Source organism: Actinomadura sp. NPDC048021, from assembly GCF_040653135.1.
Classification (GTDB): Bacteria; Actinomycetota; Actinomycetes; order Streptosporangiales; family Streptosporangiaceae; genus Spirillospora; species Spirillospora verrucosospora.
This window is the reverse complement of record NZ_JBEZJQ010000010.1, coordinates 112,291-157,154: the sequence shown is the minus strand read 5'-3', so window position 1 is coordinate 157,154 and position 44,864 is coordinate 112,291. Positions and strand designations below refer to the sequence as shown.

The window sequence follows — 44,864 nt, the reverse complement described above, 5'->3', positions numbered from 1 at the left end:
CCCCGGGGGTGCCCGCCGCGGCCCCCGCGCCCGCTCGGGCCGCGGCGGCCCCGCCGGCCGCCGAGGCCGAGCAGGCTTGACCCCGCGGTCCCGGCGGCGTCCGCGCGGACGCCGCCGGGACCGTCGCGGGTCACACGACCAACGACGAGAGAAGCGAAGAGAGCGATGGCCAACTTCACCGCCGCTGACGTCAAGCGGCTGCGCGACCTGACCGGCTCCGGCATGATGGCCGTGAAGAACGCCCTCACCGAGGCGGACGGCGACTTCGAGAAGGCGACCGAGCTGCTGCGTCTCAAGGGCGCCAAGGACGTCGGCAAGCGCGCCGAGCGCACCGCCGCCAACGGCCTGGTCGCCGAGCACTTTGCGAACTCCGGTGACGGGGCGCTCCTGGAGCTCAACTGCGAGACCGACTTCGTCGCCAAGAACGCGCAGTTCATCGAGCTCGCCCAGCGCCTGGTCGAGTTCGCGGCCGCCAACGGCGTCACGGACGCCGCCGGCCTGCTGACCACCGAGATCGAGCCCGGCAAGACCGTCCAGGCCCTGATCGAGGAGAACAGCGCCAAGATCGGCGAGAAGCTGGAGCTGCGCCGGTTCGCCCACTTCCAGGGCGCCTACGTGGCCAGCTACCTGCACAAGTCCGACCCGTCGCTGCCGCCGACCACCGGTGTGCTGGTCGAGCTGGACAGCGAGAACGCCGAGGTCGCCAAGGACGTCGCCCAGCAGATCGCGGCGATGGCTCCGAAGTACCTCACCCGCGAGGAGATCCCCGCCGAGGCGATCGAGAAGGAGCGGGCGCTCGCCGAGCAGCTCACCCGCGACGAGGGCAAGCCCGAGCAGGCGATCCCGAAGATCGTCGAGGGCCGGGTGAACGCCTACTTCCGCGACTTCGTGCTCGTGGAGCAGGCGTTCGTGAAGGACAACAAGAAGACGATCGCGAAGGTCCTCGACGAGGCCGGCGTGAAGGTCGTCCGCTTCGCCCGCTTCAAGGTCGGGCAGGCTTAAGGGCACTCTGGAGACGAGTACCCGAGACATAGCGAACGCAACGAGGAGGCCGCCGACGTGCCGGACAAGACGACCAGTAGCGCGACGGCGGCCTCGTCGTCCGGCCAGCACGCGCCGCGCGCGGGCTGGAAGAGGGTGCTCCTGAAGCTCTCGGGCGAGGCCTTCGCCGGACGCGACCCGCTCGGCATCGACCCGGAGGTCGTCCAGCACGTCGCCGAGGCGATCGCCGAAGCCGTCCGGGACGGCGTGCAGGTGGCGGTCGTGTGCGGCGGCGGGAACATGTTCCGCGGCGCCGTCATGGCGGAGCGCGGCATGGACCGCGGGCGCGCCGACTACATGGGGATGATCGGCACCGTCATCAACTGCCTGGCCCTGCAGGACTTCCTGGAGAAGCTCGGGCTCGACACGCGGGTGCAGACCGCCATCACCATGAGCCAGGTGGCCGAGCCCTACATCCCGCGCCGCGCCATGCGGCACCTGGAGAAGGGCCGCGTGGTCATCTTCGGCGCCGGGCTCGGTCAGCCGTTCTTCTCCACGGACACCACCGCCGCCCAGCGCGCGCTGGAGATCGGTGCGGAGGCGGTCCTGAAGGCCACGCAAGTGGACGGTGTCTACGATGCCGATCCCCGAAAGAATCCAGACGCGGTCAAGTTCGACCGTTTGGAATACGGTGAAGTTCTACAGCGGAGCCTGAAGGTCATGGACGCCACGGCCATCAGCCTCTGCATGGACAACGCGCTCCCCATCGTGGTCTTCGACCTCATGGGGCAGGGCAACATCGTCCGGGCCGTCCGGGGTGAGAAGATCGGCACGCTGGTCAGCCCGGCGGAGGGCTGACCGCAGCCCACGGCCGCGCCGGACGCGGCGCGGAACCGCAGGATCAGGGCCGACCAGATGACACGGGAGTCACAGTGATCGACGAGACCCTCCTCGAAGCCGAGGAGAAGATGGAGAAGGCGGTCGCGGTCGCCAAGGAGGACTTCCAGGCCATCCGCACGGGCCGGGTCACCCCCGCGATGTTCAACAAGATCACGGCCGAGTACTACGGGACGCCGACGCCGATCAACCAGCTCGCGTCCTTCACGCTCCCCGAGCCGCGGATGGTCGTCGTCCAGGTCTTCGACAAGTCGTCCATGCAGGCGGTGGAGAGGGCCATTCGCGACAGCGACCTCGGTGTGAACCCCACCAACGACGGCAACGTCATCCGGGTCGTCTTCCCGGACCTGTCGGAAGAGCGCCGCAAGGAGTTCATCAAGGTCGCCGGCACCAAGGCGGAGGAGAGCCGGGTCTCCATCCGCAACATCCGGCGCCGCGCGAAGGACGCCCTCGACAAGCTCGCCAAGGACGGCGAGGTCGGCGAGGACGACGTCAGGCGTGCCGAGAAGGATCTCGACGACACGACGCACCGCTACGTGGCGCAGATCGACGAGCTCCTTGAGCACAAGAAGGCCGAACTGCTCGAAGTTTGATGAGACTTGACGACGCCGGGGAGCCCTCGGGCTCCCCGGACGAGCCGGAGGTCGACATGGCCGGCCCACCCCCCGGAGAAGCACTGGCCTCGCCCCCTGGGCAGGGGCGGGACGGCTCCGGCGACCCCCCGTCTTCCGATGGCCCCTCGCCTTCCGGCGGCGCGACGCCCGCTGGGAAGCCCGAGAGCAAGACGGGGCGAAACCTCCCGCTCGCCATAGGTGTGGGCGTCGCGCTCGGCGCTCTCGTGCTGCTCTCGCTGTACACGATCAAGGAGATCTTCCTTGGCGTGATGGTCGTGTTCCTGTTCCTCGGTATGCGGGAGCTGACCGAGGCTTTCAAGAGCCGTGACATCCGTGTCCCGTTCATCCCTGTCGCGACGGGAATGGTCGGAACGCCGGTCGTCGCCTACGTGTGGGGCTCCACCGCCACCATCGCCGCGGTCTCGCTGACGGTCCTCGCGCTGCTGATGACGCGCATGACCGAGGGCGCCTCCGGATACGTGCGGGACGTCACCGCCGGATCGCTCGTGGCCGGCTACCTGGTGCTGATGGGCGGGATCGTCGCGCTGCTGATGCGTCCCGACGACGGCGACCACCGCATCGTCATCTTCATCGCCACGACCGTCGCCAGCGACATCGGCGGGTATTTCGCCGGGTCCTTCCTGGGCCGGCACAAGCTCGCGCCCACGATCAGCCCGAAGAAGACCTGGGAGGGCGTCACCGGGTCCGCCGTCACCTGCATGATCGTGGGCGGGTGGCTGGTGTGGTGGCTTCTGGACGGCGGTCACATCTGGCAGGGCGTGATCATCGGACTCGCCGCCGTGGTCACCGCGACCGCAGGCGACCTCGTCGAATCGATGATCAAGCGGGATCTCGGGATCAAGGACATGGGAACGCTCCTGCCCGGCCACGGCGGAGTGATGGACCGCCTCGACTCCCTCGTCGCGACGGCCCCCGTCGTCTGGCTGCTGCTGGAACTGTTCGTCCCCAGCTAGGACGTTCTGGGGGCGTTCCGCGGCGCGACTGTGGGCCGCCCCTGAGAGACCAGGCCGCCTTAGGAGACGACCCAGGAACGGCCCTGCTGGGCCAGACGCCGGATGAGCGCGTCCGACCCCTCGCTCTTGGCGAACCGGTGCTCCTCGCCCGTGATGGGCACGAGCCACAGCCATCGGACGGCGTCGCCGGCGAGCGTCAGTCCGGTCATGCCAGGCGCCTCAGGGCCCGCGAGACGGTTCGGGTCGTCCAGAAGAAGCACGCCCTCCCAGGACGACTCGCCGTTGCCGAGGGGGAACGTGCGGGCCTCGTGGTACCACTTGACGACGTCCCCAGGCGCGAACCACGTCACCGACCGCCACGGGTACTGCGCCAGCCACGGGAAGATGCTGCCTGACCGCTGACTGGGCAGCGTGCTGGCGACGGCCAGTTCTATGCGTCCGTATGGGGCGACGTCGTCTTCGTACAGTTCGACCGTAGGCATCCGCTGGCGGCTCATCCCGACCGTGCTCAGAACGGTGAACTGCCGGTCGCCCCTTGCGGGACGCTCCGAGACCCCTACCGTCGGGGCCATGCTCGGCCTGCCGCCCGCCAACTGGCGTCCGACATCGTGCCAGTAGTGGCCACTGGGACCCAGCCTCTGCAGGAGGTGACCGAGGATCGACTGCTGGAACTCCGCCCAGGAGCCGTCTGCGCGGCATCTCTTCCAGTGCTCGCGTGCTTGCTCGACGCGCGGCCCGAAGTCCTCGATCCCTTCGTCCAGAGGGAAGGCGAACGGGCTCTGCAGTGTGGCGTCGCGGGCGTAGCCGGGAATGCCGCGCCCCATGTCAGACCAGCCGGGGATCACCAGCAGCAGGTCGCCCCCCTCAAGCAGGGCCACGCCGTCGCCCTCCTCGAACCAGACGACCTCCAGCGCTTCAGTGTCCAGCGCCGGGCGTCCTTCGGGGTGGCGCACGTGGGACTCCGGCAGAAGGGGCGCGTGGCCCGCGTCGAGCCGCGACCGGTCCAGTTCCCGTGGGGCCTCGCGGTGGTTCGCGACCCAGACCGCCCCGACCACCGAGTCGCGCGCGTCCTTCAGGTAGGCGGCGGTGACCTCGCCGTCGGTCTCCACGGTGAGTCGCCGGCTGCCGTACGGGCTGGCCGCCGCGTGGACGACCGTGGCCGCTGACCCCCGGGGCGAGGCGGCGCCCCTGCGCAAAACCGACATGATCGAGACCTTAGTCGCAGACAAGGCCGTGTGCAGGAATGTCGCTGTTCAGGTATGGGCGGACGTCCAGGACGGACGATGCACGCACAGGTGTTTGCGACACTGGAAGGACCATGTCTACCACCCAGCCCTCCGCGACCGGTGCCGCGCCCAAGAAGACCCCGGCGAAGCTCGTCTTCGCCGCACCGAGGCGCGGCAAGCCGCCGAGGCATCTCGCCGACCTCACCACGGCCGAGCGTCGCGAGGCCGTCGCCGCACTGGGGGAGAAGCCGTTCCGCGCCGACCAGCTGTCGCGCCACTACTTCGCGCGCCTCGTCGACGATCCCGCCAAGATGACGGACCTGCCGGCCGCTGTCCGGGATCGGCTGGTGTCCGAACTGCTGCCTTCGCTGCTGACCCCAGTACGCGAACTGGACTGCGACGGCGGAACGACACTGAAGACCGTCTGGAAGGCCTTCGACGGCGTCCTGTTCGAGTCGGTTCTGATGCGGTACCCCGACCGGGCGACGATGTGCGTCTCGTCCCAGGCGGGCTGCGGGATGAACTGCCCCTTCTGCGCGACCGGTCAGGCAGGGCTCACCCGCAACCTTTCCACGGCCGAGATTGTCGAGCAGGTCGCCGCGGGCGCGCGCGCACTCGCCCGTGGGCGCGTCCCAGGGGGCCCCGGCCGCGTCTCCAACATCGTCTTCATGGGCATGGGCGAGCCCCTGGCCAACTACAAGGCCGTGATAGGCGCGGTCAAGCGCATCACCGATCCGGCGCCCGCCGGGCTGGGCATCTCCCAGCGTTCGGTCACGGTCTCCACGGTCGGGCTCGTACCGGCCATCGAGAAGCTCGCCGCCGAGGACATGTCGGTCAGGCTGGCCGTGTCCCTGCACGCCCCCGACGACGAGCTGCGCGACGACCTCGTGCCCATCAACAACCGGTGGAAGGTCTCCGAGGTGCTCGACGCCGCCTGGGCCTACGCCGAGCGCAGCGGGCGCCGCGTCTCGATCGAGTACGCCCTCATCAAGGACATCAACGACCAGGCCTGGCGGGCCGATCTTCTCGGAAGGCTCTTGCGCGGCCATCTCGTACACGTCAATCTGATCCCGTTGAACCCAACGCCGGGTTCCAAGTGGACCGCCTCCCGGCCCGAGGACGAGCGCGAGTTCGTCCGGCGCCTGGAGGCCCACGGGGTCCCGGTCACGGTGCGCGACACTCGGGGCAGGGAGATCGACGGGGCCTGCGGGCAGCTGGCCGCGGCGACCAAGGACTGAGCGCGCCGCGGGGCGCGTTCCCGGCGCCGCGCGGAGCGCGCGGACACGGCTGAGGAGCGCGGTGCCGGTGAGGACGGGTACACGGCTGCCGGTGGTCTTGCGAGGCTACGACCGGGACCAGGTCGACGCCCTGCTCAAACGGATCTCGCAAGCGCTGAGCGGCGGACCGCCGGTGCCCGCGGACGAGGTGCGCCAAGCCCGGTTCACCACCGTCCTTCGCGGCTACGACCACCGCGCGGTGGACGAGCTGCTCCGCGAGTGCATCAGGGAACTCCAGGCCCGTGCGCCGATCGCGGAGCGCCCCGGCCGCACCCGCGCCCAGCCGGCCTGGCTGATCAACTGGATCCAGAACGCGCGGTTCTCCGGTGCCGGCCTGCGCCCCGGCTACGACGTGCGGGACGTGGACGCCTTCCTCGAACGCGTGATCGCCGGCCTGCGCGGCATCGCCCCGCCCGTGACCGCCCGGGACGTGCGGGAGAGCGCGTTCCGCACCGTCCGGTTCGGGCCCGGTTACGACGAGCAGGAGGTCGACCGCTTCCTGCTGCAACTCGCGGCCGCCCTTGAACGCTGACGAAGTTATCCACAATTTCGCAGGACGTCGCGCGCCGCGTGAGGGTCGCGCCACGCTACGTGCATGGACCCTTTCGCCGTACAGTACCGACGGCTCCGAGCCCTGTTCGACGCCTTCCTCGCGCCGGAGATCACGGCCATTCTGCTGCCCCTGACCAAGCCCGGGCTTCGCCTCTCCACCCGCGGTGAGGTGCCCGTCCACCTTGGAGGCACCCCGCAGCTGCCGCCGGACGAGCCATGGCCGACCTGGAACGGCCGCCCGCTCGACTTCTTAGGCGCGATCGACTTCGCGGGCCTCGCCGGCCTGCCGAGGGTGCCCGGTCTGCCCGCTTGCCGCGCCGCGTTCTACTACGCGAGCGGGCTCCCTCGTCCGTGGGGCGACGAGCCGAGCCAACGCGACGGCTGGCGCGTCTTCACCGGCGCGCTCCGCCCGGCGACCCCGCCATCAGGCGCCCTTTCCTACCCGCAGGTCACGCTAGGCGCCGCTCCGTTCCTCTCCTTGCCTTCTCCCCAGGAGGCCGTCATCCAACGCTTGGAGATGGTCTACGACGGCATCGTGCCCGTGTACGAACAACTGCACGCCGCGTGGACGCGCCACACCTGCCCGGATGAAGCCCCCGCGCACCAACTGGGCGGCTGGCCGACCCTCGTCCAGCGTCCCGTCGGCCCCGACTGCCTGTACGCCTCGACCGGCCGCACCCTGAACTCCCTCAATCCTCCGGCCCTCACACCGGACGAGCAACGCGCGGTGGAGGAATGGCACCTCCTCCTCCAACTCGACTCCGACGACCGCCTCGGCTGGTACTGGGGCGACCCGGGCCGCATCTACTTCTGCAACCGCCACGACACCCCTTTGGAGCAGACATGGCTAACCGTCCAGGCCGCGTAACCCACCCGAAGGCGTCCCCCGACCGAACACCCGCTGGGCCAAATCAGCCTGCACGGCCTCACGCCCTCGGGAACACACCACCCGACGTACGGCGGCCCACACCGTCGCCCCGGTGGCCATCCCGGCCCCCCAGCGACGAGATGCCTGCGAAAAGAGACGGCCGCGAGGAGGAAGCGGCGAGGAGCGTCAACCCACAAGGCCGTCGGCCCGTAGCGTCGCCCCGGTGGCCGTCCCGGGCTCTCAACGGCGAGATGCCTGCGGGTAGAGCTGGCCGCGAAGAGGAAGTGGCGAGGAGCGTCAGCTCATACTGGCGGCGGCCTGGGCCCTGCCAACATGCTGTGCCGCAGCCGAAGGCGGACAGAGGCTGTCGCTTACCTCTTCCTGTACAACTACGCCAACGAGATCGGCCGAACCCTTCCGGGGCGCGGCACGCACATGGCCGTGATGGCCGCCCCAGCCACAGAGGCTTAGCTCCGTCCGTTCAATGCCTCGCCGGACGACGCAGGCGCGGCGTGACCTGGTGCTCGCTGGGGTCACTCTCCATGGCGCCGTCCCAGCGCGATGCTGTGCGTCCCAGCTTGTTCGGGCCGGAGAACTCCCGTGAGACGAGTGCCCGTGGTCGAGCGCTCACGGGACGCGGCGGCGTGATGTTCGCCGTGGCCGCCGGAACGCTTTACCCCGTCAGCCCAAGCATCGAAGGCCTCTGTGGCAAGGGCCGCGTCAGCGGGCGAAGGCGCGGTGTGAGCTGGTGCTCCACGGGAGCCGCCGCCCCCGCGACACCGCCGCCGAAGGGTGAATGCACCACCGCGGGGAGTGGTCAGGGGGTGCGGTGAGCGGTTACGAAGTAGGCAGTGCCTACGACCGTGGACCAGATGAGGAGGTGGAGGGCGGTGACGGGGAAGTGCGAGACGAAGACGTTCGGGCCGTCGTGAGCTGCGCGCATCCAGTCGATCATCGGGATGGAAAGCCAGGAGAGCCGTCCCATGCCCAGGAGGAGGAGAGCGGTCGCGCCGCCGAGAAGCGCCAGCAGTGAGATCCCGGGATCGGGGATGAGGAGGCGACTCGTCCACGCCCCGAGCAGCGTGCCGGGGACGGCCACGAGGAGGTTCAACGCGCAGCCCGCCAAGATCGCCCGTCCCGGCGAGCCCGCCTGGAATGCCTGGATGAGAGGAATGGCCAGTGTCACGACGCCCAATGAGACGTTCACCCCGTAGGCCGCGAGCAGGCCCGCCCACGTGGGCGCGGACGGGTGGCGGGCCGCGGTGGCGGTCAGAGCGCGCTGCTCATCGGGCTGTGTGTCCAGGAGGGCGCGGGCCGCCCACGCCCACACCGGGAACATGATCGCCGCCACATCCGCGAAAGTCCGCACCGCGAGCTCGCCCGCGTCAGGACCGCTCGGCCCCTGCGCGAGGACCAACGCCACCAGCAGGGCCACGACGATCAGCGGCTGCAAGACGCGCAGCGAGCGGAGGTAACCCGCCACGTGGAAACGGACAAGTGCGATCACTCTTCACGCCTCCGCACCCGGTAGCCGTCGGCCCTCAGCTTCGTCTCCACGGTGTCGGCCTCGTCTCCGGGCACCTCGACCTCCAGGACGGTCCAAGGACTGGTGTCCCCAGGGGCCAGCGGTGTCACGGAGCGGTTGGCGACGTGCAAGCGGTCGACGCCGGGCATCGCCTCGATGCAGCGCTGGTGGTCGCTGACGACGACCGTGGTGCCGCGCGAGGCCAAATCGGAGATCAGTTCGGGGAGAGAATCGCGGGTAGCGGCGTCCAGGCCCGCGAAGGGCTCGTCCAAGATGAGCAGCTCGGGGTCCGCCATAAGCGCCTGCGCGAGCCCGATCTTCTGCGCGCTGCCCTTCGAGAGTTCGGACAGCCGTACATCTAGGAGATGCGCAAAGGCCAGCCGCTCTGCCCAGACGTCACCAGTGCCGGCGGGGATGCGGCGGATGGCCGCCATGTGGCCCAGGTAGGCGCGAACGCTGAACGGCTGGTCGACCGGGAACCGCTCCGGCGCGTACCCCACTCGTGCGGGACGGCCTTCGACGACGCCCGCTCGTGGCCTGCGCAGGCCGGCCATCACTCGCAGCAGCGTGGACTTTCCCGCGCCGTTATGCCCGGTCACCTCAGTGACGCTTCCTTTTGGAAGCGTCACGGTGACGTCCCGAAAAACCCAGGGGTCCCGGCGCCGATAACGAAAGGCGACACGCTCCAGCCGCATGGCACCGGAACTGTAGACACCTCTCCGTAAGGACGGCGTTAGCCCCATCCACGCCACCCGCGCCTGAACCTCGCCGTGGCCAGGTCGGCCGTCGCGGGGTGCGAGCGCGCGGTGCCCTGGTCGTCGTCGGGTTCGTCGACGGGTGGGCTGTGGTGAGGATCAGTCGACGGCGTTCTCGGGCGCGGATCTGGACGACGCGGTTGGAATTGGTGCCGGTCTCGGCAATTGGCGCCGCCGATGGTGGGCGGTCGATGGTGGTGGGCTAGAGGGCAGGGCGCACGTCTCCAGCGTCCTGGCCATGCTCGCCCTGGACAACCGCACTCAGATTGCTTTGCTGGCCCACGAGGCCCGCGCGCAAGCACCCCGAGTGGGTCCGCAAGTACGGCAAGGGGCTTGTGGTGCAACCCCGGCGCAGCGGAGCGCGGTCGTGAAGGTTTGGCGCAGTCGTTTGATGCTGCTCGGTGCGGTGCGGTGGTGCGTTGGGTGCCGGTGGTGGGGTGGGGGTTGTTGGGGGGGGTGGGTTAGGTGGGGGTGGTTAGGGCTTTTGAGAGGCGGGCTGCGTAGTCGGCGGCCTCGGTGTCGGAGGCGTATTTCTGGCGGGGCCAGAAGAAGCCGCGGAGGCCGTCCTTCGGGTTGCGTGGAACCACGTGTACATGCAGGTGGGGGACGCTCTGGCTGATCCGGTTGTTCATGGCGACGAACGAGCCGGCTGCTTCGAGGACGGATTCCATCGCCTGGGCAAGGCGTTGGGCTTGCGCGAAGAACGGGCCTAGAAGGTCCTCGGGCAGGTCAGTGAGCGTCTCGTAGTGCGTCCGCGGGACCAGCAGGGTGTGGCCCTTGAAGAGAGGGCGGGTGTCGAGGAACGCCATCGCGTCCGGTGCGTCCAGCACGACGTGCGCGGGCCGCTCTCCCTTGATGATTTCGCAGAACAGACATGCCTTGCTCACAGCCTCACCCATCCCCCTATTCTCCAGCCCCACCCGCAGGCAACGGCACATCGGCCCGATGTGATCGATGGCTCCGAAGGCGACGTCGGCGCCACCCAGCAGGCGAGCGCTCTGGTTCGCGGCCGGGGCCTCAAGGACGAGCCGTGCTCGGGTGCTCCCGCACCGTGCCTGGCGGTGATTGGCCTGGGCTCCGGCCGGGTGCTGGTCGCTGAGAGTGGTTGGTCGTTCTGTGTGCTTTGTCAGGCCCGTCTGGCCGCGATTAGCTCTTGGCGGTCACGACTCTGAACTCCTGCTGGTGATGGCTGGCCGCTAGGAGGTGTTGCGCTCTGGGGTTCTCTGGGGTCGTTTGGCTGGACTCGCTCATGGTGGCGGTTGGGTGGGTTGGGTTTCTGCCGGTGCTGTGTTGGTGGTGGGTCGTTCTACGTCTGGCTGGCCGTGATTGGTGCCTGGTGGTTGGGCCAGGTTTTGCTGGTGCTGGTGGCTGAGGGGGTGGCTGTTCTGGGAGCGCTGGTCGCCGCTAGTGCTTGCGTTTGAGAGTGGCTGAGTGGAATGGGAGTGTTGATCATGGGTGGGCTGGGCGGTTTGGTTGCCCTGTGGCGGCGGTCGTCTGGTGGTCGTGTTCGACCGCCGCCGGGGAGGGGTGTCAGCGTGTGGGCTTCGTCTGCTCAGGGTGGGTCAGGACAGGGCCAGCAGCAGGGCCGTGTAGGGAGGGATCGGGTCGGGGGCGGGCTCTGCCGCCTCTTGCGCCGCGGCGTGTTCGTAGAGGTCGCGTTCGGCGCGGTCCAGGGCGGCTGACAGGACGAAGTCGGTGACCGACCAGCCGATCAGCTCGGCCGCCGCGCGGATCACGAGAAACTGCTCCGCGGTGGTACGGAAGGTGATGTGATCGTCGGCGGGATCGGCCGGAAGGTCCTGGCGAACCGACTCGGGCATGGCCGGTCTCCTTCCTTGCGGCCTTTCAAAGTACGCCGCGAGGAGTTGCCAGGACATCCCCTCTGAGAACGAGAATCGGCGGTGTCCGGCGGAGTCAGCGGGTTCCCCAGGAGTAGGTCTGTTTGCGAAGTTTGAGGTATACGAAGCTCTCGGTGGAGACGACGCCCGGGACGGCGCGGATACGGCCGAGAAGTTCCAGAAGACGTTCGTCGTCCTCGCAGACGAGCTCCAGGAGGATGTCGAACGAACCCGCGGTGATGACGACGTAGTCGATCTCGTCCAGGGCGGCGAGCTCGTCGGCGATCTTCTCCAGGTCGCCCTCGCACCTGACGCCGATCATCATCTGGCGGTGGAAGCCGAGCATGAGCGGGTCGGTGACGCCGACGATCTGCATCACGCCGGTGTCGAGGAGCTTCTGCACGCGCTGGCGCACGGCGGCCTCGGAGAGGCCCACGGCCTTGCCGATGGCGGCATAGGAGCGGCGGCCGTCCTGCTGGAGCTGCTCGATGATCTGCTTGGCGGTCTCGTCGAGCTGGACGCGGGCTGCCCGTTCCATCCGGTTCTCCTAGCTGCGGCATCGAGGGTGTGAGGCCTCTGGGCCAAGTGAATCAGTCGTGAAATTCGATCGTAACAACGGAATCACTTGTGTTGGACGGACTCCTCTGTAAGGGTCGGGCCAACAGGACACAACGGGCGACGGCGCCCAGGAGGGACCTGAGGATGAGCGGCGAGCGGCTGCGCAACTTTATCGGCGGAGAATACGTCGACGCCAAGGACGGGCGGACGCTGGAGGTGGTCGACCCCAGCACCGGCGAGACGTACGCGGAGGCGCCGGTGTCCGGCGCCGAGGACGTCGACGCCGCGTTCCGTGCGGCGTCCGACGCGTTCCCCGCCTGGCGCGACGCCACGCCGGGGGAGCGGAGCCTCGCGATGCTGCGCTTCGCGGACGCGGTCGAGAAGCGGGCGGAGGACCTCGTCAGGGCGGAGAGCCGGGACACCGGCAAGCCCGTCCAGATGACCCTGGACGAGGAGGTGCCGCCGATGGTGGACAACCTCCGGTTCTTCGCCGGCGCGTCCCGGGTGCTGGAGGGCAAGGCGTCCGCCGAGTACATGGCCGACCACACCTCCTCGATCCGGCGGGAGCCGATCGGGGTGTGCGCCCAGGTGACGCCCTGGAACTACCCGATGATGATGGCGATCTGGAAGATCGGGCCGGCGCTGGCGACGGGCAACACCGTGGTGCTCAAGCCGTCCGAGACGACCCCGGCGAGCACGCTGATGCTGGCGGAGATCGCGGCCGAGTTCCTGCCCCCGGGCGTCTTCAACGTGATCTGCGGCGACCGCGGCACCGGGCGCTCGCTGGTGGAGCACCCGACGCCGCAGATGGTGTCGATCACCGGGAGCGTGCGGGCCGGCATGGAGGTCGCCGCGTCGGCGGCCAAGGACCTCAAGCGGGTGCACCTGGAGCTCGGCGGCAAGGCGCCGGTGGTCGTGTTCGACGACGCCGACGTCGAGGCGGCGGCGACGGGCATCGCCGAGGCCGGGTACTTCAACGCGGGCCAGGACTGCACGGCGGCCACCCGCGTGCTGGTCGCCGACCGGCTGCACGGGGAGTTCACCGAGGCGCTCACCGAGGCCGCCAAGGGGACGGTCGTCGGGCCTCCGAGCAACGCCGACGCCTTCTACGGGCCGGTGAACAACGCGAACCAGCTGGAGCGCGTCCAGGGCTTCATCGAGCGGGCGCCCAGCCACGCGAAGGTCCTCACCGGCGGCGAGCGCGTGGGGGACCGCGGCTACTTCTTCGCCCCGACCGTCGTGGGCGGCCTCAGGCAGGACGACGAGATGGTGCAGAACGAGGTCTTCGGCCCGGTCATCACCGTCCAGAGCTTCTCGGACGAGGCTCAGGCCGTGGAGTGGGCCAACGGCGTCAAGTACGGCCTCGCCGCCAGCGTGTGGACGCAGAACCACGGCCGCGCCATGCGCATGAGCAAGGCACTGGACTTCGGCGCCGTGTGGGTCAACACCCACATCCCGCTGGTGTCGGAGATGCCGCACGGCGGCTTCAAGCACTCCGGCTACGGCAAGGACATGTCGATGTACGGAATCGAGGACTACACCCGCGTCAAGCACGTCATGCACTACATCGGCGGCTGAGCGCCGCCGACCGGAGCCCGTGAAGGAAGTCCCGCCCATGACCGAGACCCAACCCGCCGCGGCGCGCGACGACCCGGCCGTCGCGGTCCCCGCGATCGAACTCGCGGGAGTCGAGAAGGATTACCACGCCTACGGCGAGACCGTGGCGGCGGTGCGCGGCGTCGACCTGTCGATCGCGGAGGGGGAGTTCTTCTCCCTGCTCGGCCCGTCGGGATGCGGCAAGACGACGACCATGCGCATGATCGCCGGCTTCGAGGAGCCGACGGCGGGGCGGGTCCGGCTGCGCGGGCAGGACGTCACGGACGTGCCCCCCAACAGGCGCGACGTGAACATGGTGTTCCAGTCGTACGCGCTCTTCCCCCACATGAGCGTCTTCGAGAACGTCGCGTTCGGCCTGCGCCGGCGCGGCGTTCCGAAGGCGCAGATCACGCGGCGGGTGGGGGAGATGCTGGAGATCGTCGACCTGGCGGGACGGGAGAAGCGCCGTCCCGCCGAGTTGTCCGGCGGCCAGCAGCAGCGGGTCGCGCTGGCCCGGGCACTGGTCAACGAGCCGCGGGCGCTGCTGCTGGACGAGCCGCTCGGCGCCCTCGACCTGAAGCTGCGCCAGGCGATGCAGGTCGAGCTGAAGCGGATCCAGCGGGGGGTCGGCGTCACGTTCGTGTACGTGACGCACGACCAGGGCGAGGCGCTGACGATGTCGGACCGCATCGCCGTCATGAACGACGGGGTGATCGAGCAGCTCGGCACGCCGCGGGAGATCTACGAGCATCCCGCGACGCGGTTCGTGGCCGGGTTCATCGGCACGTCCAACCTGCTGGAGGGGAAGGTCACCGGGACGGGGCCGGGCGGGGCGGTGCTCTCCCACGGCCCCGACGGCCGGATCGAGGTCCCGATGCGCCACGGCCGGGAGGCCGTCGCGGGGGAGCGCGTGGAGCTGACCGTCCGCCCCGAGAAGATCGGGATCGGGCTGGACAGGCCGGGGGACGGGCAGTGCGCCGTCCGGGGGACCGTGACCGAGGTCGTGTACCTCGGGACGTCGACGAACTACAACATCACCACCTCCGCCGGCGCCGACGTCGTCGTGTTCCTGCAGAACGCGACGTCCGCCGACGACATCGCCGTGCGCGGCGACAGCGTCTGGTTGTCGTGGGATCCGCGCCACTCGTACGCCATAGGAGCCCCGCAATGAGCCAGTTCGACCCTGCCTTCCTCCGCGGACTCATAAGGCCGCGCCTGGCGCGCTCCGGCGCGGGCGGCCCGGCTCGCCGCGACGTCCTGAGGCTGATGGGCGCGGCGGGCGCCGGGCTCGCGCTGTCGGCGTGCGGGGTGAAGGGGCAGGGCGGCAAGGAGAAGGTCACCCAGAGCGACGTCGAGAAGTACTGGGCGAACAAGGCCAAGAGCGGCAGGCTCAATTGGGCGAACTGGCCGGGCTACATGCAGGACGACCGGGAGACCATCAAGGCGTTCGAGAAGGAGACGGGCGTCAAGGTGACCTACAAGGAGGTCATCCAGGAGATGGGCCCGTGGTTCGGCAAGATCCAGGCTCCGCTGGCCGCCGGGCAGTCCATCGGCTTTGACCTGATGGTGATGACGAACGGGATCCAGCTGGAGCAGTGCCGCCAGCTCGGCTACCTGGCGCCCCTCGACCTGTCGAAGCTGCCGAACTTCCAGGCGAACGTGGGCCCGTCGTTCAAGAACCCGTCCTACGACCCGGGCAACGCCTTCACGATCCCGTACGAGTCGGGGGTCACCGGGATCGCGTACAACACCAAGTACGTGAAGGAGGAGATCACCAGCATCGCCCAGCTGTTCGACCCGAAGTACAAGGGCAAGGTCGGCATGATGGGCGACTCGCAGGAGCTCGGGAACTTCGGGATGTTCCTGCTCGGCATCGACCCGGAGAAGTCGACGAAGGCGGACTGGGAGAAGGCCGCCGCCAAGCTGCGCGAGCAGCGCGACAAGGGCATCGTCCGCAAGTACTACAGCCAGGACTACGTCGACGCCGTCAGCAAGGGCGACGTGTGGATGACCATGGCGTGGTCGGGGGACGTGTACAGCCTGACGAGCCCGGACGTGAAGTTCGTGGTGCCCAAGGAGGGCGGCACCATCTGGACCGACAACCTGTGCATCCCGAAGACCGCCGAGAACCCGGTGGACGCGCTGACCCTCATGAACTGGCTCTACGTTCCCGAGAACAACGCGCCGCTGACCGAGTTCATCAACTACATGCCGCCGATCCCGGCCACCCAGAAGCTCCTCGCGCAGAAGGCCGAGCAGGCGGGCGGCGACGACAAGAAGGACCTGACCCGGCTCAGCACCAGCCCGCTGATCTTCCCGTCGCAGGCCGACCTGGCCCGGCTGCGGCACTACCGGCGGCTCACGCAGGCGGAGGAGACCGAGTACCAGAAGATCTTCGAGCCGATCTCCAAGGGCTCGTGATGGGCGGGGTGCGGGGACGGCTCGCGCCGTACCTGATGATCCTTCCGGGCGGGTTGTGGCTGGCGGCGTTCTTCCTCGTCCCGATGGTGCTGATGGTGTCCCTGTCGCTGCAGACCGGGAACCTCATCGACGGCTTCCAGCAGACGCTGCACTGGCAGAACTACACCGACGGGCTCAGCACCTACGGCGACAAGTTCGTACGGTCGCTCTGGTACGGGCTGCTGGCGACGGTCGCGTGCATCGTGCTCGCCTACCCGGCCGCGTACTGGATCGCGTTCCGCGGCGGGCGCGCCAAGTCGACGTACCTGTTCCTCCTGCTGCTTCCCTACTTCGTCTCGTTCATCCTGCGGACGGTGTCGTGGAAGCTCGTCCTCACCGACAACGGGCCGGTCCTCGGGCCGCTGCGCGACCACGGCGTCCTGCCGGAGGGCTTCCACGTCCTCGACACCGGCGTCGCGGTCGTGTCCGGGCTCGCCTACAACTTCCTGCCGTTCATGGTCCTGCCGATCTACGTGGCGCTCGAACGCATCGACCCGCGCGTGGTGGAGGCGGCCTACGACCTGTACGCGAGCCGCGCGCAGGCGTTCCTCCGGGTCATCCTGCCGCTGTCGCTGCCCGGCGTCTTCGCCGGCGTGATCATGACGTTCGTGCCGGTGTCGTCGGACTACGTCAACGCCGAGGTGCTCGGCGGCCCGCAGAACACCATGATCGGCAACGTCATCCAGACCGAGTACTTCAACAACAGCGCCTACCCGACGGCGTCCGCGCTGTCGTTCGCGCTGATGGCGATCCTGCTCGTCGGGATCTTCGCCTACGCGCGCACGCTCGGCACGCAGGACGTCCTGGAGGCGGCGGGACGATGACGACGCACACCAAGGCCCCCGCGGCGCCCGCCGAGACCCCGCGGCGGCGCGCGCCCCGGCGCCGGATCTCCGGCCTGCACCTCTACACCCTCGTGCTGATCGCGTGGCTGATCCTGCCGATCGCGATCATGATCCTGTTCGGGTTCAACGACACCCGCAGCAAGCAGAACTTCGAGTGGCAGGGCTTCACGCTCCGCTGGTACGCGCACCTGTTCGACAAGAGCGACCTCACCGCGGCCGTCGTCAACTCGCTGACGATCGCGCTGCTCAGCACGCTGATCACCACGGTCATCGGGACGTTCGCGGGCCTCGCGCTCGGCCGGTACCGGTTCCGCGGCAAGGGGTCGACGAACCTCGTGCTGTTCATGGCGATCTCCTGCCCGGAGATCGTGATGGGCGCGTCGCTGCTGTCGATGTTCGTCACGTTCAACCTGCCGCGCGGCTACCTGACGATCCTGCTCGCGCACGTGATGTTCTCGATCGCGTTCGTGGCGGTGACGGTCCGGGCCCGCGTCGTCGGGCTCGACCCCGCGGTGGAGGAGGCGGCGCAGGACCTCGGCGCCGGCCCGTGGACGCGGTTCCGCCTGGTCACCCTGCCGATGATCATGCCTGGGGTGCTGGCGGGGGCGCTGCTGGCGTTCGTGCTGTCCATCGACGACTTCGTCATCACCAACTTCACCAGCGGCGCCACCGTCACGTTCCCGCTGTGGATCTACGGCTCCACCAGGACGGGGACGCCGCCGCAGGTCAACGTGATGGGGACGATCATCTTCGCGGTCGGCGTGCTGATCGCGGTGGTGTCGGCGCGGCGCAGCGCCCGCGCGCGAACGCGAGCATGAACGCGAACGTGGCCGGGGCGCTCGCCGACGCCGCCCCCGAGCCGTTCTGGCTCGGGGACCCGGCCCGCCCCGAGGCGGGTCCGGCGCTGTCCGGCACGCTGACGTGCGACCTCGCCGTCGTCGGCGGCGGCTACAGCGGCCTGTGGACGGCCCTGCTCGCCAAGGAGCGCGACCCGTCCCTGGACGTGGTCGTGCTGGAGGCCGGCCGGATCGGCGCCGCCGCGTCCGGACGCAACGGCGGGTTCTGCGCCGCCAGCCTCACCCACGGCCTGGAGAACGGCCTCGGGCGCTGGCCGGACGACGCCCACACGCTCGAACGCCTCGGCTGGGACAACCTGCGCGCCATCGCGGAGACGCTGACCCGCCACGGCATCGACGCCGAGTGGGAGCCGACGGGGGAGATGAGCGTCGCCACCGAGGAGTGGCAGGTGCCCGCGCTCCAGGAGGCGGCGGAGAAGGCCTACGAGCACGGCTGGCAACCGATCATGCTCGGCGCGGAGTCGGTCCGCGCCGAGGTTGACTCGCCCACCTACCTGGCGGGCCTGTGGGACCGCGACGCCGTCGCCATGGTGCATCCGGCCAAGCTCGCCTGGGGCCTGGCGGACGCGTGCCGCGCCCTCGGGGTCCGCGTCTTCGAGAACACCCGCGTCACGGCGCCGCGCACCGACGTCCGCGGGCTCCGGCTGGCGGCCGCCGCGCCCCCGCGGCGGGGCGACCGGGCGCCCCGCCCGCTCGGGACGGTCAGCGCCCGGCACGTCGCCCTGGGGACCGGCGCCTTCCCGCCGATCCTTCGGCGCCTGCGCAACTACGTCGTCCCGGTGTACGACTACGCGCTCGTCACCGAGCCGCTCACGCCCGCGCAGCGCGCGTCCATCGGCTGGCGGCACCGGCAAGGGCTCGGCGACAGCGCCAACCAGTTCCACTACTACCGGCTCACCGCCGACGACCGCATCCTGTGGGGCGGCTACGACGCCGTCTACTACTTCGGCAACGGAATGCGTCCCGCACTGGAACGGCGCCCCTCCACGTACGCGACTCTGGCCCGGCACTTCTTCGCGACGTTCCCGCAACTGGAGGGTGTGCGGTTCACCAACGCCTGGGGCGGCGTCATCGACACGTGCAGCCGCTTCTGCGCCTTCTACGGGACGGCCTACGACGGCAGGCTCGCGTACGCGGCGGGCTACACCGGCCTCGGTGTCGGCGCCACCCGCTTCGGAGCCGACGTCATGCTCGACCTCCTGGGGGTCGGTCTCGCGCCCGGCGAGGAGACCGAGCGGACACGGCTGGCGATGGTGCGCTCCAAGCCCGTCCCGTTCCCGCCCGAGCCGCTGCGCTACGGCGTCATCGAGCTGACCCGGCGCGAGATCGCCCGCGCCGACCGCAACGCGGGGCGCCGGGGACTCTGGCTCCGCACCCTCGACCGCATGGGCCTCGGCTTCGACTCCTGAACGGGGATCAGTCCGGCGACTCTTCGACCGTGCCGAAGATGACCGACGAGACCTCCAGGTACAGCTGCTCCGGGTACGGCATGAAACCGACGTTGCGCAGCGCCTGCTTCTGGCCCGCCGACTCCATCACGAACTCGCCGTAGCCGAAGACCCGCCCGAGCACCGAGCGGTTCAGCGCGATGTCGGTGACCTTGGCGAGCGGCATCATCGCGACGTTGCGGTTGAGGACGCCGTTGACGACCATCACCCGGTGCTCGGTGACGAGGAAGAAGTCGACCGACCAGGCGATCACCTTCCAGGCCAGGTAGCAGACCGCGATCAGCCACAGCCCCCAGATCCAGACCTGCCCGCTGACCGCGCTCGCCGCGCCGCACGCGATGAGCCCGGCCACGACGACCCCGACCGGCAGCAGCAGGACGGCCGGATGCCGCCGAACCGCGATGACACGGCCCTCGTAGGACATCAGATACTTGTCGACCGTCCGCGACGAGGTGTCGCGGTGCACCATCATGTCCTGCAGATTCACGGCGTGTCCTCGTCATGATCCGGGTGGGACAACCGTAGCCGACGCGGCACCGGAGGTGCAGGGGCCGCACGGTAAGGGCCACGGCTCCGCTCGGGGCCTTGTCGGACGCGGATCCGTTCGCCGATCATGGTCGTCATGGACGGCGACGCCGAGAATCCGCGGGAGCCCGGCCGGCCGGGCGGCGATTTCGCGCCCGAGGTGACCGGACGTCCGATCTGGCGGCTGCTGCTGAGGGGCCTCGGCGTCTACCTGCCCGGCTGGGAGATGCCCGCGGGCGCGCTGCGCGTCCGGGACGGGGCGCCGCCGGCGGGTTTCGGGCCGCCCGCGTACCTGAACGGCGACGCCGGCTTCGGCGTCCAGGTCCCCGACCGCCGCCGGGGCCTGGAGCCGGACCGGGAGATCTACGTGCGGGGCCGGGAGGACCCGAGCTTCGGGATCGTCGTCGCGGGCCCGTCGGCGGCGATCGGGAGCCGCGTCGTCGACGCCGCGGTGCTGATGCGGTTCGCGCGGAGGCTGACGTTCGAGGAGCTCGTCGACACCGGCGACGCCGACTCCGTCCCGTACGCGGTGCGCGGGGCGCGGGCCGTGGAGAACGCGGTGTTCCTCGACCGCGCCGCCGGGATCGGCCTGTGCGTCGAGGCCGACCCGCGGACCGGCGCCCTGCGCTGCCCCCTCTACGTGCGCATCGGCGGCCCCGCGGAACGTTCCGTGCGGGCCTACGGGGCGGTGGCCCAGCCGGTGAGGTCCCACAGCTGATGGGACGGCAGCCGCCGCAGCCGGACGCTCGCGGCGGCCGGGTCCCAGAACACCTCGTCGCTCTCCAGCTCCAGCGACTGCGCGGCCGTCAGCACCGCGCACAGCAGCTCGTCGCGCGTCCGGACGGCCATGAGCGGGCCGATCTGCGCGACGGCGCCAGAGCACTCCGCCAGCGTCCGCAGGAGCGACTTGAGGGCCGCCTCGTCCTCGGGCCCGCGCGCGGGCTCCACCCCCGCCGGGACGCCCGGCTCCACCCGCGCGAGGCCCCGCCTGGCCTCGCCGACGGACAGGCCGTTGCCGGACCGGGCGCCGGCGCCCGCGGAGATGAGCAGGGCGCTGAACACGCCCGCCAGGTCCTCGCTGGCGTGCCCGCCCAGGAAGTAGCGGCGGCGCTCCGGTGAGCCGGGAGTGCCGTTCGAGCCCTCGGACGTGCGGAACCGGACGGCCAGCCGGCTGGCGCGCACGCACCGCTCGTACATGTCGCCGAGGATGTCCTCCAGCTCCTCGTCGCGCGTCCACAGGCGCCCGGTCGCGGTGACGGCGTCGCCGTGGGGGCGGGGGCGTCCGGTGAGCGCCGCCGTGACGGTGTCGTCGAGCTCGCCCTCGGTGAACCGCAGCAGCTCGGCGACGACGTCCTCGACGTCCTCCAGGGTGCGGGTGAGGGCGCGCTGCAGTTCCAGGATCTCCTCGCCGCCGCGCTCCAGGTCCGCGAGCCGGTCGAGCGCCGCTTCGACCTTGCCCTCCACGGGCCCGCCGCCCGCCCCGGTGGCGGCCCGCACCGACGTCTCGACCTCGCCGAGCTTGCGGCGCAGCGCGGCGAGGGTGATGCGCTGCTGCTCCAGCTCGTGCAGCCTGCCCGCCTGGGTCCGCAGGTAGTCGTCCGCCTGGTGGACGAGGCCCGCGAGCTCCTCCACCTGCCCGGTGTTCTGCCGGAGCCGGGTGTCGAGCGCGGGCAGCACGTCCTGCTTGACGCGCGACAGCTCCGCGGTGAGCTGCTCGCCGACGGTGACCAGCACGTTGTTCTGCTTGGTCACCTGGTCGTTCAGTTCGTCGATCCGGCGGGTGAAGGCATGGGCCTGGTCCCGGCTCTGCTTGCCCGCGTACAGTTCGAGCGCCCCCACCACGACGCACATCACCACCAGGATGACCGTCGTCATTGCACTCCTCGGGCGTGACGGTGATTACCGGAACGACTTTTGATCGCGACCATAACTTACGATCATGCGCGCCGACCGGAACTTACGTAACCGACTGATCTCCATGACCGGCCGGTCTCACCTGTTCTTCCCGTGCCATTCCGTGACGCCTTCCGTGCGCTGGGTGACGAATTCTCAGACGCAGCCCTCGAATTGCGGGACGGTGGTGGTGGCCTTCAACCCGGCGGGGCGGAACCACTTGTCCAGCAGCCGCGGCGCGGTGCCGTCCTGGTACATCCGCGTGATCGCCTTGTTGACCGCCTCGCAGCCGTCGACGTCGCCCTTCCTGATGCCGACGCCGTAGGGCTCGTCGGTGAACGGGGCGTTGACGAGCGTGAGACCGCCGCCGGCCGCCTTCGCCGCGAGGCCCGCGAGGATCAGGTCGTCGGTCGAGACCGCGTCGAGCCGGCCCCCGGTGAGCGCGGTGAGGCAGCCGGCGTACCCGCTCGCCTCGACCGGGAGCGCGGCGACGCCCTGCTCGTCGTGGACGCGCGGGAACGACACCGACCCGGGCACGCGGCAGAGCCGCCGCCCTTTCAGGTCGTCGATGTTCCGGATGGCGCGGGCCTCGGACCTGCGGACGAGAATGTCCTGGTGGGCCACATAGTAGGGACCCGCGAACGACACCTTCACCTTGCGTTCCGGCGTGATGGAATAGCTGGCCACCACGAGGTCGACGTCGCCGTCCTGGAGCATTTTCTCGCGGGTCGCCGACGTCACCCGCCTGAACGTCACGTCGCCCGGGCCCACGCCCATCCGCCGGGCGATCTCTTTGGCGATGTCGACGTCGAATCCGGTGAACGACCCGTCGCCCTGGCGTTCGCCGAGTCCCGGCTGGTCGCCGTTGACGCCGATGACGAGCGCGTCCTTTCCGGCGACGGAGTCCTCTCCGGCGTCGGCGATCCCGCACGCCGTCCCCGCGCCGAGGACGGCCGCGGCCGCGAGGAGCGCCGCCGCGATGCTCCGCGCCCTCACTTCGACCACCGGTACTCGGCCAGGCGGGGGCGCACGCCCGCGAGGACGAGCGCGGCGATGACGGCGCCCGCGGCGGGCAGCACCGCGTACCAGCCGCTCGTGCCTCCGTCCCCGTCCTTCACGGCCTCGTCGAACGCCTTCCTGTGGATGGCGACCAGCGCCTGCAGGGAGCGGTCGTACCGGGTGAAGTCGGCGGCGGCCGCGCCGCGGGCGGCGACCGCCTCGTCGCGCTGTCCCCGGTCGACGAGGTCGCGCATCCGGCGGTCGTTGGCCTGGACCTTCTGGTAGTCGGCTAGCACCCTGTTCATGACGTCCGTGAGCTGCGCCTTCTGCCGGGCCGACTGGACCGGCCGGTCGGCCTCGGCTCCGAGGAAGCCGAGGAACTTCACGCGGCCGGGCTCGAAGGACAGGTCCTTCTGGACGGCCGCGTTGTACTGGGTCAGGTTGCCGGCCTTCAGGTACAGGACGGTCTGCGACTTGCTCAGGTAGACCTGCTCGTAGGCGTCGGCCCGCCCGGGGTCGAGCAGGAACCGGGTCTCGTCGGCGTTCGCGCTGTTGCTGATGGCGCGCGTCCGCGAGAGCCCGAGGATCGAGTCGAAGCCCTCTTCCTTGGCCTGGCGCAGATGGTTCGCCTGGCCGGTGAGCATGAGGGTCCCGGCCGCGACCAGGGCGAGCGTGCCGAGCGTCGCCAGCGCGAGCGGCACGTTGAGCAGCCGCCGGAACCGCCGGGCCAGGTAGAGCTGGAACCCGAGGAGGACGGCCAGGAGGACCAGGCCCGTGGCGAGGACGCCCGTGCGTCCGAGGAGGACCGCCGAGCGCTTGTCCTCGTAGGTGTGCCGGACGAGGGTGCCGTTGTCGAGCGTCAGGTTGTAGGCCTTCGGCAGCAGGTCCAGCTTCATCAGGTCGGTCGCCTGCCGGTACAGCTCGACGACCTTCTGCGACGGCGGCCCGGACGCGTGCGGGGACTGCCGGTCCAGCAGCAGGGCCTGCCCGGCGAGGCGCTCGTAGCGGGCGAGCGCGTCCAGCAGGTCCCGGGCCGTGTTGTTCTCCGTCGTCTCGTCCGCGAGCTTCGCGGCCTTCAGCAGGGCGTCGCCGGCCTTGCGGCGGTTCTGGTCGTAGCGGGCGAGCGCCTGCTCGCGTCCGCCGCCCGCCGCGTCGCCGATCAGCAGTGCGTCGGCGAGCTGCGCGTCCATGTCGGAGAGCTGGAAGTACAGGTCGCCGGTGGCGACGACCTGCGGGCCCGCGTCGTGCCCGATGACGCGCACGCCCTCGCGGGCGTTCGCGATCGCCGCCCAGCCGACGCCGAGCAGCGCCACCAGCAGCACGAGCGACAGCGCGGTCAGCGTCCTGACGCGGGACGCGACGGTGCGGGGGAGCAGCCGCGCGAGACCGGACGGGGCCTCGCCGCCCGTCCCGGGGCGCGTGCCGCCGCCCTCCCGGGAGGGCGGCGACGGCTGCGCGGCGGGGGCCGGTCGCCCCGCCGGCGGGGACTGCTGGACGGCCGTCATGTCGCCTCGCCTCGGGTGAGCGTGATGGTGGTCCAGGCGCCCAAGTGGATCCGGTCGCCCTCGGAGACCGGGACCTCCACGTTGTACGGGATGGGGTCGGTGGAGCCGTTCACGCAGGTGCGGTTGGTCGAGCCGGGGTCGACCAGCGTCCAGGTGCCGTCGGGCTTCGCCAGCAGCACCGCGTGGACGTGGGAGACGCCGGGGTCCTCGGGCGGCTCGCGCAGGTCGATCTCGGGCGGGGACGGCTGCGACGAGCTGCGCCGCCCGATGCGGACCTGCTGCCCGGAGAGCGGGATCCGCCGCTCGGGCGCGTACGGGGGGAACGCCAGGGACGCCGAGTCGGGGCCCTCTTCGGCGATGACCGTGCTGTAGTACTCGCGGTCGGCGCTCACGACCGCCGTCCACACCGCTCCGGGCACCGGCGGCGCGGGGACGGGAGGCGCCGGGACCGGGGGAGCGGGAACGGGCGGCGCCGGCACTGGAGGGGCCGGAACGGGCGGGGCCGGCACGGGAGGCGAGGGCGGACGCCGCGGATCCGACGGCCCGCGCTGCGCCGTGCCCGGTCCGGACGGGACGGGCACCGCGGGTTCGGGCTCCGGCGGAGCCGCGGGCTCGGGCTCCGGCGTGGGCCTGCCGCCGCCGATGGCGAAGTCGTAGCCGCACGCCTCGCAGAAGCGGTCGGTGCTGGGCGTCCCGCAGTCGGGGCACGGAGTCCCGCCCGGCGACGGCTGCGGGCCGGACGGGAGGGGGGCCGCGCCGGTGGGGGCGCCCTCGATGCGCTCGCCGCAGACGTCGCAGTAGTCCTGCGCCTGCGAGGTGTGTCCGCTGGGGCAGCTCGCCATGGTCAGCTCTCGCCCCTCCTGGTGGTCACCGTCTCGTCCTTGCGGGTCCGGACCGTCTTGCTGGAGCGCGTGTCGAGCTCCATCTCGTCGGCCTTGTTGACGTCGCGCTTCAGCCGGACGGTGCCGCTCGCCTCGTCCACGACGTCCACCACCTTGCGGAGCATCGCGGTGATCTCGTCGTTGCCGGCCTCGCCCGCGAGCACCACGGCCCGGCCGAGCCGCGCCGTCGCGGTGTCGAGGTCGCCGTCCTTGCGGGCCTGCAGGCCCTCCTGGATCGCCGCGGCCAGCTCCGCCTGCCCGGTGTAGCCCGCCACCCGCGGGTTGATGCGGGTGGACTTCGCCTCGTCGTCGGTCCACTCGGCGAGGACGTTCGCGGTCGCGACGACGCGCGCCTCCTCGCCCGGCGCGCCCGGCACGACGAGCTTCACCCACGCGGCGCGCAGCTCCTTGCCGACCTCGCCCGGCGGCACCTCGACGCAGATGTGGTAGTCGCGGCTCTCGGCGCCCCACGCGCCGAGCGGGTAGTCGCCGGCCTGCGGCGCCGACTCCGCGCGCTTGCCGGTGAGGTCCTCCACCGACGGCGAGACCTGCTTGACGAACCGGAGCCGCGCCGTCTGCGGCGTCCACACGCGCAGGGCGACGTCGGCGACGGACTTGCCCATCGCCGCCTCCGTCATGGCGCGGAAGTCCTCGACCAGCCCGGCCGGGTCGGCCACCATGCCGACGCCGCCGAGCAGCGCGGAGGCGACCTTGCGCAGCTCGGCGACCTCCCAGTCGGTGCCGACGCCGCGGCAGTCGCAGACGAAGCGCCCGCCGCAGCGGGCCAGGGCCGCGTCGAGCTCCTCCGCCGTCTCGTGCTGGTTCTTGCCGTCGGTCAGCAGGATCGCGTGCCGGATGCCGTCGCGGCCGCCGAAGAGGTCGTCGGCCAGCCGCAGCCATGATCCGATCGCGGTGCCGCCGGCCGCCCTCAGCAGACTCAGCGCGTGCTTGGCCTCCGCGCGGGTCTCCGGCGTCGCCGGGACCGTCCCCTGGTGCCGGGGGAAGACCATCTTGGCCGTGTTGGAACCGGAGACGACGGCGAACTCCACGCCGTCGCGCAGCGTGTCGACCGCGACCTGCGCGGCCGCGATCGCCGCGCGCAGCTTGGTCTCGGGGAAGGACATCGAGCCGGAGGTGTCGATGATGACGACCTCGGAGGCCCGGGTCGAGGACGGGACGGGGGCGCCCTCGCCCGCGTCCGCCTCGACGGACACGATGGCGTGCACCTCGCGGCCGCCCTCGGGCAGGTACTTGTTCTGGTCGACGGTGATGCTGAACTGCGGCTCCCTCATCGGGGCTCCTCCGTGCTCTGGGGGATGCTCTCGTGGACGCGGCCGCCGGAGCCGCCGGGGGAGGGGACCGGGATCACGGCGACGGTGATGTTGTCGCGGCCGCCGGCCTCCAGCGCGCGGCTCACCAGCGTCCGCGCGGCGCCGAGCGGGTCGGCCGCCGGGCCCGGCGACTCGCCGCCGGGGCCGGACAGCAGGGCCGCCAGGTCGGCGGCGGCCGGGAAGTAGTTCCAGAGCCCGTCGCTGCACACCAGCAGCGTGCCGGGACCGCCGGGCCGGAACGTCGCCACGTGCGGGTTGACCTGCCCGGCGTCGGCGCCCAGCCACGCGGTGATGACGTGCGCGTTCGGGTGCGCCTCCGCCTCCGCCTCGGTCAGCGACCCCTCGGCGACCATGAACGCGGCCCACGAGTCGTCCTCGGTGAGCCGGCGGGACGCGCCGAGCTCGGCCATGTCGCCGGTGCTGACCTCGGCCCCGTCGATCTCGTCGGGCGCGGGCCCCGCCGCGGCGTCCTCGCCGGACCCGCCGGAGCCGTCCGCGGCCAGCCAGTAGGCGCGGCTGTCCCCGATCCAGCCGACCGTGACCGCCGGGCCGCGCGTCGCCGCGGACACGTAGGTGCACGACGGCGCATCGGACGGGGAGGTGGCGAGCGCGGCGACGGCGGCGGCCGCGCGCAGCGCCGCGTGCCGGGTGGCGTCCTCGGCGTCCTCCCCGGCGTCGAGCCGCGCCACCAGCTCGCCGAGGCCGGTGTCGGCCGCGGCGCGGGAGGCCTCGTCGGGACGCTGCGAGGACCCGACGCCGTCGGACACGACCGCCGCGACGCCGGACAGGTGCGCGGCGAGGGCCAGCGCGTCCTCGTTGCGGCTGTAGCGGCGGCCGCGGTCGCTCGCGCCCGCCGCGACGACCGGGCGGGTGCCGTTGCCGCCGGACGCGGCCGGCAGCTCGATCTCGACGTGGTCGCGTGCGGCCGGCTGGCGCAGGCCGCACGTCTCGCAGTAGCCGTCGGCGTCGATCGCCGTCCCGCCGCATCCGGGGCACGGGCCCGCCCGGTCCGCCCGCCGGGCGGACGGCGCGGACTCCTGCCTGATCGTGGCGCCGTCGCGCCCGGCGGCCGCGGCGGGCGGGCCGTCGGCGAGCCGGTGCCCGCACTCCTCGCAGAAGATCTCCTCGGCGAACACCACGGCGCCGCAGGCGGGGCAGGCGAGCTCGGCCGCCTTCCCCTGGTCCGTCCCGGCCGTGCCGGTTCCGGGGGGTTCGGTACCGGCGGTGTCGTCGGCTCGGGTGTGGTCGTCGGTCACAGCAGCGTCCTCGGGCGTACGGCGTTGGCGGAGTCGACGAGCCGGCGGCACTCGTCCCTGTCTCGGGTGCGGCGTGCCAGCTCCCGGTATGTCCCTTCCAGAAGGCGGCGCATCGGGCCCTCGGCGAGCGCGGCGCCGAACAGGGAGCCGCCCTGCGCCCCGGCCGCCGTGCCGGGACCCGCCAGGATCCAGCCGAGCGCGGCCTCCAGCACCTCGGCGGTGAGCCTGTCGCGGCGCTCGGCGTCCAGGTCGAGGGCGGCGAGCCGGTGGCCGGCGGCGACCAGCTCGGCCGCCGTCAGCTCGACGGGGGGACGGTCGCGCACCGCCGTCACGACGGCCGCGACCTGCGCGGGCACGTACCGGATGGAGATCTTCGGCACCGAGTCGAGCGCGGCGACGGCGGCGCGGCGGTCGCCCGCCGCCAGATGCACGCGGGCGAGGCCGAAGGCGGCGTTGATGTAGCTCTGGTCGGTGCGCCACACCGTCTCGTACAGGCGGACGGCGTCGTGCGGCGCCGACCGCTCGCGGCAGTAGGCGAGGGCCAGCTTGGGGGCGGCCTCGCCGGGCAGCAGCCCGTACAGCCGGTCGAACAGCGGCGCGGCCTCGTCCACCCGGCCCCGCGCGAGCAGCCCGACCGCGCGGTACCAGCCCACCCGCCAGTCGGAGGGGCGCTCCGCGGCGAGCGCGTCGAGCAGCTCGTCGGCCTCGTCGGCCGCGCCGAGCTCGATCCTGGCGCGGGCGAGCGCCAGCCTGACCTCGGGCGTGCTCTCGGGAGCGTTCGCCGCCGCCTCGGCGGCCTGCGCGGGCTCCAGCGCGCCGAGCCCGGACACGAACGCGGCCGCGGGGTCGGCGCCGTCCACGAGCGGAACCGGCAGCGCCGCCGCGGCGACCGGCGGCGGGACGGGCGGCAGCGCCGCCTCCTCCCGCGCCTCGCCCGCCATCCGCGTCGTGAACCGCTCCGGGCCGAACAGCCCGGACGGGGCGGGGCGCGGGACGCCGTCCTCGGCCGCCAGCACCTCGCGCAGGACGCCGGTGAGCTGCTCGGCCATCTCCGCCGCGTCCTGGAAGCGCGCGGTCGGCTCCCGGTGCGTCGCGCGGCGCAGCAGCCGGTCGTAGGACTCGAACCGCTGGAGGACGGGTATCTCCTCGCGCGGCGGCAGCGAGTCGGCGAACCCCCGGGTGTAGCCCTTGAACGGGAAGCTCAGCACGGCGAGCGCCCGGCCGACCGTGTAGAGGTCGGAGGACACCGAGGGGCCCGCGTCGGCGATCTCGGGGGCCTGGTAGCCGACCGTGCCGTAGATCGCGCCGTCCGGGTCGTCCAGCCGCCGTACCCCGCCGAGGTCGATCAGCCTGAGCTGCTCCTCGGACTGGATCACGTTGTCCGGCTTGAAGTCGCAGTAGACGAGCCCCTGGGCGTGCAGGTACTCGAACGCCCGCAGCACCTCCAGCCCGTAGGCGATGGCCTGCGCGAGCGGCAGGTGCTTCTGGCCGGCCGGCAGCGGCTGACGCAGCAGGATGTCCTTGAGCGACTCCCCGCCCACGTACTCCATGACGATGTAGCCGTCGCCGCCGTGCTGGACGAAGTTGTAGATCTTGACGATGTTGGGGTGCTCGACCTCCGCGAGGAACGCGCGCTCGGCCGCCGCCGCGGCCATCGCGTCGGCGTCGCCGCTGTCGAGCAGGCCCTTCAGGACCACCCAGCGGTCGCTGACGTTCTTGTCCTGGGCCAGGTAGATCCAGCCGAGCCCGCCGTGGGCGAGGCAGCCGAGCACGCTGTACTGGCCGCCGACGAGGTCGCCCGGGACGAGCTTGGGGGTGAAGGAGAAGCGGGCGCCGCACTTGGGGCAGAAGCCCTCCGTGCGGCCCGGGCGGTCGCCGCGCCCGCGGCCGACGGGCTCGCCGCAGCCGCTGCAGTACCGCTTGGCCTCCGCGACCTGCGGGTCGCTCATCACCGCGCTGGAGGGGTCCCGGTAGGGGACGCGCGGCACCTCGACGAGCCCGGCGCCGAGCATGCCGCGGCGGCCGGAGGAGCGGGCCGATCCGGTGCGGGTGCTGCCCGTCCGGGTGCTGCCGGTCGCCGTGCTGCCCGACGCTCCCGTGGCCGCCGACGCGCCCGAGCCGCCGGACGCGCTCGCGGCGGCCTGGACGCGGGCGGTGTACGCGGGCGGTGAGCCGCACACGTCGCAGTAGCCGTCCATGATCGTGCCGGCGCAGCCGGCCTGGTGGCACTGGTCGGGCCGCTCGGCGGGCGGGCGCGGGGCCGGGACGCTCGGCGCGGCGGCCGGAGCCGGCGCGGGCGCGGACGCCGCCGGTGGGTTGCCGCAGACGTCGCAGTAGCCGTCCGCGATCGTCCCGCCGCAGCCTGGCTGCGCGCACTGGCTCATCGGTCCGCTCCCTTCGCTCGCGAGGTGACGGCCCGCTGGTACGCGTTCAGGGCCACGGTGGCCTTCCGCAGATCGCAGGGAGAGGTCCACAGCAGCTCGCGTGCCTGCTCGTAGGACCGGGCCAGTTCGGCGTCCTCGGCGTGGCCGAGCCGCGCGGCCTTCGCCCGGTAGGCCTGCAGGCGGCCGCGCAGCTCCTCGCGCCGGTCCAGCAGGCCCCGGATCAGGCCGGTGGTCTCGCGTGCCCGCGCCAGCGCCGCGTCCGCGGCGCGTTCCAGGTCGGCGACCCGCCGCGCGGTCTCGCGCCAGCCGCCGCCCCGCGCAGCCGCGCCCGGACGGGGCCGGGTGACGGCGGAGAGGCGGTCGGCGAGGGCGGCGGAGGAGTCGGGCGGGTCCGGCAGCGCGGGCGCGGTGATCTTGGCGAGGACCTCGTCGCGGGCGGAGCGCGCCTCGGCCTCGGCCTCGCGCACCAGGTCCAGGACGGCGGCGACGCCGCGGATCCGGGCGGCGAACCCCTCGCGCAGCCGCTCCGTCTCCTCCAGGCCGCGGCGCACCTCGGCGAGGCCGGAGCGGATCGCGTCCAGCCGCGCGGTGTCGGCGTGGCCGTCCCGCGCCAGCGCGAGCGGGTCGGCGCGCACGGTCGCGGCGACGGTCTCCAGCTCGTCGCGCAGCCGCTCGAAGGCGGGGTCCGCGCCGCCGGCCGACTCCAGCAGCTCCTCGGCCGCCCGCCGCTCGGCCTCGACCTCGGCCAGCCGCGACAGCAGCGTCGACCAGACCGCGTCGAGCGCGGCGACCGCCCGCGCGACCTCCTCGTAGAGCGGCGTCATCCGGTCGACCGCCGCGCGCGGCGTCAGCCTCTCGCCGGACGGGACGGCCAGCAGCGTCCGCCGCTCAAGCGGCACCTCCGCCGCGGGCAGCTCCACCGACGGCCCCTCCAGGAGGCGGGTGAGCTCGGCGAGCTGCGCCTGACCGGGCCTGCCGTGGCGGGCCCGCAGCTCCTCGGCGGCGGACAGGACGCGCCCGTGCAGGTCGAACAGCAGCCACAGGGACGCCGTCCGCGACCGCACGTCGGACTGCACGCGCAGCGTCGCGCCCCGCAGCGCCGCGCCTTCGAGCAACTGGTACCCCTGGTGGGCCTCCAGGTCCAGCAGGGCCGCGCCGATCCGTTCCCTCTCCTCCCGGAGGCGCGCGAGCACCCGGTCCGCCTCGTCCCGGCTCATCGGAGGCCGGTCCAGGCGCGGCTCACTCAACGCTGATCCACGTCTGGCCCATGTTCGCCCCTGATTCCCCCGAATAGGCACGTTTCCGGGGCCAGTTTTCACCATGCGAGGCCGCCTTCTCAAGCGCGGGGCCGATCACCGCGCCCGACGGACCCCGGCCGCACCGCGAAGGCGGCGACTCCCCGCGCGGGCCTGCAAAATGTCAGTGTTCGAACGTATGATCGAACCATGGCGAACGTTGCGACGCACCCCCAGACCGCGCCCACCGCGCCGGCCGCGCTCACGGCGGCGGAGATCGCCGCCCTCGCGCTCTCGCTCGCGCACCTCGGCACCGGCCCGCAGGCCACCACCGCGCGCCGCGCCCTGCACATCCTCCTCGACGCCGCTCCGCACGACGACGTGGTCACCACCACGCTCGCCACCCTCACCACGCCCCTGGACGCCTCCACCTCCGACCGCGCCCGCGTGGTCGCCGCCGCCATCACCGAGCACCGCGTCGTCCGGCTCTGCTATGGCGACGCCGGCGCCAACGTCACGATCCGCGAGGTCGAGCCGGTCACCTGCCTGGTGCACCGCGACCACTGGTACCTCGTCGGCTGGTGCCGCATGCGCCGCGGCGTGCGCGCCTTCCGCTTCGACCGCATCCTCGCGGTCGAGTCCACCGGTCTGCTCGCCCGGCACCGGCGCGCCGACCGCTACCTCCCCTTCCAGCGGCGCCAGGCGGGCTGACCGCCCGCCGCGGGGGCCGCGCCCCAGCGGTCCCCGCGGACCGCTGGGGGCCGTTTCCGAACCGGGCCGCGGGCCGGTCAGACCGCCATCGTCCGCTGGACGGCGGCGGTGACCACGGTCCTCAGATCGCCGGCACGGGAGTAGGCGGCGCGCTGGAACCGGGCTCCGTTCCCGCGTTCCAGCACGCCGCCGAGGAGCTTGGCGACGGTGTCGAGATCGCCCGCGCGGTCGAGCGCGGGGGCCAGGTGCTCGACGAGCGCGGCCACCACCTCGCGGGCGGGGGCGGCCGTGTGGGTGCGCGGGTGCACGAGCTCGCCGCGCAGGCCGGAGCGCCCGGCCCGCCACATGGCCAGGCGCACCAGGTCCGTGCGCACCGGGTCGGGCGGCTCGCTCCGCCGCCACGCGTCCGCGGCGGTGTCGACCAGCGCCCGCACCAGCGCACCCTGCAGAACGGCGTCGTCGGCGTCCAGGCACACGTCCGCGACGCGGATCTCGACCGTCGGGTAGTGCCGCGACAGCCGGGCGTCGAAATAGATCATGCCCTCGTCCACCAGGACCCCGGTCGCGAGCAGCGCGTCCACCGCCGTCCGGTACGCGCTCGCCGAGCCGAACAGCTCGGTCGGGCCGCTGGAGGGCCAGCGGCCCCAGACCTGGTGCCGCCAGCTGTCGGAGCCCGTGTCGGCGCCCTGCCAGAACGGGGAGTTCGCGCTGAGCGCGAGCAGCGGCGGCAGCCACGGCCGGATCCGGTCGAGGACGGCGGCGCCCTCCTCGGGGGACTCGATGCCGACGTGCACGTGGCAGCCGCAGGTGAGCTGCTCGTCGGCGGTGGGGCCGAAGGCGTCGGCCATCCGCAGGTAGCGGTGCGACGGGGTGAGCGAGGGGCGGACGCTGACCGGCGACGTCGCCAGCGCGGCGACGGCGGCGCCCACCCCGGCCGCGGACTGGCCCGCCGCGATCCGAGCCGACCGGACGTGGTCGGACAGCTCGTCGAGCGAGCCGCAGACCGGGGTGGCCGTCTCCAGCTGCTCGCGCTGGAGCTCGGTCTCCAGCGCCTTGGAGCGCCGCCCGCCGGTCAGGAACAGCTCGTCGTGGCGCCGGGCGTAGTGGATCACGGAGCCGGACAGGGCCTGGGGCGCGCCCGTCTCCGGGTCGACCAGGAGCAGCTCCTCCTCCACGCCGAACGTGCGCCCCGCCGCGCGAAGTGTCACCAGACATTCCTTCCCTGCCAGCACGGATGTACGTCCCGCGAGGGGAGCGTTCTGGCGGCGCGGGCCTGCCTAGAATGCGCCGGCGTCGACCGAGCGCTTGGTCAAAAGGAGGTGGTATGTCCTATCTCGTCGGCCAGTGGGGCACCGGACCCGTCGGCAGATCGTCGCTCAGGGCGCTGCTCGGGCACCCGGACCTCGAACTCGCCGGGATCGTCGCCGTCGACCCCCGGCACGCCGGCGTCGACGCAGCCGAGCTGGCCGGAAGCGGCCGCCCGGCCGGGATCCGGGCCACCGAGGACCCGGCGCCGCTCCTGGCCCGGCGGCCCCATGTCGTCTGCCACACGGCCTCCCGCGCCCGGGACGCGGCAGGGGAGCTGTGCCGCATCCTGGAATCGGGCACCGGCGTGGTCTCGGACATGCTGCCCTCACTCGTCCATCCGCCGTCCGCCGACCGCGCCCTCGTCCGCCGGCTCCGGTCCGCGTGCGCGACCGGCGGCGCCGCCTGCCTCACCCTCGGACCCAGCCCGGTGAACGACGTCCTCCCGCTGCTGCTGAGCGGCGGCTGCCTGCGCGTGCACTCCGTCAAGGTCACCCGCTTCACCTGCCGGGACGACCCCGAGGCCGGCGCCCGGCTCGGCTTCGGCGGCCCCCTCGGGCACCGTCCGCCGATCGTCCGGCCGGGCGGGCCGAGGCGGGCGTGGGGCCCGGTCGTGCGCCTCCTCGCCGAGCACCTGGCCGTTCCGCTGGACGAGGTGACCGAGACCTACGAACTGTGCCCGGCGCCCGAGGACATCGGCCGCGTCGCCAAGGGGACCCTCGCCGGCCTGCGGTTCCAGGTGTCGGGGCTGCTGCGCGGCCGTCCCGTGATCACCGTCGAGCACGTCGCCCGGGTGCGCGCCGACATCGCCCCCCACTGGCCGGCCCCGCCGCCGGGCGCGACCGGCGGCCACCGCGTCGAGATCGACGGCGAGCCGCCCTGGCGGATGGACCTCGCGGGGCCCGCCGCCGACGACCCCGCCGCCTCGACCGCGCTGCGCATGGTCAGCGCCGTCCCCGCCGTGGCCGAGGCCCCGCCGGGCCTGCACACCCCGCTGACCCTGCCGCCGTTCACCGGTCGGCGCCGCCTGCGCTGAGCCATGCGGCGACCAGCGTCCCGGTCTCCTCCGGCCGGTCGACGTAGAGCATGTGGCCGGCGTCGACCTCGCTGATCACGAGGCCGGGGCCGAGCGCGGCGCGCAGGTCCACCACGAACTCGGGGCGGACGAAGTCGGCCGCCGTCGCGATGACCAGGTGCGTGGGCACGTCGGCGGGCGGCGCGAGGTGGGGGCGGGCCATCTCCGAGTACGCGGTCACCGCGGCCGCCGGCTCGAACCGCCACCGCAGCCGTCCGTCCGGGCCGTGCTCCAGGTGCTCGGCGACCTCCTCGTCCACGGCGTCCGGCGGAGCCGCCGGCCAGCGCGCCGCCCGGTCGGCCCGCGCCTCGGCGACGTCGCGGAAGGACGCCGGGGACAGCTGCCCGCGCGCCTCCCGGCCCGCGGCCGCCGGGACGAGCCCGATGGCCGGGTCCAGCAGGAGGAGCCGCCGCACCCGCCGCGGCGCGGTCCGCGCGAGGTGCAGCGCGATCATCCCGCCGTAGGAATGCCCGACGAGGTCGGCCCGCTCGACGCCCTCGGCGTCCATCATCGCGAGGACGTCGGCCACGTGCCGCTCGACCGTCCACGGCGGCTCGTGCGTCGACCGCCCGTGGCCGCGCAGGTCGGGCGCGAGGACGGAGCGGTCCGGCAGGTACCGCTCGGCGGTCCGCCGCCAGCGCGCCCCGTGACCGCAGACCCCGTGGAGCATGACCACCGGTGCTCCGCCCGGGTCCCCGTACCGATGAACGTGCAGTACCGCGTCCGCCATGCGCTAAAGCGTATGCGCGCGGAACCGGCCGCGAACGGCCTTCACCGGTCACCGGCCCGGTCAGGAACGTTCCCAGCGGACGGACGACAGGGCCAGGAGCGCCACATGGAAGGACACGCACGACTCCACGTCGTCGAGATCGGCGTCCAGGACCCGTTCGATGCGGCGGAGGCGCTCGTAGAAGGCGGGGCGGGAGAGGTGCGCCTGCTGGGCGGCGACGGCCTTGTTCCGGCCGGATTCGAGGTACAGCTCCAGGATGCGCGTGAGGTCGCTGCCGCGCTGGGCGTCGTACTCCAGGAGCGGGCCGAGCTCGCGCTCGACGAAGGTCTGGACGCGGGCGTCGTCGCGGAGGAGGTGCAGCAGCCCGCGCAGGCGCAGGTCGGGCAGGCGGTAGTAGAGGCGGGCCCCGGAGCCGCGCGCGGCGACGTCGGCGACCTGCTCGGCCTCCAGGAAGGAGCGGCGGACGTCGCGGATCGTCTCCACCACCGACCCGGCGGCCATCACGGTGTCGCCGGACTGCTTGCGGATCCGGGTGGCGACCTCGGTGAGCGCGGTCTCCACGTCGGCGCGGGCGGGCAGGGAGGCCAGGACCCCGACGCGGGCGTGCGGGCCGCCCTCGTCCAGGACGCCGACGAGCGCGGCGAGGCGCGCGTCCTTGCAGGCCGCCGCGGCCGTCTCGGCGAGCTGCGACAGCTCCCCGACGGGCGGGGCGGACCGGGACAGCGCGGGGCCGCGGTGGCGGAGCACGGCGCCGAGCAGCCGGCGGCCGGACAGCGGGACGCCGAGGGCGCGGGCGCGGGCCGCCGCCTCCTGCGGGTCGGAGTAGGCGTGCGCGAGGATGCGGGCGATGATCGTCCCGTGCGCCTGCCGCTCGACGCTCTCGGCGTGCCGGTCGAGGAGCCGGCCGAGGGCGAGGGTGGTGGCGGCCCGCTCGATCAGCACGGTCTCGCGCGGGGACGGCGGCGCGCCGAGGTCGACGATCAGCCGGCCCCAGTCCTCCCCCCGCGCGCCGACCATCGTGACCAGCCAGCCGGACGCCTCGTCGTAGCCGGTGCGGCGGCCGGGGCGGACGGCCCGCGAGCGGGTCTCCCACGCCGACAGCAGCTCGGCCGGGTCGGCGCCGCCGGCGTCCGCGGCGAGGACCTGGTGGGCGAGGTTCTCCAGCACCACCGGGTGCCCGCCGAGCGCCGCCACCTGCCGGACGACCTCGTCGGTGGAGGCGCCCTCGACCGACAGCTGGGTGAAGATCTCGTGCAGCTGCTCGGAGGCGCGCAGCTCGGCGAACTGCTCCTGGACGATCCGGGCGTGCACCGACTCGGTGATGTCGACGAACGCGGGCTCGTGCGCCAGCACGATCACCGGCAGGCCGAACTCCTCGGCCGCGGCGATCAGCGGGGGCGGCAGCACGCTGGCGTAGCGCCGGCCGAGCTCGATCATCAGGCCGCTGACACCGACGTCGGCGAGGTCGGCGATGTAGGCGCGGAGCCGCTCGGGCTCGTCGGGCAGCGCGATCCCGGTGGTGAGGACGAGCTCGCCGCCGTGCAGCAGATGCGCGATGTCGGTGACCTCGGCGACGTGCACCCAGCGGACCCGGTTGCCGGTGCGGTCGGCGCCCGCGACGACGTGCGGCTGGCCGCGGCGTACCGCGTCGAGCTGGAGGACGTCGTCGACAGTGGGCAGCATCACGGCGAGGATATCCGTACAGGGTGTCAGCGGCGATGATCCGGCCGTTACCGATGGTCGGCCGCCAGCAGACCGTTAAGCGGAGGCGCCCGGTCCTGACACTCTGCGGGTGGCCGCGGCCGCCCGCCGGAAACGAGACTTGGGGCATGTCGGAACACGCGAACCTGCTCAGGCGCCACCGGGCGGTCATGCCGTCCTGGATGGCGCTCAACTACCGGGACCCCATCGAGATCGTCGGCGGCAAGGGCAACCGCGTGACCGACGCCGAGGGGAACTCCTACCTCGACTTCTTCATCGGCATCCTGACGAACATGCTCGGGTACGACGTGCCCGAGGTCCGGGACGCGGTGGAGCGGCAGATCGCCACCGGCGTCGTGCACACCTCCACGGCGTACCTGCTGCGCGGGCAGGTGGAGCTGGCCGAGAAGATCGCCCGGCTGTCGGGCATCCCGGACGCCAAGGTGTTCTTCACCAACTCCGGGACGGAGGCCAACGAGACCGCGCTGCTGCTGGCCGCGTACGCGCGGCGCAGCGACCAGGTCCTCGCGATGCGGCAGAGCTACCACGGCCGGTCGTTCGCCGCGACGGGCGTCACCGGGAACCGCGGCTGGACGAACCTGTCGTACTCCCCGCTGGACGTCCACTTCCTGCACGGCGCCGACCGCCGGCTCCCGCAGTTCGCCGGGATGTCGGACGAGCAGTACATCGACGCCTGCACGCAGGACCTGCGGCACGTGCTGGCCACCGCCACCGGCGGCGACGTCGCCGCGCTCATCGCCGAGCCGATCCAGGGCGTCGGCGGCTTCACGATGCCGCCGGACGGCCTGTTCGCCGCCTACAAGCGCGTCCTCGACGAGTTCGGCATCCTGTTCATCTCCGACGAGGTGCAGACCGGCTGGGGCCGGACGGGCCAGGGCTTCTGGGGGATCGACGACCACGGCGTCACCCCGGACGTGATCACTTTCGCCAAGGGGCTCGGCAACGGCTTCGCGGTCGGCGGCGTCGTCGCGCGCGGCGACCTCATGGACGGCCTCCACGCGGTCGGCATCTCCACCTTCGGCGGCAACCCGGTGTCGATGGCCGCGGCCAACGCCACGCTCGACTACGTCCTCGACCACGACCTGCGGTCGAACGCCGCCCGGCAGGGCGCGACGATCATCGGGGGGCTGTCGGCGGCGGCCGGCCGGTTCCCGATCGTGGCGGACGTGCGGGGCAAGGGCCTGATGTTCGCGGTCGAGCTGGCCGACCCGCGGACGGGCGAGCCGAGCCCGCCGCTCGCCGCCGCGCTGATGGAGGCCGCCCGCGAGCGGGGGCTGCTGGTCGGCAAGGGCGGCCTGTACGGCAACGTGGTGCGCATGGCGCCGCCGCTGACCCTCACCGACGACGAGGCCGCGGAGGGCCTCGGCATCCTGATCGCATCGCTGGAAGCCGTCAACGGGACCGCCGTCGCCGGCGGGCCGGAGACGGCCGCTCGCCGGGAGGACGCATGACCAGGCACGTGACGCACTGGATCGGCGGGAAGCCGTTCGGCGGGGAGAGCGCCCGGCGCGGCGAGATCTTCGAGCCCGCGTCCGGGCGCGTGGCCGGGACCGTCGACCTCGCCGGGGACACGGAGGTCGACGCCGCGGTCGCCGCCGCGAAGGCGGCGTTCCCCGGCTGGCGGGACGCCTCCCTCTCGCAGCGCACGAAGGTGCTGTTCCGCTTCCGCGAGCTGGTGGACGCGCACCGCGGGGAGCTCGCCCGGCTCATCTCGTCCGAGCACGGCAAGGTGGTCGCCGACGCGGCCGGCGAGGTCGCCCGGGGGCTGGAGGTCGCCGAGTTCGCCTGCGGCATCCCGCACCTGCTCAAGGGCGGGTTCTCCGAGAACGTCTCCTCGCGGGTGGACGCCTACTCGATCCTCCAGCCGGTCGGCGTGGCCGCCGGGATCACCCCGTTCAACTTCCCGGCGATGGTGCCGATGTGGATGTTCCCCGTCGCGATCGCGTGCGGGAACACGTTCGTGCTCAAGCCGTCCGAGAAGGACCCGTCGGCGTCGGTCCGGCTCGCCGAGCTGTGGGCCGAGGCGGGGCTGCCGGACGGCGTCTTCAACGTCCTGCACGGGGACAGGGCGGCGGTGGACGGCCTGCTGCGCCATCCCGACGTCAGGGCGGTCAGCTTCGTCGGCTCCACCCCGGTCGCGCGCCACATCTACGGGACGGCGGCCGCGAACGGCAAGCGGGTGCAGGCGCTCGGCGGGGCCAAGAACCACATGCTCGTGCTGCCGGACGCCGACCTCGACCTCGCGGCGGACGCCGCGGTGTCCGCCGGATTCGGGTCGGCGGGGGAGCGGTGCATGGCTATCTCCGTCGTCGTCGCCGTGGACCCGGTCGGGGACGAGCTGACGGCCAAGATCAAGGAGCGGGTCGCCGGGCTGCGGGTGGGGCCGGGCGACCACCCCGAGGCGCAGATGGGGCCGCTCGTCACGAGGGCGCACCGGGACAGGGTGGCGTCCTATCTGGACGGCGCCGTCGCGCAGGGCGCCACGCTCGCCGTCGACGGGCGCGACCCGGAAGTCCTGGGCGGCGCCGGCGACGGCTTCTGGCTCGGGCCGGCCGTCCTCGACCACGTCACCCCGGACATGGACGCCTACCAGGACGAGATCTTCGGCCCGGTGCTGTCGGTCGTGCGGGCCGGGTCCTACGACGCGGCCATGGAACTGATCGCCGCCAACCCGTACGGCAACGGGACCGCGATCTTCACCAACGACGGCGGGGCGGCGCGCCGCTTCCAGAACGAGGTGGAGGTCGGCATGGTCGGGGTGAACGTGCCGATCCCGGTGCCGATGGCCTACTACTCGTTCGGCGGCTGGAAGGACTCGCTGTTCGGCGACAGCCACGCCCACGGCATGGAGGGCGTCCACTTCTACACCCGGACGAAGGCCGTGACGGCGCGCTGGCTCGACCCGTCCCACGGCGGGGTGAACCTCGGCTTCCCCACCAGCGGCTGAGGGCTCCGCGGGAATTACCTACCGAGCACGTTTTTCCGTTGTCAATTTCCGTCCTGCGCGGCCGGGTGAATAATGGCTCCACCCCATTGACTGGGTCTGTGTCCGGCGACACAATCTGACTGTCTCCCTTAATTGAAGCGAATTCAAAAGTCAGGGTCGGCAGTAAGAAACCCGTGGTCGTCGGCCGCGGGCCGGTGGAGCCGGATGTGCAGGAGAGCCGCGCTATGACCGCAGGCGACCACGCCGCCGAAGTGGACGCGCTCGGAAGGCGATTCCCGGGCTGGACCATTTGGTTCGGCCTGTTCACCGGCCATTGGTGGGCGCTGCCGCCCAGGGACCGCGACGTGGGGGACTTCCTCGAGGCCGACACTCCGCAGCGGCTCATCGCGCGGATCGAGGTGGTCGCCGGCGCCGTGCCGGCGCGGCGCCCGGCCGGCGGGCCGGCGCCCCCGGGCGGCCTGGTCCGGCCGTCCCTCGACCCCCGGCAGGACGTGCGGCGTCCCTCGAACCTCCTCCGTCTCGAGGGCGTCACACCGCCGCCGTCCGGCCGGGTACCGGTGATCGCGTGGCCGGGCGGCACCGCAGGGTGATCCGCCGTTCCCCACCCCCACCACGCCCACCGGTGCCGCCGCGGCCCCGGACGGGACGCGGGCCCGCGCCATATCCTCTCCAGCAACCTCCGTGTATGGCGCGGACGCCAGCACCCACCGTCCCTCCGGGGCCCGGCGGCCTCCCCTTCCAGCGGTCCGGCCCGAATCCGCATCCGAGGGTGCGGTAATGGTCATGCCGTTGTCACCCGCGGGAAAGCCCGCCGGGAAACAGGCGAGTCGCGATCTTCGGTAATTCCGGCCGAAGTCCTCACCGGACGGATGAGAAGTTCCGCGAGACCGGCGATCACATCGTCGGCGTCCGCCGCGACCCGCGCAATGGCGGCGGGAGTCGTCCGGCACCGCCGTTCGCGAGCGGGGTCCGTGCGTCCGCCCGCCGCGGAGACGCTACGCTGCGCCGACGGGCCCGTTCGCGAGGGGGAGGGCCCTGGCACGGATCGGGAGCGACATGCGGCGCAGGGCCACGGCACGGGTCAAGGCGGCGACGGCCCTGGCGGCGGCCGCGGCACTCGGCGCCGCGGGGCTCGGCGCGTGCAGCGGCGGGGACGACAAGCCGGTGGGCGTCGCCAAGGTGGTGAGCACCCTCGGCCCCGGCGAGGGGGCGCTGAACCTCCTCACGCTGCCCGGCTCGGTGGAGAGCGGCGGCACCGACCCGCGCGTGGACTGGGTCACGCCCTTCCAGGAGCGCACCGGCTGCAAGATCGGCCTGAAGGTCGTCAAGACGCCCGAGGAGATGGCCGACCTCATGCGCGACCGGGGCCGCCGCTACGACGGCGTCGCCGCGCCGCCGGAGGTCGCCGGGCGGCTGGTCGAGGAGAACCAGGCCGTCCCGATCAACCCCGACCTCGTGGACGGGTACAAGAAGCTCGAACCGAGGCTGCGCAAGCTCCTGGAACGCGACGGCAAGCACTACGGCCTGCCGTACGTGTGGGGCTCCAACCTGCTGATGTACGACACTCGCGCCGTCCAGGCGCCGACGAGCTGGGCCGCGCTGTTCGACCCCGGACAGGCCCGCCGCTACTCCGGGAAGATCGTCATGCGGGACAGCCCGCTCGCGATCGCCGAGGCCGCGCTCTACCTCAAGGGCCGGCAGCGCAAGCTCAAGATCCGCGACCCCTACTCGCTGACGCCGGCGCAGCTCTCCGCGGCCGGGCGGGTCCTGGCCCAGCAGCGCAGGTACGTGGGGGAGTACTGGGACCTTCCGGCCGACGCGGTCAGCGCGTTCGCCGGCGGCCGGGCCGTGCTCGGCCAGGCCTGGCCCTACCACGCTGACGTGCTGAACCGCGCGTCGCGGCCCGTCCAGAGCGTCATCCCGTCCGAGGGCGCGACCGGATGGATGGACGCGTGGATGATCGGCGCCCGCGTCCAGCACCCGAACTGCATGTACCAGTGGCTCCAGTGGACGGCCTCGCCGGACGTCCAGCAGCAGGTCGCCGAGTGGACGGGGGTCGCGCCCGCCAACCCGCAGGCGTGCTCGGGCGACCGCCTCAAGTCCGGCTTCTGCGCCGCCTACCACGTGGGCGACCGCGGCTACCTCAACAAGATCGTGTTCGCGCACGCGCCGTCGAAGGCGTGCGGCGGCGACTCGGGCGAGAAGGACTGCACCGACTACGCCGAGTGGACGCGGACCTGGATCCAGGCCACCAAGGCCTGAGGTCCGCGCGAGAGTCTCTCCGACGCGCCCGACCGCCCCCAGCCGGGCGCGCCTCACGGGTGGTCCTGGGCTTCCCCCCGAAACGCCCAAGTCACCCTCTCCCTGGAGAGACCTCCATGACGGCGGCGCCTGCCGCCGTCCGCGCCGGCGGCGGCTCCCCCACCGTCCGTCCGGCGCCCGTGAGCGGCTCCCGGGGGCCCCGCCGTGCGCGGGGTACCGGCGGGGCGGGTGCGCAGTCGTCGCACGCGAACACCCCGGACGAGTCCGGCAGGCGGCCGACGCGAACGCGCGGCCGGGGCCATCTCTTGCGGCAGACGACGCACGCGTCGCCCAGGCGCTGGGCCGTGCTCAACCCCTGCGGGTCGACGACCGGCTCGCCCCTCTGGCCCATGTCTCCATCCCCCCGGTGGGAGTCGCCTTCACGTCCTCCTTTATAGGCGGGGAAGTGTGTTGTCGCTGCTAGGGAAGGTGAAAAGGGCGGCAAAGCCTCCCGTGTCGCCCTGCGCCCCAAGGGCTCGCGGGTTATGTCCGGCGCCCGGCACGGCGGGCCGTCGAGGCAATGACCGCTTTTCGGCAGGTTATGCGGTCACCGACCAGGCCCTTTGCTCTCTTTTGGCAGGTCCGTACGTACAAAGGAGACATGTCGGCCAGGAACGTCGAGGATCGGCGAGTCCGGCCGCACATGCCCCGCCTCCCGCGGACGCGTGTGACTTCGGCGACGGACACCGCATTCGGCTGTCTGATGGTGGCCGCGGTGGGCGCGGCGGCCGCCGTCCTCTACGCGCTCGCCGGCGTGGGCCGCCCCGGGGTGCTCGCGGCCGTCATGGCCGCGCTCGCGGCGGTGGCCGTCGCGGCGGCCAGGTGGGGGGCGGCGCACTCCTCGCGCGGGTCGCTCCGGCCGGTGGAACGGCTCCGGCGGGAGCTGGAGAGGCTGACCGAGGACGACGCGGGCGGCCGCGTCGCCGTCCCGGCCACGGGCGATGAGGCGGAGCGGCTGGCCGAGCGCGTGAACGAGCTGCTCGACCGGCTGGAGACCGCGATCCTTCAGCGGCGCGCGTTCGTCGCCGACGCCTCGCACGAGCTGCGCACGCCCATCACCGGGCTGCGCACCCGCATCGAGCTGGCCCTCGCCGCCCCCGAGGAGGGCGACGCCGTCGACACCCTGCGCCGCTCGCTGGCCGACATCGACCGGCTGCACCGGATCGTCGAGGACCTCCTCGTCCTCGCCCGCCTCGACTCCGGCGACATCCCCGCCCGGGAGCCCATCGACCTCGGGGCGCTGGTGGAGGCGGAGGCCGCGCTGCGCAGCCCGCCGGTCGCGATGGTGGTGAAGGTCGAGCCGGGCCTCGTCGTCGGCGGCGACCGGCAGCGCCTCGGCCGCGCGGTGCGCAACCTGCTCGCCAACGCCGAGCGCTACGCCGCCGCGCAGATCGAGGTCGAGGCCCGCGCGGACGGCGACGGGGCCGTCGTCGAGGTGCACGACGACGGCCCGGGAATCCCGTTCGCCGACCGGGACCGCGTCTTCGAGCGGTTCGCCCGGCTGGACCCGGCCCGCAGCCGCGACAAGGGCGGCAGCGGGCTCGGCCTGCCGATCGCGCGGGAGATCGCCCTCTCCCACGGCGGGACCCTGGAGGTCGCCGACGGGGCCTACGGCGCCCGTCTCGTGCTCCGGCTCCCGCTGTCCCGGTGACTCAGCGGAACGCGTGGACGTTCTCCCCGGCCCACTGCGCGAAGGAGCGGGACGGGCGGCCGAGCACCTTCTCCACGTCGGGGCTGACGCGGCGCTCGGCCTCGGTCGGCTCGCCGAGGATGTCGAGGGTGCCGTCGACGACCGGCGCGGGCATGAACTCCAGCATCTGCGCCCGCGCCTCCTCCCGGGTCTGCTCGGCGAACGCCACCGGCTCGCCGAGCACGTCGCCGATCGTCCGCGCCCTTTCCCGCGGCGTGAGCGGAGCGGGCCCGGTGAGCTCGTAGACGCGGCCCTCGTGCCCGCTCTCCCGCAGGGCCGCGGCCGCGACCTCGGCGATGTCGGACGGGTGGACGAACGGCAGCGCGACGTCGGCGAACGGCGCGGCGGCCGCCCGGTGGGCGCGGACCGGCTGCGCCCACGCGAACGCGTTGCTGGCGAAGCCGCCGGGCCGCAGGATGGTCCAGTCCAGCCCCGACTCCCGGACGGCGTCCTCGAACGCCTTGAGGTGGCTGTGGCTGTGCGCCGTCGGGCGCGTGCCGGCGCCCTGCGAGGACATCAGCACGACCCGCTCCACGCCGGCGGACTTCACCACGTCCAGGACGGCGCGCGGGTCCAGGTCCTCGGGCGTGCCGAGCAGGTGGCCGGCGACGAGCAGGAAGAGCGCGTCCGCCCCGTCCAGGACGGGCCGGAGGGTCTCCGGCTCGGCGAGGTCGGCCGCGCGGTGGACGACGCCTGCGGGCAGGTCGCCGGGGTCGGTGCGCGACACCGCCGTCACCCGCTCGCCCGCCTCGGCCAGCGCCCGCACCAGCGGCCGCCCGACGTTCCCCGTGGCGCCCATGACAACGATCATTGCTTTCTCCCTCTGAGCTGCGTTGACACCGCCGGGGCGGTGCCGTCGCGGTGCGACACGGGGAAAGCTAACATCCTGGATATAGTAGGTACCTAGAAGAAAGTGACTACCCCGGGAGGCCGTGATGGTGGACGCCAGGACCGAGGAGGCGCTCGACCCCGAGCTGGCCTGCCCGATCGCCCCGGTGGTCGACCTCGTGTTCAGCCGCTGGACCACCCCGATCCTGTGGACGCTGCACGAGTACGGGCGGCAGCGGTTCGTGGAGCTCCAGCGCCGCGTCGCCACGATCACG

At 72.5% G+C, this 44,864-nt stretch carries 42 protein-coding genes (1 of these 42 running past the window's edge); 22 read left to right on the top strand and 20 right to left on the bottom strand.

Annotation, left to right across the window (positions count from 1 at the left end; genetic code table 11):
• Positions 1-165 precede the first annotated feature (165 nt).
• From tsf to AB0C87_RS18660, 4 genes are all read left to right on the top strand, one after another.
• Entirely contained in the window at positions 166-1,002 is an 837-nt protein-coding gene (gene tsf, locus AB0C87_RS18675; protein WP_345175019.1) for a translation elongation factor Ts, read from the top strand.
• A gap of 57 nt (positions 1,003-1,059) precedes the next feature.
• Positions 1,060-1,839: a UMP kinase gene (gene pyrH, locus AB0C87_RS18670; RefSeq protein WP_345175021.1), complete on the top strand. Its 780-nt coding sequence runs from the start codon at positions 1,060-1,062 to the stop codon at positions 1,837-1,839.
• A gap of 74 nt (positions 1,840-1,913) precedes the next feature.
• Positions 1,914-2,471, top strand: a complete 558-nt coding sequence (frr, locus tag AB0C87_RS18665; protein WP_345175023.1) for a ribosome recycling factor — start codon at positions 1,914-1,916, stop codon at positions 2,469-2,471.
• Between the two features lie 56 nt (positions 2,472-2,527).
• Entirely contained in the window at positions 2,528-3,466 is a 939-nt protein-coding gene (locus AB0C87_RS18660) for a phosphatidate cytidylyltransferase (protein WP_360578760.1), read from the top strand.
• A gap of 59 nt (positions 3,467-3,525) precedes the next feature.
• Here AB0C87_RS18660 and AB0C87_RS18655 read toward each other — a convergent pair whose 3' ends face one another.
• A complete protein-coding gene (locus tag AB0C87_RS18655; RefSeq protein ID WP_360578630.1) occupies positions 3,526-4,671 on the bottom strand; it encodes a suppressor of fused domain protein in 1,146 nt (381 codons plus the stop codon).
• Between the two features lie 113 nt (positions 4,672-4,784).
• On the opposite strand from AB0C87_RS18655, the gene rlmN reads away from it, so the two are divergent.
• The 3 genes from rlmN to AB0C87_RS18640 all read left to right on the top strand — a co-directional run bounded on the left by rlmN (position 4,785) and on the right by AB0C87_RS18640 (position 7,389).
• A complete protein-coding gene (gene rlmN, locus AB0C87_RS18650) occupies positions 4,785-5,930 on the top strand; it encodes a 23S rRNA (adenine(2503)-C(2))-methyltransferase RlmN (protein ID WP_345175030.1) in 1,146 nt (381 codons plus the stop codon).
• Between the two features lie 67 nt (positions 5,931-5,997).
• The gene (locus AB0C87_RS18645; protein ID WP_345175032.1) at positions 5,998-6,501 is read left to right on the top strand and encodes a DivIVA domain-containing protein; all 504 of its coding nucleotides are present in this window, start codon (positions 5,998-6,000) and stop codon (positions 6,499-6,501) included.
• A gap of 63 nt (positions 6,502-6,564) precedes the next feature.
• Entirely contained in the window at positions 6,565-7,389 is an 825-nt protein-coding gene (locus AB0C87_RS18640) for a YwqG family protein (RefSeq protein WP_360578627.1), read from the top strand.
• Between the two features lie 817 nt (positions 7,390-8,206).
• Here the strand turns inward: AB0C87_RS18640 and AB0C87_RS18635 are convergent.
• The 5 genes from AB0C87_RS18635 to AB0C87_RS18615 all read right to left on the bottom strand — a co-directional run bounded on the left by AB0C87_RS18635 (position 8,207) and on the right by AB0C87_RS18615 (position 12,045).
• Positions 8,207-8,896: a hypothetical protein gene (locus AB0C87_RS18635; RefSeq protein WP_360578625.1), complete on the bottom strand. Its 690-nt coding sequence runs from the start codon at positions 8,894-8,896 to the stop codon at positions 8,207-8,209.
• Positions 8,893-9,609, bottom strand: a complete 717-nt coding sequence (locus AB0C87_RS18630) for an ATP-binding cassette domain-containing protein (protein ID WP_360578624.1) — start codon at positions 9,607-9,609, stop codon at positions 8,893-8,895. The genes AB0C87_RS18635 and AB0C87_RS18630 overlap by 4 nt, the downstream gene beginning before the upstream one ends.
• A 521-nt stretch (positions 9,610-10,130) precedes the next feature.
• The gene (locus AB0C87_RS18625; protein WP_353834524.1) at positions 10,131-10,568 is read right to left on the bottom strand and encodes an HIT domain-containing protein; all 438 of its coding nucleotides are present in this window, start codon (positions 10,566-10,568) and stop codon (positions 10,131-10,133) included.
• 663 nt (positions 10,569-11,231) lie between these two features.
• Positions 11,232-11,489 carry a DUF1778 domain-containing protein gene (locus tag AB0C87_RS18620; protein ID WP_185023107.1) on the bottom strand — a complete coding sequence of 86 codons (258 nt, stop codon included), beginning with the start codon at positions 11,487-11,489 and terminating at the stop codon, positions 11,232-11,234.
• A gap of 94 nt (positions 11,490-11,583) precedes the next feature.
• Positions 11,584-12,045: an Lrp/AsnC family transcriptional regulator gene (locus AB0C87_RS18615; protein ID WP_345175044.1), complete on the bottom strand. Its 462-nt coding sequence runs from the start codon at positions 12,043-12,045 to the stop codon at positions 11,584-11,586.
• A gap of 164 nt (positions 12,046-12,209) precedes the next feature.
• Here AB0C87_RS18615 and AB0C87_RS18610 point away from each other — a divergent pair, with 164 nt between their 5' ends.
• From AB0C87_RS18610 to AB0C87_RS18585, 6 genes are read left to right on the top strand one after another with little or no spacing between them, the layout of a single operon-like run.
• Entirely contained in the window at positions 12,210-13,643 is a 1,434-nt protein-coding gene (locus tag AB0C87_RS18610) for a gamma-aminobutyraldehyde dehydrogenase (protein WP_345175046.1), read from the top strand.
• A gap of 37 nt (positions 13,644-13,680) precedes the next feature.
• Positions 13,681-14,832, top strand: coding sequence for an ABC transporter ATP-binding protein (locus AB0C87_RS18605; protein ID WP_360578622.1), 1,152 nt, complete (start codon positions 13,681-13,683; stop codon positions 14,830-14,832).
• On the top strand, positions 14,829-16,082 hold the full coding sequence (locus AB0C87_RS18600) for a spermidine/putrescine ABC transporter substrate-binding protein (protein ID WP_360578620.1): 1,254 nt from the start codon (positions 14,829-14,831) through the stop codon (positions 16,080-16,082). The genes AB0C87_RS18605 and AB0C87_RS18600 overlap by 4 nt, the downstream gene beginning before the upstream one ends.
• The gene (locus AB0C87_RS18595) at positions 16,082-16,945 is read left to right on the top strand and encodes an ABC transporter permease (RefSeq protein ID WP_345175054.1); all 864 of its coding nucleotides are present in this window, start codon (positions 16,082-16,084) and stop codon (positions 16,943-16,945) included. The genes AB0C87_RS18600 and AB0C87_RS18595 overlap by 1 nt, the downstream gene beginning before the upstream one ends.
• On the top strand, positions 16,942-17,784 hold the full coding sequence (locus tag AB0C87_RS18590; protein WP_345175056.1) for an ABC transporter permease: 843 nt from the start codon (positions 16,942-16,944) through the stop codon (positions 17,782-17,784). The genes AB0C87_RS18595 and AB0C87_RS18590 overlap by 4 nt, the downstream gene beginning before the upstream one ends.
• Complete coding sequence (locus AB0C87_RS18585; protein WP_360578618.1) at positions 17,781-19,232, top strand: FAD-dependent oxidoreductase; 1,452 nt, start codon at positions 17,781-17,783, stop codon at positions 19,230-19,232. Before AB0C87_RS18590 ends, AB0C87_RS18585 begins: the two co-directional genes overlap by 4 nt.
• 7 nt (positions 19,233-19,239) lie before the next feature.
• Here the strand turns inward: AB0C87_RS18585 and AB0C87_RS18580 are convergent, their stop codons facing one another.
• Entirely contained in the window at positions 19,240-19,758 is a 519-nt protein-coding gene (locus tag AB0C87_RS18580; RefSeq protein ID WP_345175058.1) for a PH domain-containing protein, read from the bottom strand.
• Positions 19,759-19,893: 135 nt separating this feature from the next.
• Between AB0C87_RS18580 and AB0C87_RS18575 the strand changes: the two genes are divergently transcribed.
• A complete protein-coding gene (locus tag AB0C87_RS18575) occupies positions 19,894-20,514 on the top strand; it encodes a hypothetical protein (RefSeq protein WP_345175059.1) in 621 nt (206 codons plus the stop codon).
• Here the strand turns inward: AB0C87_RS18575 and AB0C87_RS18570 are convergent.
• The 8 genes from AB0C87_RS18570 to AB0C87_RS18535 all read right to left on the bottom strand — a co-directional run bounded on the left by AB0C87_RS18570 (position 20,475) and on the right by AB0C87_RS18535 (position 31,292).
• Positions 20,475-21,671 (bottom strand): hypothetical protein, encoded by a 1,197-nt coding sequence (locus tag AB0C87_RS18570; RefSeq protein ID WP_345175061.1) that lies wholly within the window; start codon positions 21,669-21,671, stop codon positions 20,475-20,477. The two genes, AB0C87_RS18575 and AB0C87_RS18570, sit on opposite strands and share 40 nt — an antisense overlap.
• Before the next feature lie 174 nt (positions 21,672-21,845).
• The gene (locus AB0C87_RS18565; RefSeq protein ID WP_360578616.1) at positions 21,846-22,694 is read right to left on the bottom strand and encodes a glutamate ABC transporter substrate-binding protein; all 849 of its coding nucleotides are present in this window, start codon (positions 22,692-22,694) and stop codon (positions 21,846-21,848) included.
• Positions 22,682-24,193 carry a hypothetical protein gene (locus AB0C87_RS18560; protein ID WP_360578614.1) on the bottom strand — a complete coding sequence of 504 codons (1,512 nt, stop codon included), beginning with the start codon at positions 24,191-24,193 and terminating at the stop codon, positions 22,682-22,684. Before AB0C87_RS18560 ends, AB0C87_RS18565 begins: the two co-directional genes overlap by 13 nt.
• On the bottom strand, positions 24,190-25,035 hold the full coding sequence (locus tag AB0C87_RS18555; RefSeq protein WP_360578612.1) for an FHA domain-containing protein: 846 nt from the start codon (positions 25,033-25,035) through the stop codon (positions 24,190-24,192). The genes AB0C87_RS18560 and AB0C87_RS18555 overlap by 4 nt, the downstream gene beginning before the upstream one ends.
• 2 nt (positions 25,036-25,037) lie before the next feature.
• Positions 25,038-26,366, bottom strand: coding sequence for a VWA domain-containing protein (locus tag AB0C87_RS18550; RefSeq protein WP_353834531.1), 1,329 nt, complete (start codon positions 26,364-26,366; stop codon positions 25,038-25,040).
• Positions 26,363-27,661, bottom strand: coding sequence for a protein phosphatase 2C domain-containing protein (locus tag AB0C87_RS18545; protein ID WP_360578610.1), 1,299 nt, complete (start codon positions 27,659-27,661; stop codon positions 26,363-26,365). The genes AB0C87_RS18550 and AB0C87_RS18545 overlap by 4 nt, the downstream gene beginning before the upstream one ends.
• Positions 27,658-30,045 (bottom strand): tetratricopeptide repeat protein, encoded by a 2,388-nt coding sequence (locus AB0C87_RS18540; RefSeq protein ID WP_360578608.1) that lies wholly within the window; start codon positions 30,043-30,045, stop codon positions 27,658-27,660. Before AB0C87_RS18540 ends, AB0C87_RS18545 begins: the two co-directional genes overlap by 4 nt.
• Positions 30,042-31,292, bottom strand: coding sequence for a hypothetical protein (locus tag AB0C87_RS18535; RefSeq protein ID WP_360578606.1), 1,251 nt, complete (start codon positions 31,290-31,292; stop codon positions 30,042-30,044). The genes AB0C87_RS18540 and AB0C87_RS18535 overlap by 4 nt, the downstream gene beginning before the upstream one ends.
• 198 nt (positions 31,293-31,490) lie before the next feature.
• Between AB0C87_RS18535 and AB0C87_RS18530 the strand changes: the two genes are divergently transcribed.
• Complete coding sequence (locus AB0C87_RS18530; RefSeq protein WP_345175077.1) at positions 31,491-31,991, top strand: WYL domain-containing protein; 501 nt, start codon at positions 31,491-31,493, stop codon at positions 31,989-31,991.
• A gap of 77 nt (positions 31,992-32,068) precedes the next feature.
• On the opposite strand, the gene AB0C87_RS18525 is transcribed toward AB0C87_RS18530, so the two are convergent.
• Positions 32,069-33,199, bottom strand: a complete 1,131-nt coding sequence (locus AB0C87_RS18525; RefSeq protein ID WP_345175079.1) for a glutamate--cysteine ligase — start codon at positions 33,197-33,199, stop codon at positions 32,069-32,071.
• A gap of 116 nt (positions 33,200-33,315) precedes the next feature.
• Between AB0C87_RS18525 and AB0C87_RS18520 the strand changes: the two genes are divergently transcribed.
• The gene (locus AB0C87_RS18520) at positions 33,316-34,332 is read left to right on the top strand and encodes a hypothetical protein (RefSeq protein WP_360578604.1); all 1,017 of its coding nucleotides are present in this window, start codon (positions 33,316-33,318) and stop codon (positions 34,330-34,332) included.
• On the opposite strand, the gene AB0C87_RS18515 is transcribed toward AB0C87_RS18520, so the two are convergent.
• Both AB0C87_RS18515 and AB0C87_RS18510 read right to left on the bottom strand, forming a co-directional pair.
• Positions 34,307-35,101 (bottom strand): alpha/beta hydrolase, encoded by a 795-nt coding sequence (locus AB0C87_RS18515; protein WP_345175083.1) that lies wholly within the window; start codon positions 35,099-35,101, stop codon positions 34,307-34,309. The genes AB0C87_RS18520 and AB0C87_RS18515 overlap by 26 nt on opposite strands.
• A 60-nt stretch (positions 35,102-35,161) precedes the next feature.
• Complete coding sequence (locus tag AB0C87_RS18510; protein WP_345175085.1) at positions 35,162-36,784, bottom strand: PucR family transcriptional regulator ligand-binding domain-containing protein; 1,623 nt, start codon at positions 36,782-36,784, stop codon at positions 35,162-35,164.
• A gap of 146 nt (positions 36,785-36,930) precedes the next feature.
• On the opposite strand from AB0C87_RS18510, the gene AB0C87_RS18505 reads away from it, so the two are divergent.
• The 4 genes from AB0C87_RS18505 to AB0C87_RS18490 all read left to right on the top strand — a co-directional run bounded on the left by AB0C87_RS18505 (position 36,931) and on the right by AB0C87_RS18490 (position 42,032).
• The gene (locus tag AB0C87_RS18505) at positions 36,931-38,274 is read left to right on the top strand and encodes an aspartate aminotransferase family protein (RefSeq protein WP_345175087.1); all 1,344 of its coding nucleotides are present in this window, start codon (positions 36,931-36,933) and stop codon (positions 38,272-38,274) included.
• Positions 38,271-39,770 (top strand): CoA-acylating methylmalonate-semialdehyde dehydrogenase, encoded by a 1,500-nt coding sequence (locus AB0C87_RS18500; protein ID WP_360578601.1) that lies wholly within the window; start codon positions 38,271-38,273, stop codon positions 39,768-39,770. The genes AB0C87_RS18505 and AB0C87_RS18500 overlap by 4 nt, the downstream gene beginning before the upstream one ends.
• A 224-nt stretch (positions 39,771-39,994) precedes the next feature.
• On the top strand, positions 39,995-40,360 hold the full coding sequence (locus AB0C87_RS18495; RefSeq protein ID WP_345175090.1) for a hypothetical protein: 366 nt from the start codon (positions 39,995-39,997) through the stop codon (positions 40,358-40,360).
• A 466-nt stretch (positions 40,361-40,826) separates the two neighbouring features.
• A complete protein-coding gene (locus AB0C87_RS18490; protein WP_345175092.1) occupies positions 40,827-42,032 on the top strand; it encodes an ABC transporter substrate-binding protein in 1,206 nt (401 codons plus the stop codon).
• A gap of 91 nt (positions 42,033-42,123) precedes the next feature.
• Here the strand turns inward: AB0C87_RS18490 and AB0C87_RS18485 are convergent, their stop codons facing one another.
• The gene (locus AB0C87_RS18485) at positions 42,124-42,423 is read right to left on the bottom strand and encodes a hypothetical protein (RefSeq protein ID WP_345175094.1); all 300 of its coding nucleotides are present in this window, start codon (positions 42,421-42,423) and stop codon (positions 42,124-42,126) included.
• A gap of 351 nt (positions 42,424-42,774) precedes the next feature.
• On the opposite strand from AB0C87_RS18485, the gene AB0C87_RS18480 reads away from it, so the two are divergent.
• On the top strand, positions 42,775-43,722 hold the full coding sequence (locus AB0C87_RS18480) for an ATP-binding protein (RefSeq protein ID WP_353834400.1): 948 nt from the start codon (positions 42,775-42,777) through the stop codon (positions 43,720-43,722).
• A 1-nt stretch (position 43,723) separates the two neighbouring features.
• Here AB0C87_RS18480 and AB0C87_RS18475 read toward each other — a convergent pair whose 3' ends face one another.
• Positions 43,724-44,572: an NAD(P)H-binding protein gene (locus AB0C87_RS18475; protein WP_360578599.1), complete on the bottom strand. Its 849-nt coding sequence runs from the start codon at positions 44,570-44,572 to the stop codon at positions 43,724-43,726.
• Positions 44,573-44,696: 124 nt separating this feature from the next.
• Between AB0C87_RS18475 and AB0C87_RS18470 the strand changes: the two genes are divergently transcribed.
• Positions 44,697-44,864, top strand: partial view of a winged helix-turn-helix transcriptional regulator gene (locus AB0C87_RS18470; protein ID WP_353834402.1) — the 5' portion only. 213 nt of this gene lie beyond the right edge of the window; the window shows 168 of its 381 coding nt (coding positions 1-168); its start codon is at positions 44,697-44,699; the stop codon falls past the right edge of the window.

Excerpts from the sequence above, each read along its gene's own strand:
- tsf (WP_345175019.1), top strand. The coding sequence starts at position 166 with ATGGCCAACTTCACCGCCGCTGACGTCAAGCGGCTGCGCGACCTGACC.
- AB0C87_RS18660 (WP_360578760.1), top strand. The coding sequence starts at position 2,528 with ATGGCCGGCCCACCCCCCGGAGAAGCACTGGCCTCGCCCCCTGGGCAG.
- AB0C87_RS18655 (WP_360578630.1), bottom strand. The coding sequence starts at position 4,671 with ATGTCGGTTTTGCGCAGGGGCGCCGCCTCGCCCCGGGGGTCAGCGGCC.
- rlmN (WP_345175030.1), top strand. The coding sequence starts at position 4,785 with ATGTCTACCACCCAGCCCTCCGCGACCGGTGCCGCGCCCAAGAAGACC.
- AB0C87_RS18640 (WP_360578627.1), top strand. The coding sequence starts at position 6,565 with ATGGACCCTTTCGCCGTACAGTACCGACGGCTCCGAGCCCTGTTCGAC.
- AB0C87_RS18630 (WP_360578624.1), bottom strand. The coding sequence starts at position 9,609 with ATGCGGCTGGAGCGTGTCGCCTTTCGTTATCGGCGCCGGGACCCCTGG.
- AB0C87_RS18625 (WP_353834524.1), bottom strand. The coding sequence starts at position 10,568 with ATGGGTGAGGCTGTGAGCAAGGCATGTCTGTTCTGCGAAATCATCAAG.
- AB0C87_RS18620 (WP_185023107.1), bottom strand. The coding sequence starts at position 11,489 with ATGCCCGAGTCGGTTCGCCAGGACCTTCCGGCCGATCCCGCCGACGAT.
- AB0C87_RS18615 (WP_345175044.1), bottom strand. The coding sequence starts at position 12,045 with ATGGAACGGGCAGCCCGCGTCCAGCTCGACGAGACCGCCAAGCAGATC.
- AB0C87_RS18610 (WP_345175046.1), top strand. The coding sequence starts at position 12,210 with ATGAGCGGCGAGCGGCTGCGCAACTTTATCGGCGGAGAATACGTCGAC.
- AB0C87_RS18605 (WP_360578622.1), top strand. The coding sequence starts at position 13,681 with ATGACCGAGACCCAACCCGCCGCGGCGCGCGACGACCCGGCCGTCGCG.
- AB0C87_RS18600 (WP_360578620.1), top strand. The coding sequence starts at position 14,829 with ATGAGCCAGTTCGACCCTGCCTTCCTCCGCGGACTCATAAGGCCGCGC.
- AB0C87_RS18595 (WP_345175054.1), top strand. The coding sequence starts at position 16,082 with ATGGGCGGGGTGCGGGGACGGCTCGCGCCGTACCTGATGATCCTTCCG.
- AB0C87_RS18590 (WP_345175056.1), top strand. The coding sequence starts at position 16,942 with ATGACGACGCACACCAAGGCCCCCGCGGCGCCCGCCGAGACCCCGCGG.
- AB0C87_RS18585 (WP_360578618.1), top strand. The coding sequence starts at position 17,781 with ATGAACGCGAACGTGGCCGGGGCGCTCGCCGACGCCGCCCCCGAGCCG.
- AB0C87_RS18575 (WP_345175059.1), top strand. The coding sequence starts at position 19,894 with ATGGACGGCGACGCCGAGAATCCGCGGGAGCCCGGCCGGCCGGGCGGC.
- AB0C87_RS18570 (WP_345175061.1), bottom strand. The coding sequence starts at position 21,671 with ATGACGACGGTCATCCTGGTGGTGATGTGCGTCGTGGTGGGGGCGCTC.
- AB0C87_RS18560 (WP_360578614.1), bottom strand. The coding sequence starts at position 24,193 with ATGACGGCCGTCCAGCAGTCCCCGCCGGCGGGGCGACCGGCCCCCGCC.
- AB0C87_RS18555 (WP_360578612.1), bottom strand. The coding sequence starts at position 25,035 with ATGGCGAGCTGCCCCAGCGGACACACCTCGCAGGCGCAGGACTACTGC.
- AB0C87_RS18550 (WP_353834531.1), bottom strand. The coding sequence starts at position 26,366 with ATGAGGGAGCCGCAGTTCAGCATCACCGTCGACCAGAACAAGTACCTG.
- AB0C87_RS18540 (WP_360578608.1), bottom strand. The coding sequence starts at position 30,045 with ATGAGCCAGTGCGCGCAGCCAGGCTGCGGCGGGACGATCGCGGACGGC.
- AB0C87_RS18530 (WP_345175077.1), top strand. The coding sequence starts at position 31,491 with ATGGCGAACGTTGCGACGCACCCCCAGACCGCGCCCACCGCGCCGGCC.
- AB0C87_RS18520 (WP_360578604.1), top strand. The coding sequence starts at position 33,316 with ATGTCCTATCTCGTCGGCCAGTGGGGCACCGGACCCGTCGGCAGATCG.
- AB0C87_RS18515 (WP_345175083.1), bottom strand. The coding sequence starts at position 35,101 with ATGGCGGACGCGGTACTGCACGTTCATCGGTACGGGGACCCGGGCGGA.
- AB0C87_RS18510 (WP_345175085.1), bottom strand. The coding sequence starts at position 36,784 with ATGCTGCCCACTGTCGACGACGTCCTCCAGCTCGACGCGGTACGCCGC.
- AB0C87_RS18505 (WP_345175087.1), top strand. The coding sequence starts at position 36,931 with ATGTCGGAACACGCGAACCTGCTCAGGCGCCACCGGGCGGTCATGCCG.
- AB0C87_RS18500 (WP_360578601.1), top strand. The coding sequence starts at position 38,271 with ATGACCAGGCACGTGACGCACTGGATCGGCGGGAAGCCGTTCGGCGGG.
- AB0C87_RS18495 (WP_345175090.1), top strand. The coding sequence starts at position 39,995 with ATGACCGCAGGCGACCACGCCGCCGAAGTGGACGCGCTCGGAAGGCGA.
- AB0C87_RS18490 (WP_345175092.1), top strand. The coding sequence starts at position 40,827 with ATGCGGCGCAGGGCCACGGCACGGGTCAAGGCGGCGACGGCCCTGGCG.
- AB0C87_RS18485 (WP_345175094.1), bottom strand. The coding sequence starts at position 42,423 with ATGGGCCAGAGGGGCGAGCCGGTCGTCGACCCGCAGGGGTTGAGCACG.
- AB0C87_RS18480 (WP_353834400.1), top strand. The coding sequence starts at position 42,775 with ATGGTGGCCGCGGTGGGCGCGGCGGCCGCCGTCCTCTACGCGCTCGCC.
- AB0C87_RS18475 (WP_360578599.1), bottom strand. The coding sequence starts at position 44,572 with ATGATCGTTGTCATGGGCGCCACGGGGAACGTCGGGCGGCCGCTGGTG.